43 protein-coding genes and 2 pseudogenes are annotated in these 57671 nt (G+C 69.5%); 19 read left to right on the top strand and 26 right to left on the bottom strand.

Annotated elements, in window-relative coordinates; translation table 11 throughout:
- Positions 1-2544 (top strand): hypothetical protein (locus B5557_RS00005; RefSeq protein ID WP_079657166.1); only part of this gene is annotated, 2544 nt, incomplete at its 5' end.
- 187 nt (positions 2545-2731) lie between these two features.
- Here B5557_RS00005 and B5557_RS00010 read toward each other — a convergent pair.
- From B5557_RS00010 to B5557_RS00065, 14 genes and pseudogenes are all read right to left on the bottom strand, one after another.
- Positions 2732-3391: a hypothetical protein gene (locus B5557_RS00010; protein WP_443031323.1), complete on the bottom strand. Its 660-nt coding sequence runs from the start codon at positions 3389-3391 to the stop codon at positions 2732-2734.
- A gap of 136 nt (positions 3392-3527) precedes the next feature.
- Entirely contained in the window at positions 3528-4139 is a 612-nt protein-coding gene (locus tag B5557_RS00015) for a restriction endonuclease (protein WP_443031324.1), read from the bottom strand.
- 86 nt (positions 4140-4225) lie between these two features.
- Positions 4226-4576, bottom strand: coding sequence for a hypothetical protein (locus tag B5557_RS00020; RefSeq protein ID WP_079657169.1), 351 nt, complete (start codon positions 4574-4576; stop codon positions 4226-4228).
- A 284-nt stretch (positions 4577-4860) separates the two neighbouring features.
- Positions 4861-5886, bottom strand: a complete 1026-nt coding sequence (locus tag B5557_RS00025; RefSeq protein ID WP_079657170.1) for a hypothetical protein — start codon at positions 5884-5886, stop codon at positions 4861-4863.
- On the bottom strand, positions 5864-6169 hold the full coding sequence (locus B5557_RS42375) for a hypothetical protein (protein WP_107472530.1): 306 nt from the start codon (positions 6167-6169) through the stop codon (positions 5864-5866). The genes B5557_RS00025 and B5557_RS42375 overlap by 23 nt, the downstream gene beginning before the upstream one ends.
- The gene (locus B5557_RS42380) at positions 6135-6635 is read right to left on the bottom strand and encodes a hypothetical protein (RefSeq protein ID WP_107472531.1); all 501 of its coding nucleotides are present in this window, start codon (positions 6633-6635) and stop codon (positions 6135-6137) included. Before B5557_RS42380 ends, B5557_RS42375 begins: the two co-directional genes overlap by 35 nt.
- Positions 6636-6756: 121 nt before the next feature.
- Entirely contained in the window at positions 6757-8067 is a 1311-nt protein-coding gene (locus B5557_RS00035) for a hypothetical protein (RefSeq protein WP_079657171.1), read from the bottom strand.
- Between the two features lie 432 nt (positions 8068-8499).
- Positions 8500-8889 (bottom strand): hypothetical protein, encoded by a 390-nt coding sequence (locus tag B5557_RS00040; RefSeq protein ID WP_079664493.1) that lies wholly within the window; start codon positions 8887-8889, stop codon positions 8500-8502.
- A 171-nt stretch (positions 8890-9060) separates the two neighbouring features.
- Positions 9061-9183 (bottom strand): annotated as a pseudogene (locus B5557_RS46030) (plasmid mobilization protein); the annotation flags it as partial.
- 164 nt (positions 9184-9347) lie between these two features.
- Positions 9348-9890 carry an NUDIX hydrolase gene (locus tag B5557_RS00045; protein ID WP_079657172.1) on the bottom strand — a complete coding sequence of 181 codons (543 nt, stop codon included), beginning with the start codon at positions 9888-9890 and terminating at the stop codon, positions 9348-9350.
- A gap of 5 nt (positions 9891-9895) precedes the next feature.
- Entirely contained in the window at positions 9896-11017 is a 1122-nt protein-coding gene (locus B5557_RS00050; protein ID WP_079657173.1) for an adenosylhomocysteinase, read from the bottom strand.
- A gap of 53 nt (positions 11018-11070) precedes the next feature.
- Entirely contained in the window at positions 11071-11529 is a 459-nt protein-coding gene (locus tag B5557_RS00055) for a hypothetical protein (RefSeq protein WP_079657174.1), read from the bottom strand.
- Positions 11526-11927, bottom strand: coding sequence for an ATP-binding protein (locus tag B5557_RS00060; protein ID WP_079657175.1), 402 nt, complete (start codon positions 11925-11927; stop codon positions 11526-11528). Before B5557_RS00060 ends, B5557_RS00055 begins: the two co-directional genes overlap by 4 nt.
- 8 nt (positions 11928-11935) lie before the next feature.
- Positions 11936-12358 carry a hypothetical protein gene (locus tag B5557_RS00065; RefSeq protein ID WP_079657176.1) on the bottom strand — a complete coding sequence of 141 codons (423 nt, stop codon included), beginning with the start codon at positions 12356-12358 and terminating at the stop codon, positions 11936-11938.
- 155 nt (positions 12359-12513) lie between these two features.
- On the opposite strand from B5557_RS00065, the gene B5557_RS00070 reads away from it, so the two are divergent.
- The 3 genes from B5557_RS00070 to B5557_RS00080 are packed head-to-tail and all read left to right on the top strand — an operon-like array spanning position 12514 to position 15033.
- The gene (locus B5557_RS00070; protein WP_079657177.1) at positions 12514-13614 is read left to right on the top strand and encodes a helix-turn-helix domain-containing protein; all 1101 of its coding nucleotides are present in this window, start codon (positions 12514-12516) and stop codon (positions 13612-13614) included.
- A gap of 17 nt (positions 13615-13631) precedes the next feature.
- Positions 13632-14297: a YdcF family protein gene (locus B5557_RS00075; RefSeq protein ID WP_079664494.1), complete on the top strand. Its 666-nt coding sequence runs from the start codon at positions 13632-13634 to the stop codon at positions 14295-14297.
- On the top strand, positions 14242-15033 hold the full coding sequence (locus tag B5557_RS00080; RefSeq protein WP_079657178.1) for a WbqC family protein: 792 nt from the start codon (positions 14242-14244) through the stop codon (positions 15031-15033). Before B5557_RS00075 ends, B5557_RS00080 begins: the two co-directional genes overlap by 56 nt.
- A gap of 2655 nt (positions 15034-17688) precedes the next feature.
- Here B5557_RS00080 and B5557_RS45585 read toward each other — a convergent pair.
- The 6 genes from B5557_RS45585 to B5557_RS00105 all read right to left on the bottom strand — a co-directional run bounded on the left by B5557_RS45585 (position 17689) and on the right by B5557_RS00105 (position 25436).
- Positions 17689-17823: a hypothetical protein gene (locus B5557_RS45585; protein WP_269460198.1), complete on the bottom strand. Its 135-nt coding sequence runs from the start codon at positions 17821-17823 to the stop codon at positions 17689-17691.
- A gap of 490 nt (positions 17824-18313) precedes the next feature.
- Positions 18314-20563, bottom strand: coding sequence for a DEAD/DEAH box helicase (locus B5557_RS00085; protein ID WP_079657179.1), 2250 nt, complete (start codon positions 20561-20563; stop codon positions 18314-18316).
- Between the two features lie 37 nt (positions 20564-20600).
- Complete coding sequence (locus B5557_RS00090) at positions 20601-21932, bottom strand: AAA domain-containing protein (RefSeq protein ID WP_079657180.1); 1332 nt, start codon at positions 21930-21932, stop codon at positions 20601-20603.
- Positions 21929-23413: a hypothetical protein gene (locus B5557_RS00095; RefSeq protein ID WP_079657181.1), complete on the bottom strand. Its 1485-nt coding sequence runs from the start codon at positions 23411-23413 to the stop codon at positions 21929-21931. The genes B5557_RS00090 and B5557_RS00095 overlap by 4 nt, the downstream gene beginning before the upstream one ends.
- Positions 23410-24543 carry a hypothetical protein gene (locus B5557_RS00100; protein ID WP_079657182.1) on the bottom strand — a complete coding sequence of 378 codons (1134 nt, stop codon included), beginning with the start codon at positions 24541-24543 and terminating at the stop codon, positions 23410-23412. Before B5557_RS00100 ends, B5557_RS00095 begins: the two co-directional genes overlap by 4 nt.
- A gap of 32 nt (positions 24544-24575) precedes the next feature.
- Positions 24576-25436: a hypothetical protein gene (locus B5557_RS00105; RefSeq protein WP_079657183.1), complete on the bottom strand. Its 861-nt coding sequence runs from the start codon at positions 25434-25436 to the stop codon at positions 24576-24578.
- 134 nt (positions 25437-25570) lie between these two features.
- Here B5557_RS00105 and B5557_RS00110 point away from each other — a divergent pair, with 134 nt between their 5' ends.
- The 8 genes from B5557_RS00110 (at position 25571) to B5557_RS00145 (ending at position 40581) form a co-directional block, all read left to right on the top strand.
- On the top strand, positions 25571-26857 hold the full coding sequence (locus tag B5557_RS00110) for a metallophosphoesterase family protein (RefSeq protein ID WP_079657184.1): 1287 nt from the start codon (positions 25571-25573) through the stop codon (positions 26855-26857).
- Positions 26854-30036 (top strand): AAA family ATPase, encoded by a 3183-nt coding sequence (locus B5557_RS00115; protein ID WP_079657185.1) that lies wholly within the window; start codon positions 26854-26856, stop codon positions 30034-30036. The genes B5557_RS00110 and B5557_RS00115 overlap by 4 nt, the downstream gene beginning before the upstream one ends.
- Positions 30033-31448, top strand: a complete 1416-nt coding sequence (locus B5557_RS00120) for a helix-turn-helix domain-containing protein (protein ID WP_079657186.1) — start codon at positions 30033-30035, stop codon at positions 31446-31448. The genes B5557_RS00115 and B5557_RS00120 overlap by 4 nt, the downstream gene beginning before the upstream one ends.
- Positions 31445-31984, top strand: coding sequence for a hypothetical protein (locus B5557_RS00125; RefSeq protein ID WP_079657187.1), 540 nt, complete (start codon positions 31445-31447; stop codon positions 31982-31984). Before B5557_RS00120 ends, B5557_RS00125 begins: the two co-directional genes overlap by 4 nt.
- Before the next feature lie 149 nt (positions 31985-32133).
- Positions 32134-33744, top strand: coding sequence for a TIGR02677 family protein (locus tag B5557_RS00130; protein WP_079657188.1), 1611 nt, complete (start codon positions 32134-32136; stop codon positions 33742-33744).
- Positions 33741-35018: a TIGR02678 family protein gene (locus B5557_RS00135; RefSeq protein ID WP_197697272.1), complete on the top strand. Its 1278-nt coding sequence runs from the start codon at positions 33741-33743 to the stop codon at positions 35016-35018. The genes B5557_RS00130 and B5557_RS00135 overlap by 4 nt, the downstream gene beginning before the upstream one ends.
- On the top strand, positions 35015-39253 hold the full coding sequence (locus B5557_RS00140) for a TIGR02680 family protein (protein WP_159424283.1): 4239 nt from the start codon (positions 35015-35017) through the stop codon (positions 39251-39253). The genes B5557_RS00135 and B5557_RS00140 overlap by 4 nt, the downstream gene beginning before the upstream one ends.
- Entirely contained in the window at positions 39250-40581 is a 1332-nt protein-coding gene (locus B5557_RS00145) for a TIGR02679 family protein (protein ID WP_079657190.1), read from the top strand. The genes B5557_RS00140 and B5557_RS00145 overlap by 4 nt, the downstream gene beginning before the upstream one ends.
- A 15-nt stretch (positions 40582-40596) precedes the next feature.
- On the opposite strand, the gene B5557_RS00150 is transcribed toward B5557_RS00145, so the two are convergent.
- Entirely contained in the window at positions 40597-41364 is a 768-nt protein-coding gene (locus B5557_RS00150) for an SDR family NAD(P)-dependent oxidoreductase (protein ID WP_079657191.1), read from the bottom strand.
- Between the two features lie 684 nt (positions 41365-42048).
- Between B5557_RS00150 and B5557_RS00155 the strand changes: the two genes are divergently transcribed.
- The gene (locus B5557_RS00155) at positions 42049-42801 is read left to right on the top strand and encodes an SDR family oxidoreductase (protein ID WP_079657192.1); all 753 of its coding nucleotides are present in this window, start codon (positions 42049-42051) and stop codon (positions 42799-42801) included.
- Positions 42802-42880: 79 nt separating this feature from the next.
- Here the strand turns inward: B5557_RS00155 and B5557_RS00160 are convergent.
- Positions 42881-43732, bottom strand: a pseudogene (locus B5557_RS00160) (transposase family protein).
- A 1224-nt stretch (positions 43733-44956) separates the two neighbouring features.
- Between B5557_RS00160 and B5557_RS00165 the strand changes: the two are divergent.
- The 3 genes from B5557_RS00165 (at position 44957) to B5557_RS00175 (ending at position 49247) form a co-directional block, all read left to right on the top strand.
- Positions 44957-45979 (top strand): transporter substrate-binding domain-containing protein, encoded by a 1023-nt coding sequence (locus B5557_RS00165; RefSeq protein ID WP_079657193.1) that lies wholly within the window; start codon positions 44957-44959, stop codon positions 45977-45979.
- Between the two features lie 81 nt (positions 45980-46060).
- On the top strand, positions 46061-46807 hold the full coding sequence (locus B5557_RS00170) for a GNAT family N-acetyltransferase (protein WP_079657194.1): 747 nt from the start codon (positions 46061-46063) through the stop codon (positions 46805-46807).
- 475 nt (positions 46808-47282) lie between these two features.
- Positions 47283-49247: an FAD/NAD(P)-binding protein gene (locus B5557_RS00175; RefSeq protein ID WP_231976518.1), complete on the top strand. Its 1965-nt coding sequence runs from the start codon at positions 47283-47285 to the stop codon at positions 49245-49247.
- Between the two features lie 273 nt (positions 49248-49520).
- On the opposite strand, the gene B5557_RS00180 is transcribed toward B5557_RS00175, so the two are convergent.
- The 4 genes from B5557_RS00180 to B5557_RS00190 form a co-directional block, all read right to left on the bottom strand.
- Positions 49521-50921, bottom strand: coding sequence for an NtaA/DmoA family FMN-dependent monooxygenase (locus B5557_RS00180; RefSeq protein WP_079657195.1), 1401 nt, complete (start codon positions 50919-50921; stop codon positions 49521-49523).
- Complete coding sequence (locus tag B5557_RS00185; RefSeq protein WP_079657196.1) at positions 50918-52024, bottom strand: LLM class flavin-dependent oxidoreductase; 1107 nt, start codon at positions 52022-52024, stop codon at positions 50918-50920. Before B5557_RS00185 ends, B5557_RS00180 begins: the two co-directional genes overlap by 4 nt.
- Before the next feature lie 55 nt (positions 52025-52079).
- The gene (locus tag B5557_RS45815) at positions 52080-52154 is read right to left on the bottom strand and encodes a putative leader peptide (RefSeq protein WP_331716850.1); all 75 of its coding nucleotides are present in this window, start codon (positions 52152-52154) and stop codon (positions 52080-52082) included.
- Positions 52155-52954: 800 nt separating this feature from the next.
- The gene (locus B5557_RS00190; RefSeq protein ID WP_197697273.1) at positions 52955-53872 is read right to left on the bottom strand and encodes a LysR family transcriptional regulator; all 918 of its coding nucleotides are present in this window, start codon (positions 53870-53872) and stop codon (positions 52955-52957) included.
- Between the two features lie 132 nt (positions 53873-54004).
- On the opposite strand from B5557_RS00190, the gene B5557_RS00195 reads away from it, so the two are divergent.
- Genes B5557_RS00195 through B5557_RS00205 form a run of 3 tightly spaced genes read left to right on the top strand, consistent with a single transcriptional unit; the run spans position 54005 to position 57623 of the window.
- Positions 54005-55228 carry a CaiB/BaiF CoA transferase family protein gene (locus tag B5557_RS00195; RefSeq protein ID WP_079657197.1) on the top strand — a complete coding sequence of 408 codons (1224 nt, stop codon included), beginning with the start codon at positions 54005-54007 and terminating at the stop codon, positions 55226-55228.
- A complete protein-coding gene (locus B5557_RS00200; protein ID WP_079657198.1) occupies positions 55225-56418 on the top strand; it encodes an acyl-CoA dehydrogenase family protein in 1194 nt (397 codons plus the stop codon). The genes B5557_RS00195 and B5557_RS00200 overlap by 4 nt, the downstream gene beginning before the upstream one ends.
- 20 nt (positions 56419-56438) lie before the next feature.
- Entirely contained in the window at positions 56439-57623 is a 1185-nt protein-coding gene (locus tag B5557_RS00205; protein WP_079657199.1) for a thiolase family protein, read from the top strand.
- The last annotated feature ends 48 nt before the right edge of the window (positions 57624-57671 follow it).

Below are 57671 nucleotides of genomic sequence, written 5' to 3' on the forward strand. Positions count from 1 at the left end.
GATGTGACGGCGGCGGTGCCGGGGGTGTTGCCGTTGTACGTGCGGCGTGCTCACGATGAGGTTCTGCGTTCGGTGGTGGATCAGGCCGCTGGTGGCGCGAGCCGGATGGTGGTGCTGGTCGGTGAGTCGTCCTCGGGCAAGACGAGGGCGTGCTGGGAGGCGGTGGCAGAGCTGCCGGCCGGGTGGAGGCTGTGGCATCCGCTCGATCCGTCGCCCGCCCAGGCGCTGGCGAACGCATTGCAGGAGGGGATCGCTGCGCGCACCGCGATCTGGCTCAACGAGTTGCAGCAGTATGTCGGCGATCAGGCTGGCGCATTGGCCGGGCAGGTGGCGGCTGGTCTGCGGGCGTTGCTGCAGGACAGCATGAGGGAGCCGGTGCTCGTCCTGGGGACTGTCTGGCCGGAGTTCTGGAGCAGGCTGACCGCGCCCGCGGTCCCAGGCCGGAGTTCTGGGCACGCGCAGACGCGGACGTTGCTCGAGGGCAAGGGTGTGTTCGTGCCTGCTGCGTTCGAGGCGCAGGAGCTGGAGGATGCGCGGACGGTGGGCGGCCACGATGTGCGGTTGGCTGATGCTCTGGCCCATACCGTGGGCGGGCGGATCGCTCAGCACATGGCAGGGGCTCCGGCGCTGCTCGAGCGTTACCGGACGGCGCCGCCCGCGGCCCGTGCGGTGATCGGCGCGGCCATGGACGCGAGCAGGCTGGGCGGGGCGACGCTGGTGGGGCGGGATTTTCTGCAGGCGGCCGCCGAGGGCTACCTCGGTGACGACGACTACGACGCGCTCGGCGAGGAGTGGCTTGAGGATGCTCTCGTCTACACGCAGCAGCCGAGCAAGGGAGTGCGCGGACTGCTGAGCCGCGTGCGGGCCCGCCCGGGAACGGGTGGCCGGGGCGGGTGGCGGCTGTCCGACTACATGGACCACATCGGCCGCATCGAACGGCGCTACGCCGCTCCCCCGGCCTCGTTCTGGGCTGCGGCGCGCGAGTATCTGCCCGAGTCTCACGTCGTACGGGCTGTGGGGCAGGCGGCAGAGGCGCGCTGGCGTGATGCCGAGGCCGCCGGCCTGTATCAGCGGGCGCTGGACCTGGGGGATGTGAAGGCGGGGCAGGAGCTGGCCTGGCTGTGGCAGGAGCGTCAGCGGGCCGAGGAAGCCCGTTGTGTGCAGGAGCAGACCGCACTCGCCGGGGACGGTGAGGTCCTGGAGGAACTGCTGGAACAGATGTTGGAGCAGGAGCAGTACCAGCAGGCCGAACAGCTGGTGCGGGAGGCCGCTGGCCGCGGCAGTCCCACCGCCCAGCTCCACCTGGCCCGTGCGCTGATGCTGGACGGGGAGGCTGAGGAGGCCACCCGCTGGTACGCCGAGGTCGCCCGGTGCAGTGATCCGGGCATCCTACGCGCCTACGCCGACGATCTGCGTGAGCGAGGAGACCTGGACGGGGCGCGGGCGGCTTTGCGCTCGGCGGGCGACCGTCACGCAATGGGGGAACTGGCCGCTCTCGCGACGGGGGCGGCCGAGGTGGAGGAGGTTGCCAGGGAGGCCTTCGCAGCGGGCGAGGCCACCCCGTTGAAGGACCTGGCCGAGCGGGCCGAGGCCGAGGAGCGGGCCGCTGACGCGGAGCGGCTGTATGGGGACGCGATCAGTGTCTTCGAACGCCGGCGTCGGCAGAGGGAGGAGGGCGTTGATCTCATCGACTTCGAAGCGGGTCCTCGGTCCCTGCTCGATTACCTCAATGCTGCCGTGCTGCCCATGCCGCCCGGGGAGACCTGGGCGCTGCGCCAGCTGGTGGCCCTGCTGGACGCCACGCAGGGCCAAGCCGCGGGCGACGACGCGCTCGGGCAGGTCGCCCGGGCCGGGAACTCCTGGGCGCTGGAGCGGCTGCTGCGGCGGCTGCACGAGCGCGGGCAGGACCACGAGGCACAAGCGCTGCTGGACAGTGAGGTGGAGCGGGGCACCCCGTGGGCGCTGTGGGTGCAGGCGCACCGTGCTGTGCACGACGAGAACGTCCCCGACGACGTCCGCCGCGCGCTGCTGGAGCGTGCGGCAGCTGCCCGTGTGGGGCAGGCAGTGAGGACGCTAATGGAACGGGCCGAGCAGGCCGAGCGTCGGGAGGAAGCCGACCAGTGGGCGCTGCACGCCGCTGCCCGCAGCTACACCACGCCGCTGTGGAAGCTGGTGCAAGGTCGCGAGGAGGCCGGCCTGGGGGAAGAGGCCGAGCAGCTTGCCTGGAGGGCACCGGCCGGCCAGCGGTCGTGGACGCTACGGCGCCTGGCCCAGGGCCGTGCCGGGGAGCAGGCCGTGCCCTTGCTGCGGCGCGCCTACGACGAGGCTCTGGCGTGGGCGCCAGGCATGCTCGCCGAACGCCTGGAAAAGGCAGGTGAGTTCGTCGAGGCCGAGCGCCTCGCGCGGCAGGCTGCCGACGCGGGTGACCGGCAGGCACTGAAAGAGCTGGCCGCGCGGCGCAAGGATGATGATCCCGACCGGCAGTGGCAGGCGCTGCTGGCGAACGGGCTGACGGCCGAGGGCAGTCCTGCCGCTCCATGGTGACCGTGCCGGAAGAGGTGGATGGCGTCTGTGCGGGGTTCGACACCAGGGCCATAGCCCAGGCGGATCTTGTCCAGGGCGCAGGCGTAACCGAAACGCGGCAGGCCTTCTTCCTCTGCGAGGTGTCGACGGGCTCCTAGCTGTCCCGGGCGCCGCGCTGGACGCGGCAACGCCAAGGCGTCGCAGTGGGTCAGCCGAGGCCGAGGCGGCTGAGCGCCGTGGTCCAGTCGGTGACGATCGCCCGCTGCGCGGCGGCGAGTGAGACCTGCCCGGCGCAGACCGCGGTATGCAGCTTGGTCTCCACCGGGTCCTTCTTGTTGTTCACCCCGGCACCCTTCTTGTGGCCCGGATCGGCCGGCTCGACCCACAGGTTGCGCGGGTCGTTGGGGTCACCGCCCAACTGCAGGCTGATCAGGTGGTCGTACTCCGCGTCGCCCATGCGGCCGGTGTAGCCGTACGAGGCCGCATTCAGCCTCTTCTCCTTGCCCGTCACGTACGCCGAGGGGCGCACGCCGGACGTGTAGCCGCCCTTGCGGCAGATCGTCGACTTCAGGTTCGCCTGCGTCACCGCCGGTGAGATCGCGCCCGGCGTGCAGTTCGGGTCTTCGAGGGGCTCGTCGTGCTCGTAGCGGTAGTGGCAGGAGCCGGCGGCCGGCTGCTGCTGGACCGTGTAGTGCTTCTGCGGGCCCGCCCCGACTGCGATCGCCTTCCCCGAGGACGATCCCGGCGCCCCCGCCACGGGAGGTGCGCTTGCGGACGGCGCCGACGAGCCAAGCGAGACGGGCCCACAACCCGCCAGCAGCAGGCAGGCGAGCAGGACAGGCGGCATGGTACGGCGGGCAGAACGCATGACGATCCCTCACAGGGCAGATGGTGACTGAGCAGATGCTCCCCCATACCCGCACCGCCCTACCGCGCGGGGTGCGGCGCAACGGCGCGTGCTCGCGTCCAGCGGCGCGCTGTCACACCCCGCGGACAGGCGAGATTCAGGAGAGGTGTGAGGGTTTGCGGGGTGGGGGGAGCGCGGACAGCAGTTCCCATAGCGGCCGTGATCCCGCGGCCCAGGAACCGAGCACCTGACGGTCGACGAGGTGCAGCCGCTGCTGCCGGGCAAAAGCACGGCCGGGCTGGGTGATCCTGCCGTTGGTGACCATCACCACGATGTCCGCCTTGTGGACCGGGCGTCCCGTTCCGTTGAGGACCTGCAGCTCTGGAGTGCCCACCGCGGCGCCCCGTTCACCCTGTCGCCGGTGCTTGCACTGGATGACCCAGCGCCGGCCCTGCGGGTCGGTCGCCTTCACGTCCGCTCCCAGATCGCCCTGCCCGCCGACCTGGACGGCGTCGGTGCAACCGTCCCGCTTCATCAGGTCACGGACGGCATACTCGAACTGGCGGTGAGCGAGTGCATCCAGCTGGGCCAGCCCGTAGCGCAGGGCACGTGCTTGCGCCTGCTCCCACTGCATGCGCTGCCTGCGCTGCTGCCACCACCCGAGGGTAGCCAGAGCAGTGAAGAGGCTCATGGCGAGCAGCAGCCACCAGTGCGCGAGCAGCCAGTTGACCACCGTCACTATGAGGCCGACCGCAGCGACTGCAACCACGGTCAGGACAGCGATCGGGGCGTCTGGCTGGTGGCGCCGACGCCTGGAGCGCCGAGTGGGCCGCCGCCGGGCCGGCGGGCGCCGGCTCATCGTCCACTGCCCAGGGCAGAGAAGTCGACCGGGTACGACACACTCGGCGCCGGTGTGGCCCTCCGCGGCGTGGGGGTGTCGAACTTGATCGGGTACGACACCGTCGGGTGCGGAACAGCCCCCCGTGGGGCGTCGTTGGTGGCGTGGTCGAAGCGGATCGGGTAAGTCACTGACGGCGTGTGCCGCACGCTGCCCGCTGCGCCAGCTCCCTCGGTGTTGCCGAAGCCGAGTACCGCCAGACCGACGGCGGCGAAGATGGTCATCTCCCGGCGGGCGCCCGGCGCCCAGCGGAAGTGTCCGCGTACTGGCGTTCCGTCGGAGCGCACGTACGGTCGGACAAATGGCATGTGGTCCTCCCTCAAAAGCTCGTGAGTTCCCCGCGATCACTGTCATGCTGATGGGTGCCACTGACAGTGGATCAACCCTGGTGGCTCAACTCAGCTGCTTTCAGGGTGAGTTCAGGACAGGCCGAGCGGACTGCCCCGCTGTCGGGGCCTCCTTGCCCGAGCGCGGCGGCTGGATGCCGGATGTGCGGGGTTACCCGCGGCGGGGTCGTGGAAGGCGGCTTCACCTGGAAAGTCGGGTCACGCCAGCCTTCATTGCCCGGGCACGCATCACGGCTGTGTGCCGGTCAGCGCCCCAGCAGACAGTGGCAGATCCGGCCATTTCGGCCTACAGCCTCCAAGTGGCGAAAAATGAGGCCCGAACGGCTGGAGCCCGGGGGTCGACTCCGCACGGACTTGGCCGGGCAGGTAGGACGGCGCCAGCGCGTCTCACGCAGGGCGGTTCGTACGGGAGAGCCGTGAGGGTGTCGTGGCATCGGTGAGCGCAGCCCTTCAGCACCGATCGACCAGTGCGCGAAGCTTGGGGGTGAGCTCGGGGTGGTCTCCACGGGAGGCGGACTGCAGTAACTCGGCGCAGACCACGAGGAGAGCCGTCCGGCCTGCTGGGCTGTCCAGGAGCGGGGCGAACTCCCTTCGGATGTGTGTGGCAGCGCCCGGGGCGAGTTGGGCGTAGGCGTAGAGCATGGCGATGTCGTAGCCGCGGGGGGGGCGAGACCCCAGCCCTCCCAGTCGAGCACGGTGGCGTCCTGCGTGAGGTTGGCGGCGTGGAAGTCGCCGTGTGCGCAGTCCCAGTGCTGGATCTGGGGCGCCGGTTGGCCGGTGTATTCGGGGACGGCGCGGGAGATCCACTGCTGGCGTACGGCCGTGCGGTCCGTGGGGGTGGCGGCGATGGCCGACAGGGTCGTGCGGATCGTGGCGAACCATGCGTTGGTCAGGTCGAGTTCGTGGCGCAGGACCGGGTCTGGGGAGAGCACTGGTTCGTCGATGTACGCGGTCAGTTCGGTGCGGTAGGCGTACCCGTCGCCGATGTGGTCGTGCAGGGCGTGAAGTGGGGGTTTGCGGACAGTGGGGAAGGCGGTGTGGGCCCGCTCTGTGCCCTCCCAGAGCTTGCCGCCGGCCTTGTGTTCGGGCACAGACAGCAGGCGCAGCCAGCACGCGCCGTGCTCGGGGTGGACGGCGCGGTGGCTGAGTGTGCGGCCGTGCCAGCCCCACGTCTGCGGGCCCTGGATGGTGGCACCGAGTGCGGCGGCCGCGTGCGCGAGCGCGGCCGCCATGCGCTTGGCGTCGTCGTCAGAGGGGGGCGGCGAGTACATCGAGGACCGTCCGTAGTGTGGCGGGAGGGATGGCGGGTGCGCTGGTCACGGCGAGCGCGTCATCCCAGTGTGCCGCCCGGCCGGTGGCCAGAAGCACTTTTCTCACGCCCGGGCACGAGGCGGCGGCCGCCAGGCATGCGGCAGCCACGCTGGCGCCCTGATGGACGAGGGCGGCGATCTCGGGCGTGGCCAGCGTGAGCAGTTCCCCGCCGTGCAGCGGGGCGGAGGCGTGGACCTCCCAGCCGCGGTCAGCCGCTTGCGGTATCGGCCCGCGACCGTTCATGGCTTCGTCGAGGTGAGTGTCCATGATCAGGCTGACGGGCAACTGCAGGGCGCGCAGCTGGTGTTCGCTGGTTTCCGGCCGCCTCGCGGGCCAGTTGGTCCAGCAGGGGCACGGTAAAGGCGTTCTGGGTGAAGCCGTTCCATGTGGCTACGCCGTAGGCGGCGATCTCTTTGGCGTGTGCTGCTTCTTCCAGGACGGCGAACGCCGCCCGCAGTGCGCCGGCCAGGTGGCGCCGGTCGCCCCGGCGGTGGCGTTCGGGATTGTGCAGGAACACCGCATCCAGCCTCTGTCGGCCCAGCTCGGTGCGACTGCGGGCGGTCTGCCAGCGCACGAACTCCGCCGCGATGCTGTGCCGGACCTGCGCTGCGGGGATGACGCCGGCGGCGCAGGCGGCCTGCGCCGTGAGGAAACCGGCTTTCGTTGCGACATGGAGTTCGGGGTGGTCGGCGAGAACCGGGGCCAGCAGCCGGTGAGCCTGCCCCTGGCAGTAGTTGGGGGCGGTATCGACTCAGGCGGACGGAGAGCTGGCCGCGCGGTGCCGGGCGATGCTGCGGTCATGAGCACAGGGTCTCGCGCACCACTGACAATCAGATCCCGTGGATCACCGGCTCGGCTGCGGGTGTGGCGGTCAGCGTGATGGTCCCGCCCCACTGTGCTGGGTAGGACTCGATTTCTTGCCGGGTGATGGGCGTGGTGCCGACAGTTTCTGCCTGCTCTCCGGCTTGGTCGAAGGCGTCGATGCTGTCGTAGTGCCTGACGTCCGTGACGCGGGCGAGCTGGGCGCCGTCCTTGCTGGTGAAGACGAAGTGGTAGGGCTCGCTCGCGGTCACGTGGTGCCAGGGCCGGGCTGGCAGATGCATGGTGATCGGCAGGCCGTCGCCAAGGCGGGCGAAGAGGCCTGTGCCGATGCGGAATTCATGCGCCGCCGTGTCGATGCGGGAACGTGCGTCGCTCACGGTCTGGCGTCGCCGCTGGTGCTCGCGCTGCATGTCGCGGTGCTGCTTGGCGTCGGCCAGAAGGCGTTCGAGGTCGGCGATGTAGGCGTCCTCGCGCGCGTCTCGGGCCTCGGTCTGTTCCTGCTGCGAGCGGTCCCAGGCTTTGCGCCGCGCGGTCTGCTCCTCGTCGGTGAGGTCATCGTGAAGGTCATCCAAGGCCCGGCTGGCGGGCAGGTCGGTCATCGGGATGCCGCGGTGCCCTGCGGCCAGGTGCTTCGTGCTCTGCTCCACAGTGTGCTGCAGCGCGGCGGTTCCCATGACCATGGCGACGTGCCACCACCGGGCCATGGCCCGATCCAGGGCGGGGCCGTGCTCGGCGGTCGTCATTTCCTGCCATGCCCGGACCCGCTCGTCCGGGCTTAGGGAGTCGAGGATGCCCAGCACAGTGCGAGGAACGTCCGCGATCTTCGTCAGGGTGGGGAGGTCGTCCAGTTCGTGCGGGCTCCAGCAGGACAGGAACACATCGTCGCCGGCGCGCGGGTCCGGCTTGGTCCAGGGCACGAACACCAGCTCGACGCTCTCGGCGGTCGGGCGGGCCCGGTGGGTGACGATGAGCCCGGCTGTCTCGACGCACCACGCGGTCACTGCCAACGCGTCGGCGTCGCGCGCGTCCAGCTCACGGGCCTGCTGCTCGAGCGAGCGGGCGTACTTCTCGGCATAGTCGGGCAGCTCGGCGGCGACCAGGCTGAGGAGCCGGTCGGGGGTGCGCTCTGCGCGGCCGGGAATCGGAACCTCAGTGCGGTCCCGTCGAAGGTCGGGCTCCTCGCCGTCCCGCGCGAACAGAGCGTCGGTGAGGGCGTCGCGGGCAGCGGTGTACCCGTTCCCGGTTCCAGTCAGGCCGTCGGCGGTCGCCGTCCACTGGCCGTGTTCGTCCTGCTCGATGGTCGCGACGTAGACGCTCACGATGTCACTCCATTCGTCCCGGCAGACGAACGAGCCTAACCCTCGGGCAGCGGTGCTGCGTCCCTGTCCCCGAGCTCCGACGGAGCGGACGCCGGGCCCTGGGGCGATTGTCGTATGACGGGTGACGATGATGTGCTGAAGCGGGCCGTGGCGGAGTTGAAGGCGGCGCAGGCCTAGGTGACCGCTGCCCGCCGACGGCTGTCCGCGACGATCGTCGCGGAGTGTCGTGCCGGGGTTACGGTGCCGGAGCTCGCGGCGCGGACGGGGATGGACCCGGTGGCAATACGCAACGTGCTCGGGGTCGCTGGGCTGCCCTAGAAGATCAATTCCAAGGGATGCCTGCGGGGGTGTGGGGTGGGCAGCGGCCGAAGCCCCCGTGAGACGGTCCGGTGGCAGGCTGTCGGCCCTGGTTGTCGACGTGGCACCGGGCGGTCAGGCGTCGTGGTCGGCTTCGGGGTGCGTGAACCGCACGGGCTTGCCCAGGGACCGGGCGTAGGTGATTTCGGCTCGGGTGCTGTCTCCGATGTAGTCGCCGACTACGAGCACCTCATCAGCGAGCCGGATCTTCGCTCGGTGCAGATCGTCGAGTCGAACCTTCAGCGCCTCAGCCTCGACAGGATCGGACCAGAGTTCGTGCGGCGACTTCATGTCACAGCCCGGTTTGACGACAATCTTTCCGGCTTTGGTCTCCCGCAGATCAGCGTAGGTCATCTCGGTCATGAAGCGGGTGGAGCCGCAGATCACGACGATGCGCGGGAGGCTCAGCTGCTTCTTCGCGTCGGCGATCCTGTCCTCGCGGGTGAGCAGTTGCGGGTATGCCACTGGTTCCTCGCCAGCGTGGTGCAGGCGCCGGTCCAGCTCGGCGTCGAGGGTGTCGTCGGTGTCGATGAGGAAACCGGGCTTGAGGAACTCTTCGACGCTCTGCCCGCGCCGCGCGGCGATCTCCTGGAGCAGGGCGTTCTTGAGCTCCCCGTCGTGGGCCCTCTGGGCTGCGGCCTGCCGGATGTAGTCGTCGATCGGGATGCCGTGCTGGGCGGCTTGCTCGGTGAGGGCCGCGTACTCGTCTGCGGAGAAGGTCACTGTGATCGTGGTGCCGAAGGAGTTCATGGCCGCCATGGTTCTCCCGCCGGTGCCCTTTTGTGAAAACTCGGCCCCTTCAGCCCTTCCGGCCCTCCGGCGTCTGAGGCAGCAAGCCCGTGACCAAGTGGTTTCCGGTCCGGGCTTGCAGCGGCAGTGCGGTGTTCAGGGGCGGCCGCAGGCGGCCTGCTGGCCGTGATGGTTCAGCGCAGGGCTGCGGCGATGCGGGATCGGAGTTGAGGGTCGGTGATCTGGTCGAGGTTGCGCCAGGCGGCGTCGGAGACCTCTTCGGTCTGGAGTTGGCCGATGTCAGCGGTGGTGCGGAAGAGGAACCGGAAGTCGAAGTGCTGGTGGGCGGGTTCATCCTTGGCGGGGTTGGCGTCGATGGGGTGGATGTCGATGTGGAGTGGGGTCTCGCCGTGCGGAGTAACCACGTGGGGCGGGATGCCGGTCTCCTCGGCGAGTTCGCGGCCAGCGGCCTGCAGGAGCGTCTGGTCGGAGGGCTCCAGATGGCCACCAGGCAAGAGCCATTTCTGGGCCGCGTTGTGGAGAATGTGCAGGATGCGGCCGTCGGGGTCGACGAGGATCGCGCCGGCGGTGACGTGGCCGGGCAGCGTCTTGCGGCTGGTGAGGTCGTCGCCGTCTTCGATCAGGCCAAGAACGACGCCGAGCTCGCCCTTGTCCTCGGGGTGCTGATCCAGGTAGGCGGCGATGGTGGTGCGGATGTGGTCTGCCGTGATGGGCATGGTGATCACCTGTTGAAGTAGGAGAGCCAGGTCGCCGCGATGGCTTCGCGGTCGGGTGCGGGGACCTCATGGATGCCGGGGGCGAGGTCTTCGCGGGTGAGCATCCTGATCGCGGCGAGGATCTCGGCCTGGACCAGGAAGATGAACGGCCCAACGCTGGCGCCGTGGATGAAGTTGACGGCATTGCCACCGTTCGCCAGATAGAAGTAGTGGCCGGTGGTCCGGTAGCGGGTGACGTGGTCGCCGACGATCGTGCGGGTGTAGACGGCCGGGAGCCCTGCGAGGTCGAGTTCGTCCTCGCTGGAGGTGACGGTGGCGACGTAGGCGCCGTTGCGCAGGTGGGAGAAGTCCTCGCCGCGCAGGGATATCGCACCGGTCGCGCAGAGCACGAGGCCGGCGCCGGTGAGGGCGGTCTCGCGGTCGCGGGCGACGGTGAAGCCCTGGGACAGGGCCTGGGTGCGGCGGACCGGGTTGATATCGAAGACGGTGACCTGCACTCCCTTAGCCTGCAGAAGCCGGGCGATCGAGGAGCCGAGCTTCCCGAAGCCGATCACAAGGGCCGGGCGGCCGTGGAGAATGTCGCCGCGACCGCGCATGACGGCCTCGGTAGAAAAGACCACGGACTGGCCGACGAGGAAGTCCTCGGGGTCCTTCAGCGGGGACCGGGCGACGGAGATGACGGGGCAGGGCAGTTTGTCGAGGTCCGCATAGCGGCGGTGCCCGTTCTCGGTGTCCTCGATCACCCCGGCGATCCGGCCGGTGAACCGGCTGTGGACCTCGGCGAGGGTGGGGGCGAAGTAGCCGCCGACGTCCAGCAGGCAGACCGTCTCGCCCGCGGCCCTCGACTCGAGATAGTCCAGGGCGTCATCGGGCTCGGTGAACATCTCGCGGGTGAGGGTGTCGACGGGGACGGTCTGCTCGACCTCGCGCTTCGCGGCCGGGTGGATGGACTTCGGCTTGGGCAGCACCGCGGTGAGCCGGGTCATCGCGGCGACGGCCTGGACGAACGCGGACCGCTCCGGCAGCAGGTGCGTGACCAGGAACGAGGCGGTCTGCTCATCTGGGACGAACTGGGTGGCGATCCGGGCGAAGTAGGCGTCCAGCCGGGCGCGTTCGAAGGTTTCCATGGCAGTTCCCTCTCATCCGTTCAGTCCGGGGGCCGTGCGGGAAGATCCACGGTTCAGCGGGTGCGGGCGCGTCCGAACAGCAGCCGGTCGGCCGTAAGAGCGGCATCCAGGTAGCTGTCGAGCCGGGCGGCGTCGGCGCTCTGCGGCAGCGGGTCCAGTCCGAGCAGGAGGACGGCCTCGCCGTTGCGGGCGACCAGCTCGGTCCAGGACCTGCGGGCGGGCAGCCGCAGCCTGCGGGAGGCGCCGGGGAGGTGCATCAGCACCTGGTCGCCGACGATCTGCAGACACCGGTCGAGCTCCGGGACGACCTCCCGATGGCCGGTCAGGGAGCCGAGGCTGTCCGACAGCCGCCGCATCCGGGCCTCGACGGTGTCGCCGGTCAGGGCCGGGGTGTGGGCGATCAGGATGTGCGCGACCTCGCGGCCGTCCGGGCCGGTGCCCGGCCAGGTCCAGGACGCGAGCGAGACCAGCAGCCGCAGTTCCGGCCCCTGTGGGGTGAGAGTGACGGTCATGACGACGTCCCTCCCGTGGCCTTGAAGCAGGACCAGACGATCTTCCCGAACGGGGTGCGGTCCTGAACGCCCCAGCCGTCGGCGAGCACACTGACCAGCGTCAGGCCGCGCCCGGACAGGTCCGTGTCGGCAGCCTGGCGAGCCGCCGGGTGCTGGCGGCGGCTGTCGTGCACTTCCAGGCGCACTTCGTCCTCGTCGGCATCCAGCTTGACCAGGAAACCGTGGCCGGCGACGGTCCCGTGGACCAGGGCATTGGTGGCGAGCTCGGAGACGCAGACCCGGATGTCCTCAGCGCGGTCTTGAAAGCCCCAGTTGCCCAACGCGTCCGTCGTGAACTTTCGTGCCTGGCCGATGGATTCGGGCCGGGCGTCGAAGAACCGCTGGATCGTCTCGGTCATCGTCGCCCTCATGACTCGGAGTCCAGGACGCGGGTGGTTCCCGGACTGCGGCGTCGGACGGGGCCGCCGCGGGAGATGGGCGGATGTGCGGTGCGGCGGACCAGCAGCAGCCGGGAGCCGGCCGCCTCGATCCGGCGCCCGCGCTCAGCAGCTATGGCCTTCGGCCCCAGGTGCGACATGGCCGGGGCGATCACGCCATATATGTCCGGCAGGGCCAGCACGTCCAACAGCCCGGTGAACGCCGCGGAGTCGGGCCCGGGACTCACGTCGCGGTCAGTGAAGACGCCGGACAGCTGCAGTTCGTGGATGCGGCAGTACTCGGCGAGCGAGGCGGTCAGCGCCGCCTGCCGGGCCGTAGACACCTTCACCAGCCGCAGGAAGCCGTAGACAACCGGGCCGCTGACCAGGCGATGCTCCGTGAGGGGTTCCATACTGAAGACCGTCCAAAAGGCTCGGCAAGTGATGACCCCTTGAGCGTGGTCGATGCCCAACTCCCGGCCAATCACCGCCTGTTCTACTTCCGTTCCACTTCCGTCTCGCCGACAGCACGGACCGTGCTTCGATGACCGGTGGAAGGGAGCGACGCGTGGCGACCGTGCACCATTGGACCGGCCTGGAGGCCAAGGCCCTGCGGCTCGCCCTGCGACTGAGCGTGCGGGCCTTCGCCCAGCAACTCGGCCTGGCCGTTGCGACCGTCTCCAAGTGGGAGTCCAAACTCGCGGCCACCGAGCCCAGACCCGACACCCAGGCCATCCTCGACACCGCGCTCGGCCGCGCGGACGCCGCCGTCCACCTGCGCTTCGAAACGCTCCTGTCCGAAATGACCAGCGCCACGACCACCGCCCGGCGCCGCGTCACCACCTCCGGGCCCCGGGCCTGGGAATACGAGTCCTGGGCCGACGACTTGGACCGCGTCGTCGTCGCCCTGTCCCGGCAGAACTTCCCCTTCGCCGACAGCCTCCTGACCCGGTGGCTCGGCCGGTTCAAGGCACCCGAGCTGGACGAGAAGGGTCTGTATCTCTTCGCCCGCTCGACCGCCTTGCTCGGCGACCTCAAGCGCGACCAGGGCGTCGTCCTCGGCCCGCTCTCCGCCCAGCACTCCTATGCCGGCGCCCGCTCCGTCTTCACCCAGCTCGACATCCCCCGCCGCGTCGCCCAGCTCGACCTGTCCCTGGCCGTGGTCACCGAGATGTCCGGGAAGCTGGAGATCGCGGCCCGCAATTACGAGACCCTCGCCGTCGATGACCGGCTTTCGCGCCGTGACCGCGCAAGGGCCCGGCTGTGGGTGGGGACCGCGCTGAGCAAGGACGGCAACCACGACTATGCGACCCGCGTCATGCAGGCCGCGACCCGCGACTTCGAAGACCTCCAGGAACCCGACGACTGGTCGGTGGCCCATCAGAAACTCGCCCTCGCCCGACGCGGCGCCGGCGATCTCACCCAGGCCCTGCACTTCATCGGCATCGCCCGCAACAGCGGGACCACCGAATCACCGATGCAACGCGTGCGACTGGACACCGCTCATGGCCACATCCTGCTCTCGGACGCAGCGACCCGGGATGATGGACTCCTCGTCCTCGACCAGGCCGCCAGGACAGCCGCGCAGTACGGACTCGTGCACCAACTGCGCAGTATCGAGGGCATCAAGGCCATGAGCGAGGGGCCGACCGGCCCCCGGCAACGGTGACCAGGGAGAACACAGACGTGGGCGACAACCAGCAGACCATCACCGAGGACCAGTGGCGCCAGGCCAAGCTGATCTGGGACTACCACCAGATGAGCCACGAGCTGCGGCCCGTCGATGTGGCGATCGGGCTGGGCAGTCACGACCTCGGCGTGGCCGCCCATGCCGCCGAGCTGTATCGCTCCGGGCTCTTCCCGACCCTGGTCTTCACCGGCGGCAACAGTCCCACCACCGCCAAGGTCTTCCCGCGCGGGGAGGCCGTGCACTTCCGCGAGCACGCCATCGGCCTCGGCGTCCCCGCCGAGGCGATTCTGCTGGAGCCGAACGCGTCCAACACCGGGCAGAACATCACGCTCTCGCGTGAGGTCCTCGCCGCCGCCGGGATCCGGCCGAAGACCGTGCTGCTGGTCTCCAAGCCCTATATGGAAAGGCGCTCGTTCGCGACCGCCCGCAAGCTGTGGCCCGACGTCGAGATCCTGTGCGCGTCGGAGCCGCTGGAGTTCGACGACTACCTGAAGTCCATCGGCGACGAGAAGCTCGTCCTGGACATGCTCGTCGGCGACCTCCAGCGGGTCATCGAGTATCCGAAGCTCGGATTCGCCATCGAGCAGGAGGTCCCGGAGGACGTGCATGCCGCGTACGAATCCCTCATCCGCGACGGCTTCACCAGCCGACTCATCTCGTGACCTGCCCCAGCCGGGCGGACTGTGCGCGATCCACCAGCCGAACTTCCTGGCCCGGCTGACCACGCTGGCCAAGCTGTTCGCGGCAGACTACTGGATCGTCCTGGACGACGTGCAGTTCACCCGCCGCGACTACCAGCACCGAGCCCGCCTCGCGGACCTCGACGACCCCGCCGGTCAGCAATGGCTCACCATCCCCACCCGCCTGCCGAACGGTCGGCCCACCCTCATCCGCGACGCCGTGCTCGACGACCCCGGCCGGGCCCGCCGCAGGACCGCGGGGATGCTGCAGCAGCACTATGGGGCCAGCCCTCACTGGCCCGCCCTCGCCGAGGCCCTGGCCCCGGTGCTGGACTCCTTCACCACCGGACGGACCGCAACGGTCGCCGAGACCTCCACCCGCGTCCTGCTGGACCTGCTCGGCTGGCGGGGCCAGATCCTCACCAGCAGCCGCCTGCCCTCCCGTCCGGGCCGATCGGCCCGGCTCGCCGACCTGGCCGCCGCGGCCGGCGCCCGCACCTATCTGTGCGGGACCGGCGGCATGACCTATCTCGACCCCGCCCCGTTCACCGCCCAGAACATCGCCGTGGCTCCGTTCCGGCCGCCGACTGCTGGCATCTGGTCCTTCGGCCGCCGCCTCAGTGCCCTGTGGGCTCTCGCAAAACTCGGCCCGGACACCGTGGCCGACCGACTCCAGACCCTCGCCGCCGACCACACGGCCCCGCAACCCGCCGTCTGACCGCGGCTGTCCCCCCTCCGCGAGGAGGAGGGGACGTACCACTGAACGCCCCCAGTCACGTACGACTCCGCCGTGCACCATCGCGTACGGGACGCACCTCTGTCACATGCCCTCTTGGCTCCGGGCCGGGAGCCAAGGCAGGCCCGCACGCGGGTGCGGCGTCTCGGACAACAGGCAGCCAGAGATTCCGCTTAGGTCCGTTCGCGGAGTCGCAGAGCCATGTCGGCCTCCCGCGCGGTGGCCGCCAGCCCGGCGGCTGGCGCGGCGACGCTCTCACTCGTGTGACGAACGCCACACCGCCTCCGGCACGTCCGAAGAGACCGCTGAGCATGGGGCGGGGCGGCCGGATGCGGAACCGTGCACCCCTCCTCACCAGGGCTTCGGCTGCTTCGCTCCGTCCGTGACGGTGGAGGAGCCCTGCCGGAGTGCCCTCCGTTGGGCGACGAGCGGCTGGCACGAACCGCCAGAGAAGGCCCCTCCCCGCACGGAGCTCCTGCCGGGTGGGCAGCCGACACCCCGGCGTCTGCTCACTGCGCAAGGCGCCAGGAGAGCACCAAGGAGAGTCCCTCCGAATACCCGTGCCTAGGGGCCTTGGGCTGCACCTCGCCCGGTGGGACACGCCACCGCGGAACAGGCCAGCCGCACCTGGGATCAATCTCGTTGGGAATTCTGACGCCTACCTCTGCGCGTTCGTGTCCCGTCGTTCCGGCCCGCGCAACCACATATTCCTGTGTGGAGTTCAGGGTGGGGTGGTTCGGCTTCGGGGGCGTCCCTGTTCGCTTCGGAGACACGGCCCTCGGCTTCGGCAGCGTACCCGTTCGCTTCGGGAGCACTCTGCCGGGCTTCGAGGCCAGCCGGTCTCGCGGGGCAGGTCTCGGTCTCGATCTCGGTCTCGCGGACACAGGTTTTGGTCTCGCCTAGGTCTCGCGAGGAGGTCTCAACGACACAGGTCTCGTGTTCAACGGCTGCTGTCGCGACACGACGATGTCGTCCGTGTCGCCGGCGACGCCTTGTCCGCGGACATCCGGGGGACGGATCCGGGTGTCCGCCCGGATGTCCGACGGGTTATCCGCCGTGTCCGACGGGTTGTCCGCCCTCCCCTGCGGACAGCCGCCGCGCCTTGCACCCTCGCTGTGACACGGGCACGGCGACCTGTCACGGTTCGTGTCACGCCGTCACGGCGGACCGGGACGGACCGGAGTGGGAACCGTCCCCAGCGGACCGGGGACGGACCGGGCTGGGGACCGGAGTGGGGACCATGTGGGGAACCATCCCCACCCGGTCCCCAGCGCCCGAGGGGGACCACGCTCGGTGAGCGTGAACGCCGTCAACTGGTGAGCGTGAACCGAGCTCACCGCACCGGTTCACGCTCACCGACAACCGGGGTAGTTCCAGTCACCGCGCGGGCGGCATCGCCGCCGTACTACCGCACGCCGTGACGCACGTACAGCGCATGTACGGGTGCATTGCCGAGGTGCACGTACGGCGCCTGTACGGCGCACGTACGGCCCCGGCGAGGGAACGGACGAACTGCGGAGAACCCAGTTCCCGCATGGGTGGGAAGCACTTCGTAGATCACGTTCAGCTGCATCCGGTACGGCCGTACGTGCGCCGTACGGTACGACCGGTTCGGTCGTACCTCGGGGTTCTCGTACGGGTGCCGTACGAGCACGGTACGGACGTCGTAAGCGCACCCGTACCGGTTCGGATTACCGCTTCCTGATTGCCGGTTGGTGAGCGTGAACCGGTGCGGTGAGCTCGGTTCACGCTCACCAGTTGACGGCGTTCACGCTCACCGAGCGTGGTCCCGCTCGGGCGCTAGAGGCCGCGCGGGGCGGTACCCAATCCGTCCCCACCCCGGTCCGGCCCTGGTCCGCTGGGGACCGTCCCCACTTCGGTCCCCAGCCGGTCCGTCCCAGTTCCCCACCCGGCCCGCCGGAGACCGTCCCGGTCCGCGTTGTGGTCCGTCCCGGGTTCGCCGTGACGGCGTGACACGAACCGTGCCAGGTCGCCGGGCCCGTGTCACAGCGAGGGCGGATAACCCGTCGGACATCCGGGCGGACACCCGGATCCGTCCCCCGGATGTCCGCGGACAAGGCGTCGCCGGCGACACGGACGACATCGTCGTGTCGCGACAGCAGCCGTTGAACACGAGACCTGTGTCGTTGAGACCTCCTCGCGAGACCTAGGCGAGACCAAAACCTGTGTCCGCGAGACCGGCCCTGCCCGCGAGACCGGCAGCGTGGTCCCGAAACGAACGGGTACGCCCCCGAAGCCGAGGGCCGCGCCTCCGAAACGAACAGGGACGCCCCCGAAGCCGAACCACCCCACCCCGAAACACCACACAGGATGAGGAAACGAAATCACGCGGCAGGGGCGAATGGGAAAAATGAAATGCCAGCATTCGCGGGAATTGGAAGGCCCCGGGATTCGACAGTTTCCCGATTTGCAAATCGGGATCCGGAATTGATTAGGTTCCGTGAACGAGGAAACGGATGTATGCTGGTATCTGATCGCCCGTTCCGGGAATCCGGACAGATCGCTCGGTCCACAAATGAGTCGGGCCCCACGCCTCTGTTGCACGAGATCGTGGGGCCCCCGGTTCCGGACCTGAGATGGGCTCGGCCGTGGCATCGGCCGGGCCCATCGTTGCTGCTAGTACAGCTGCCAGAGCTTGTACACCCAGTACGCGGCCTGGCTGGCACGCGCGATCAGGATGCATATCTGGACGGCTGACTGCCGCTTGGTCCGGTCCGGCTTGGTTCCCTCGTTGAGGTCCCTGCCGGACACCGAATCACCTCCTCCCGGTAGACCAGCTGAAATCCACCGGAATTCTTGGAGGGGCGTCTCGACAGTAGCAGAATCGCGCCTACTGAAAAGCGGCCCTCCGAATGCGGCAACCCATGCGATGCAGCTAATGATGAGAGCCGGCCGGTGGTGCCGAGGGGCGGGTAATAGCTGGCTCACGCTCTGGACAAGTCTCACCGTGGTTCCGGTTGCGTCTCGGCTCCAAGCCGATGATCTTGGTTAGATTCTGGGCGCGGAGAGCCGGGTGGACCAGGTGATCCACTCGGCTACGACGTTGGCCACGGGGCTGTCGACCTCCTGAACGCTGCGGGCTCAGCAAAGAGCCAGGGGGAGGGGGAGCCCGGATCGCCTAGCGCGACCACGCTCGCACCGTGCGGCGGCGCGGCCTGTTGTCACCAGTCGCGCCGCCCAGGTTCAGTTCACTTCCCGCAGCGCGGGCAACGGGTCCTCGGCAGGCCCCGGGTGCGGCGTGTCAGAGTCCGAGCTCCGCCAGGGCGGTCTGGCGTTGCGGGCTGAGGCGGGAGCGTCGGCGGCTGAGGTTGCTCAGCCACTGTCCCAGTCGTACCCGGTCGCCTTCGATCTCCTCGATGTGGCGCTGGGGGACATTGAGATGGCCCTCTCGTGCGCGGAAGGCGCGAGCGGCGGCCAGTCCGCGCTGGAAGGCCTGCTCACGTGCTGGCAGCCGGGCGTCGTTGTTGCGGGCGGCGGGCGTGTCCGGCAGATCGAGGCCTGCGCTCTTGAGGAGGTGGCGCTGCTCGGGGTGAAGGGTGTCGGCACGTTCGCACTGCGCCGTGAGCCACTCCCCCGGTGAGGCGGCTGTGTCCTTTTCTGTCTGCCGTAGAGCGGAGTGGTAGAGGCGTTGCCAGGTGATCGGCCAGGGCGGGTTCCACCACCGGTCCAGGGCGGCGAGTGCGGCTGCGCGTTCGTTGGAAAGGGTCTCGGCTCGGGTGCGCTGGGTGGCCAGCCAGCGGCCGAGGGGGAAGCCGTCGTGGGTTTCTTCGACAGGAGCGGCGAGGTGGCCGTGGTGGGCGGCGTAGGCGGTGGCGTGGGCGAGACCTCGGTCGAAGGCCTGCTGGCGGGGGTCCCAGATGACGCCAAGACGTTCCAGAGCTTGGGTGCGTGCTGGGTCGAGTGTGCCGGCGATGTGCAGATGGCGCTGCCAGGTGAGCCAGCGGCCCAGGGGGTAGCCGGTGGAGTCTTCGTAGGTCTGCGGGACGTCGAGGTGGTGGTGGGTGCGGTGGTAGCGGCGGGCCGCGTTCAGACCGCGGCGCCATTCGGCGCTCTTAGGGGCCAGGACTCGTAGGGAGAGAGCGAGGGCGACCTCCTCGGCCTGGGTGGGCCGGTCAAAGTGCAGCCAGGACTCCGGGTCCTCGGGGGGCATGGTGGGTCGGTGGGTGCGGGGGTCGGCCAGGCGGGCTTCGAGGCGGTCGTCGTGGGCGCGTAGGGCCTGGATGGTGTGCCACAGGGGGGTGTAAGCGTCGGCGCCGAGGAGGTCGTCGGGGTCTTCGCTGGGGGTGAGGTAGACGGGGACGACGAGGGTGGCCTTCTTGCCGGCGCCTGGAGTCTGGCGCAGGGCACGGCCAACGGCCTGGACGGTGTCGACCGGGCTGTTCTTGGGGTCGCAGAATACGACGGCGTCGATGGCGGGGACATCGATGCCCTCCCCCAGGACACGGGCGTTGGACAGCACGGCCGGGGCGTCGGGGCCGGTGTGGGCGGCGAACTCGAGCAGGAGGCGGCGGCGGACCTGAGGGGGGTGGCTGCCGCTGACCCAGTCTGCCCATAGTCCTTCGCAGCGCAGGGCGGCAGGGAGGGTGGCGGCCGTGTCGGCCAGGGTGGTGGCGAAGGCACGGGCGTCGGCGACGCGGTGATGGAAGGTCAGGACGCGGCGCAGCTGGTGGTCGTGGATGGCGCGCAGGGCGGCGACCTGGCGGCCGGCCAGGCGCAGTCCGTCGACGCCGGCACCCGGTCCGGTGGCCAGCCAGTCCCGCAGGTCTTCGTCGGAGACGACGGGGACGAGGATCTGGTAGTCGGCGAGCAGGCCGAGGTCGATGGCGTGGGAGAGGGTCAGCCGGTAGGCGACGGGGCCGAAGAGGGTTTCGTCGTCCATGGACGCCACCGTCTCGGTGTCCCCGTCGCGGTCTTCATCGGGGTCCCAGACGCGGGGCGTGGCGGTCAGGTACAGGCGACGGGCGGCAGGGACCTGGTCGTCGTGGTGGACGGCGGCCCACGCCTTGCCCAGACGGCCGGCAGTGCGGTGGGCCTCATCGACGACCACCAGACCCCAGGGGGGCAGACGGTGGTCGCGGTGGGCGGCCACTACGGCCGGCAGGGAAGCGTAGGTGGCGTAGACCGTGACCGGACCTGGGGCGCCTGTGCTGGCGAGCGCAGCCAGTTCACCGGGCGCAGTGGTCATCGGGATGTCGGCGCTGAGCGGTTCGTGGTCGAGAGCCTGCCGGGCCGAACACACCGCTATCGCCGGCCCTTTGCGGCCTGCCGCACGCCAGGAACGGATCGTTTGGGACAGCAGGTCCAACGTCGGCAAAAGCACCAGCACACGGCCCCGCGGGGCGATGCGGGTCGTGGTGCGGGCGGCGATGAGGGTCTTGCCGGTGCCGCAGGCCGCGATCACGCTCGCGCGGGGGTGTTGGTTGAGGGTCCGGGTGGCTGCGGCGACCGCGTCCTTTTGGTGGGGGCGGAGCGTCAGCTCGGTAGGTGGCATGGGTGGTGGGCGGCTTCCAGAGGCGGGCTGGGGCGGATCAGGCGGTACGGATGCGGTGCCGGGAGAGGTGGTCGAGGACGTGCTGGTGGGCTTCCCAGCCGTCGGGGAATTTGGCGGGGACGCCGAGGTGGACGGGGTCGTTGGAGGGGTGGCTGTCGAGGAGGTCGGCGATGCCGGCGCGGGCGACGACGATGCAGGCGTGGCGGTGGCGTGAGGCCAGCACGCACAGGCGGCCGGCTTCCAGGTGGAAGGCGGAGGCGTCGCGGCGTCCGGAGAGCGGGTGCAGGACGATGGTGACGGCGAATTCGCGTCCCTGCAGGCGGTTGGCGGTGTCGGCGCGTACTCCTCGGGTGTGAGGGGTGTGGTTGAGGAGCTGCTGGATGTGGCGGGCCTGTTCGCGGTGGGCGGTGCCGATGGCGATGTCGGCGGGCTGGAGACGGCGGCCGGAGGGGTGGTTCTCACACACGGCCTCGGCGCCGCGGGCGAGCAGTCGGGCGGCCAGCGCGACGGTGGCGTGGGTGGCTTCGGGGTCGGTGCGGGCGGTGTGTCGGGCGGGTAGTTCGTGCAGGGCCCAGCCAAAGCGGGCGGCTTCCTCGAGGGTGGCGTCCAGGGGGTTGTGCAGGCCGCTGGTGGTGAAGTGCAGGGTCCGGGTGGCGGGGGCGGTGCCGGCCTGGAAGGGGGTGAAGGGGTAGAAGGCGCGGGAGACGAGGCCGGCTGCGGAGGGGGGAAGGCGCCAGGAGACCGGCAGCGTGTGGACGGTGGCGTCGTTGTGGTTCATCAGGACCGTGACGGCACTGTTCATGGGGTCGTGGGGCAGGCCGATCCAGCGGGGGGAGCGGATGATGGAGAACGGGTCGAGCTGTCCGGGATCGCCCACGAAGAGGGCCTGGTCGAAGAGTTTGGCGATCAGCAGTAGGGCGTCGGAGCGCATCTGGTAGGCCTCGTCGATGATGGCCCACCTCCAGCGGGGTCCGTCAACGTTCGCCCATTTCTTGGCGGTTGCGACGATCACATCACAGGCGAGGACGTCTTTGATGTCCTTGCTGATGATGGTGTCGGCCAGCTCTTGGACGTGGTCGGGGACGTGGTAGGTGTGCCCGGTGAGGCGTCCCAGGCGCAGCCGGGGCGCTTCGGGGTCGGCGAGGCGGACCAGGAGGTCGTCGACCTGGTGGTTGGTCTGGGCGACGATGATGCACCGCTCGCCGGCGGCAGCGAGAGTGCGGGCAGCGCGGACGACCAGGGTGGATTTCCCGGCGCCGGGCGGTGAGTCGACGACGAGGGCCTGGTCGCTGCCTACGCCGAGTGCGTCAAGGACGCCGGTCACGGCCGCGCGGGCCAGCTCGGCGGGTGAGGGCGTGCGCTGGGTCATGGCTGAGGCTCCTCGGCCGCCTCCAGGGCGGTGGCGGGGTGGTCGTGCTGGGGGCCGCCGTGCGTCCAGGGGGTGTTGTCGCGGCTGGGGAAGGGGGGCTGGCGGAAGAACTCGGGGGCGAGGGTGAGGCAGAGGTCGTCACCGACGGCGGGAACGGAATCGGGTTTGGTGGTGAGGGTGGTGACCTCAAGCAGCAGGTCGCTGCCGCCGTCGCGGGGGGTGATGCTGCGGATGGCCATGTGTACCCGGGGGTTGTGGGGGCCGGCCAGCAGGTTTCCGATGTCCAGGCGGACCGGGTCGGTGGTGTGCAGGGTGAAACGGGGCTTGCGCTGAGCACGGCCGGTGGGGCCGGTGACGGTGCGGTGGGGGTCGGCGTCGATGACGGTGCCGGCGAGGGCTTCTCCGCTGGTGCGCCGTTCGGCCATGACGAAATCGTCTTCCAGGGCGCGGCGGGCTTCGAAGGCGCCTGCGGCCTGTTCGAGGCGGGCCAGGCGGCGGGCGGCGGAGACGGCGTCGTCCTTGATGGGCTGGGGGCGGCCGTCGTCGGCGAGGTAGGTGCTGTAGGCGGTGAAGCGGTCGCGGTCGGCGTCCCAGCGGCGGTGGGCGTCCGGGGTCTGGTTCAGGGTGCGCAGCAGGGCGAGCGCGTGCCAGGCGTCGTCCCAGGTGGGGTGGAGATAGGTGTGCAGGAGATCGCACAGCCGGTCGGTGTGCCGGGTCATGGCGGCGGTGTTGCCCTCTCCGGCGGCGGTGTCGTAGGCCGTCAGCAGGGGGTCGAGTTCGAAGGTGTCGAAGGAGGGGTCGGTGGCCGGTCCGGCGGGCCGGTGCAGCTGGGGGTCTTCGGCGGCGAGGGCCGCGTGCAGGCCGGTGGCGCCGGGCGGTGGGTCGATCCAGGCCAGGAGGGCGGCGAGGTGCTCGTCTTCCAGGGGGCTTTGGCCGGTGACCCAGTGGGTGGTCAGCAGTTCCGTCAGGGCGAGCAGGAAGGCGGAGCCGGGGTATTCGGCGTGCTCGGCGAAGAAGGTCAGCCACTGTCCGAGGCGTCCGACGCTGAGGGCTGGGTCAGCGTCCTCGGGCACCTCGGTGAAGCGCACGGCGCGGCCGAGCCGCTCGATGTAGGGGATGGACTTGTGGTTGGCGACGAGGAGTTGGGGGGCGTGGGTGTAGCGCTGGCGGGCGGGCTTGCTGCCGCGGGCGGGCAGGCGTTCGGTGGTGTGCTGGAAGCTGTCGATGTAGGTGAGGATGCCGTCGGCCAGGTCGTCGAGGAACGCGGTGGGCCGGCCGCGCGGGGGTGCGACCAGCAGCCGGGGGCGGGCCGGGTCGTCGCCGTACATGACGGCCAGCGGGGTGGCTTCGGTGCCGGAGCGGTTGAGCGGCAGGATGATCAGCGGCCGCTCAGCGAGGTGGAAGTGGCGGATGGTGCTGGCGTCCTGGGCCTGCTCGGTTTCGGCCGCCTCCAGGCGCAGCAGGGTGGTGAGCAGGCTCATGCGGACTCCCGCAGCTGGGCGCGGATGGTGTGGGCGTGCTGCAGTGCGGCGGCCAGGTCGGTCTGGTCGGGGGCCGGGGCACGGGTGCCGTCGGCCAGGCGCAGGGCGGTGGTGATGTGGTCGATGCCGCCCAGGTCGTCGCGGACGCCGGTGCCCAGCACGTCGATCGAGCCTTCGTCGCGGGCCTCGCTGCGGCAGAAGTAGGCCAGGTCGCAGAAGTGGCGGCAGGCGGGGGTGTAGCGGGCGGCAGTGGTCTGCAGGACTGCGGTGAGCGCCTTGGGGTCGCGGGTGGGCCGGTCGTCCCGGTCGGGGGCGAGGTCGAAGGTGGTGTCGGGCGGCAGTGCGTCCACCAGGGGCTCGATGCGGGTGAGCCGGCTCAGCTGACGGGTGAGGGCGGCGACCTTCTTGCGCGCGTCGACCAGGCTGGCGGTGGGTCGGCGGCTGAAGTTGCGGGGCATGACGAGGATGACGTCGTCGGAGACCCTGTCCTTGTCGATGCCTTCGTTTTCCAGCAGTTCGCGCAGGGCGAGGATGTAGGCGGCGGCCTGGGTGACGGCGGCGGCCACTTTGGCCGGGTTGGCCTGGCCGTCGAGGACGGCGAAGGACTTGATCTCGATGATGTGGAAGACGCCGTCGATTTGGAAGGCGACCACGTCGGGCTCGAGGTAGACGGGGTGGCCGGCGACGGTCAGCTGCAGGATGGGGTGGTCCAGCAGCGTGCGAGCGGGGCCGGTGGAGCGGACGGCTTCCAGGACGGCGGTGCGGGTGTAAGCGTGGCGCACTTGCAGGGAGGCGTCCTGGGTGCCGACGGCTGCGAGGTCGGTGTGGGCGGCCTCGGGCAGCGGCAGGCCGAGGACTTCGCGCAGCAGGCGCAGGAGTTCGGCTCCGCCGTCGGCCTTCACCTGCTGTTCGAAGACGGCCCCGCTCCTGAGGGCGAGGGAGGACTTGGCGAGCGGGCGGGGTTTTCCCAGGTGGACGGCGATGGCGTCCTTGTCGACGCCGGCGGCGTCCAGCAGGGCCCGGCGGGTGCAGCCGGGGTTGGTGGTCAGGGCCGCGAGGGTGCGGGCGTCGTGCCCTTTGGCGGGGACGGGGCCGCGCAGTGCGTCGAGGCGGTCGTCGAGCAGACTCACGAAGCTTCCTTGCGGGGACGAGTCGAAGGCGGTCAGGGAACGGAGCGCAGTCGGCGGGCGGACTGGAAGGAGCCTCCGAACAGCAGCCCTGCCTCGTCGAGTTGGCGGCGGGCGCGGTCGGCTGCTTCGGTGCGTGTGGTGGTGTCGCTGTCGGTGTGCAGGGCGAGCTCGTCCTGGGCGGCGCGGCGCAGCAGCGGCAGGTCGATGGGGGCGTGGGCTGCGGTGTGCTGCTGAGTGGGGGGTTGGGCGCCGGGGATGTTCTGGGCGTAGCGCACCAGTAGTTGCCGGGCAGGCAGCGGCAGGCTGTCCAGGTCGAGGCGTTCGGCGGCATCCGCGATGTTCAGGGCGCTGGTGAGGAAGTGGACGCGGGCGCTGAGGGGTCCGACGATGCGCTGTTCCAGGGGCCAGACGCTGATGGTGAGCAGTCCGCGGGCGGGTGAGAGCAGGTCGGACGTGAGCGCCGGGCACAGGTAGTACGGGCGGGCGCCGGGTGCGGAGCGGTAGGAGCGTTCCTCGTCGCGGCGCAGGCTGGTCAGCCGTGAGGGGGCCAACGCGCCGGCGAAGAAGGCTTCGTGGACGGTGCTGATGAGCTTGGGGGCCGCGGGCACGGCCAGCAGGGTCAGGACCTGGTGGACCTGTTCGCGTGCGGGTAGCAGGGCTGGCGGCTCCGCCGTTGCGTCCTGTGCGGGAGCGCTGCGCGAGGTGTCGCCTGGGGCTGAGGTGTCCTCACCGTCCTCGGTCTGCGCGAACAGGGCGTCCCAGGCGCGCTGGGTGCGCCGCAGTTCGTCGCGGAGCTGCTTGACCTGGTCGCTGTCACGGGCCAGTTGGGCGCGCCGCATGGCCTGCTGCAGCTGTTGCATGCGTTCTTCGAGTGCGTCCAGATGCTCGTGCATGACAGCACCCTACCGCATTCCAGTGTTTTCCAGTTTTCTCCTGTGATTCCTGTTGTAGAGTCGTCGGCACTTCGCCAACTGCCGCTGCCGCAGCGGGCGTCGGGCAGTCCTGCCTGCACTGAGGAGAGCCGTTCATGAAAGCCCTGCACACATCCGACTGGCATCTGGGCCGCACACTGGCGCGCCGCTCCCGGGACGAGGAATTCGACGCCGTCCTGGCCGAGATCACCGCCATAGCCGAGACGGAACAGCCGGATCTCATCGTGCACAGCGGCGACCTGTTCGACTCCTACCGGCCCGCGCACAAGGACGTCCTGCGCGCGATGCGCTGCCTGGACGCCCTGGCACGCATCGCGCCCACCGTGGTCCTGGGGGGAAACCACGACTCCCCCGAGCTGTTCGACCTGCTGGGCTACGTGTGCACTCTGCGGCCCGACGCCGACCAGGACCGTCTGCGGTTCGTGCACAGCCGCGGCGACACCGATCCGGGCACCGTGCTCGACTTCGACAGCCGCGACGGGCGCGAGCGCATCCGCCTGGCCGCCCTGCCTTATGTGCACCCCAACCGCTACCTGCACCTGTTCCCCGGGTTCGGGACCACCGAGGGCGCCTACGCAGCCGGCCTGCGCGAACTGCAGGATGGGCTGCTCGCCCAGCTGCACGACAGCTACGAACCCGGCCGTGACGTGCTGCTCTTCACCGCCCACCAGTACGTGGCCAGCGCCGTCCCCGGCCAGAGCGAGCGGATGTGGGAGGTACGCGAGCCCTACGCCACCGACGCCGACGCCCTTCCTCAGGTCGCCTACTGCGCCCTCGGGCACATCCACAAACCCCAGCCTGTCGGCAACGGCCGGCTCCCGGCCCGCTACGCCGGCAGCCCGCTGCAGATGGACTTCGGCGAGAGCGAGGAGACCAAGAGCGTCACCCTCGTCGAGGCAGGCCCCGGCCGGCGCACCCTCATCACCCCGCACACCCTGCACTCCGGGCGGCGCCTGGCCCGCTTCCACGGCACCCTCGAGGAGCTGCGCACCGACGCAGCTCAGTACAGCGGTGTCTATCTCAAGGCGGTCATCCGCAGCGACGAGCCCCTCCCCCGGCTCGGAGACAAGGTCGCCGAACTGGTGCCGGAGGCAGTCCTGGTGGAGGTCGAGGAGGACTGCGCGGCCACCCGAGCGACTGTCCTGACAGGCGTCGACGCGGCCGCCAACGGGAGCCTCGACATCACGGCGGCGTTCAGCGCCTACCTCGCCGATGCCGGCACCCCCGGGCAGAGCGCCGACGAGGTGGTGGCCGCCTTCACCGACCTGCTGAACACACCGGATGCCGCGCTGCCGGACTCCCCCGCCGAGCAGCTTCTCACCGAAGCCCTCGCCACCCCCTGGACCAGCCCCGCCCGCGGCGCAACGGAGACCGCCTCATGAAGATCGTCCGCCTGGCCTTCTCGGGAGTGCGCAGCTACCCCGACACCTGCACGATCGACTTCACCGGCAAGACCCTCGTCGGCATCCTCGGCGACACCGGCGCGGGCAAGACCAGCATCCTGGAAGCCGTCACAGCCGCCCTGTACGGCAAATGCTCCTGGACCGACCGCGCAGCGCAGCTACGCTCCGACGACTGCCCGGCCATGATGGTCGACCTGGTGTTCTCCGTGGACGGCCGGGAATGGACGGTCCATCGCGTCTTCCACGAGACCCGCCGCACCCAGGCACGGCTGACAGATCCGGACGGCAGGCACACCGACGGTGTAGGCGCCGTCGACGACGCCATCCGTGCCCTCATCGGAATCGACTACGTCACCTTCAAGTCCTCCGTCCTGGTGCCGCAGGGGCGCTTCGACGATCTGCTCAACGCAGGTGACGCCGACCGAACCCGCATCCTGAAGTCCCTCTTCGGCGTCGACGAACTGCAGCGTGTGCGGCAGCTCGCCATCGACTCCAGCAACCATCTCGAGGGCCTCATCAGCCAGGCGCAACGCGAAGACGCCCGGCTGCACGCCGATCCGCGTGCGCAGGCGCAAGCGGCCCGGGAACGCCACGAAAGGGCCGCCGCCGGTGTCACGGACCTCAGTGGCCGGCTGACCGAGCTGCGCCGGCTGCAGACCCAGGCGGCACAGGCCAAGCAGCATGCCCACCAGAGCGCAGAAGCCGCCTCCGCGCTCACCGAGCGCCGCGTCACGGACTACGGCAGTATCACCGCCGCCGTCCGGCAGACTCAGGACGAACTGCAGCATCTGCTAGAGGCCAACGCCCAGGCCGAGAGCACCGCCGGAGCCGATCTCCTGGCCGTCACCGCCAAGCGGGATGCAGCCACCGCGGCAGGCCTGACGCCCGATGCCCTGGCTGCTGCCGCCCAGGTCCTTCAGGATCTGCCCGGTCGACTCACCGCCCTCGATGAGAGGGAAACAGCGCACGCCGAGCTCCTGGCCGAGCTTGAAGGGGAAGAAGAAGGCCTGGCCGGGCGCGCCGGCGAACTGCAGGATGCCGAGGAGCACATCGAGGAATTGCGCGGGCAGCTGCAGGATGCCGAGGACGAAGCGGAGGGTGCCTTTGAGGCGCTGCAGACGCTGACGGCCGCCGTCCGGCGCGCCGGTGAAGCGGCCGGAGCACTCGCGCGGGAGCGTGCCGCCCAGGCCCTCACGCAGGACAAGCTCACCGCCCTGGTACAGACGCCTCCCGACAGCGACTTGGACGAAGTCCGGGCCGCGAAGGTGCGGGCGCAGGACGTGCTGGACGGCATCCGGCGCCAGGAGGCGGCACACACGGCAGGCGACGGGCTGGCTGCCGGCGACGGCTGCCCGGTCTGCATCAGGACGCTGCCCGAGGGCTACCAGCCGCCGCAGCCGCAGGATGCCGAGGCCCTCGACCATGCCAAGGCCACGGTGGAGAAGGCCTCCGCCGCACTGGCCGACGCCGAGCAGCAGCACACCCGGCACGCGCATGAGGTCGAACAGCTCCAGGCGGCCCAGGACGAGCACCGGCGCCAGGTGCAGGAAGCCACCGGCCTGCTGGAGGTTTCCCTGCCCCTGGTGCGAGAGCGGGCCCAGGAACTCGCCGCACGCAGCGCCCACTCCCAACCCGCGGCGTTCGCAAAGGAGTTGGAGGGCGCAGCCGCCGCGGCCCTGTCCCGCATGGCCCAATCCGCGCCCCCGGCTGCCGCCGAGCAGGAGAACCTGGCGGATGCAGTGCTGCAGAACGCCCGCGGCTGTGTCGCACAGATGCAGGAGGCGGTCGACGCCGGCAGGAACGAGCTGGCACAGGAGGAAGCTGAACTGGGCGCTGCGCGCGCGGCGTTGGAAACGGCCACGCTCGCCTCACAGAAACGACGCGCACAGGCACGCCAGACCACCGAGCGCCTGGAGAACGAGCAGCGCGTCCTGCTGACGAGCTTGTCCGCGCTGCCCGAACTCGCGCAGGCACACCTGCCCGAGCAGCCGGCGCTCCCCGGCCCTGACCACCTCGAAGCCGCAGCCGAGGCCGTGCGGCACGAGCAGAACCGTCAACAGGAGCTGTCTGAGCGGCAGGAGAGGCTGCGCGCGCTCGTGCACTCGCTGCTGAGAGAGCAGGGTGAGCTGAACGAACGCCGGCAGCAGGAGGTCGCCCAGCCTCTGCACCAACTCGAGGCCCGGCTGCTGCGATGGGCGGACAGCGCTCTCAGCGCGGCCGCGCGCATCGAGGAGGCACAGCGACCCGCGCTGCCCGCCCCGGCCGAGACGAACGACCTCACGGCCACACAGGAGTACGCCTCAGCCCTGGAGAGGGTCAGCACCCTGCTGCTGGCAGCTCTGGACGAACACGACACCGCGGCACGCGCAGCCATGGCGGAGCTCACCGCTCAGCTTTCCGCACACGCGGAAGCGGTGACCGCCGCCTACCCGGATACCGCCGTGCTGCGGGTAAGTGCCGAGACGGATCCGCTGGACTCCACCCTCCTGGACGGCTTGAGCAGCCAAGCCGGCACCCTGCGCAACGAGGCCAGGCATGCCCTGGAGGACGAGGAGAAGGCCCTGTCCCAGGTTCCGCACAAGGACCGGCTGAAGGCAGCCATCACCGCCGGCGAGCGCCAGCTGGCGGCATGGCAGGCGGTGAGCACGCACCTGACGGACGGGAAGTTCCTCGGCCACCTCACCGACTTGCGCACCCGCGCCCTGCTCGCGCACGGCAGCGAACTGCTGCAGCAGCTGTCCGGCGGCCGGCTGGGCTTCACCGAAAACTTCGACATCGTCAGCCTCACCACCCATGCCCGCCGCAGCTCACGCACTCTCTCAGGCGGAGAGACCTTCCAGGCCTCACTGGCCCTTTCCCTCGCACTGATGGAGATGCACGGCCGCAGCGGCACCCGCCTGGAGAGCCTCTTCCTCGACGAAGGTTTCGGCACCCTGGACACCGCCGCCCTCGACAGCGCCCTGCAAGTCCTGCGCACTCACGTCGGCACCGACAAACTGCTGGCTGTCATCAGCCACCTGCGGCCGGTCGCCGAGACCGTGCACGACGTGCTGTGGGTTGAAAAGGACCACCGCGGCTCGACGGCGCGCTGGCTCACCGCCGCAGAACGCGACAGCCTCGTCCGCGACGACCTGCACAACCTCGCGGACCTGGCATGACCACGCACCTCGCTCAATGCGGCTCGGCCGACGGTGCGGCGTCCGGCATGGTGCCTGGCGCCGCACCGCGCCAGTGCAAGTTCGTGGGGCGCCGTCACGTGAGTCGGCCGGGATCGTTACACAGCACGGGCTCTTCACCTGCGGACGCTGGGGGACACCGTCATATTCAGGAACGATCGAACACGACCACCCATGATCATTTCGTTGCGATTTTCGCAACCCGTGATTACGGTGGAGTAATGACGGAATCGTTGAATGCGCGAGTGCGCCAGGTACTCGACGGCGTCGGCGACCACCAGGCGCAGTTCGCGCGGCGCATAGGGATGTCCGCCGACAAGCTCAGCAAGTCCCTGAACGGCACACGGCGTTTCACCTCCCTGGAACTGGCACTCATCGCCGAACAGGGGCACACCACGGTCGACTGGCTGCTGCACGGCACCGAGCCGCGCACAGCCACGGCCTTGGCGGCCCGCACCCGCGCACGCGGCGCGGCAGCGCCGGATGACAGCAAGGCGGCGGCGCTGCGCCATGCCGAGATCATCGACGCCCTGGCCAGCATGGGACACCATCTGACTCTGCCGGAGCTACCCTCGGTGCCCGGTGAGTCCGACCTCATCGTGCAGGGATCGCGGCTTGCCGAAGAGGCCTCTGCCGTGATCGGCCTCAGTTCACGCGGTGTCACCGTACGCGGGCTCGCCGAGCAGTGGGAGAAAGCCTTCGGCCTCGTCGCCGCGGCCACCGACCTCCCCGACGGCCTCGACGGGCTGTCATGGGACGCCGGCGACTTCCGTCTTGTCCTAGTCGGCCGCACGGATGTGTGGACACGCCAGCGCTTCACCCTTGCCCACGAACTGGGCCACATCCTGGCCGGCGATGCCACCGACCGCCCCCTGACCGAACACATCGCCCCCCACATCGACCAGGGCCAGGCCGAGGTCAGGGCCAACGCGTTTGCCGCCGAACTGCTCATGCCGCACAAGGAAGTTGCGCAGAGCGCCGCCAGCGCAGGGAGCCTGAACGAGGAAGCGCTTTTGTCCCTGTCCTGGGAGTACCAGGTCTCCCCCAGCGCGATGGCGACACGACTGCATACCCTCGGCGTCATCAGTGACAAACAGCGCCGCTCATGGTCGGCCGCCACCACCCGCATGGCGGCACTGCACGCGGGCGACCCCGGCCGGCACATGCGGTACGCCCAGCAGGCGGGGGACGGCTGGTACTCCGCCAGCCTGGCCAAACTGGCCATCTCCGCCTACGTGAGGGGCGACATCAGCATCCGGCTCGTCGCCACCGTGACCGGGCTGGACTCCGACCGACTGCTGGACCTCTTCCATCCGGGCCCCGGGGCGCCGGAGGAGACCCCGCGGCCCGACGCCGCAATGACCGGCCCTGCAGAACTGGCTTTCTTCCCGTGACCTCATGGTGGTTTCCCGACAACACGGTGCTGTGCAACTTCGCCTCCGCCGACGCTCTCGGGCTGCTCGAGAGCATCCTCAACGGGCGGGGGCGATGGACCGAAGCCGTCGCCCACGAAGCGAGCAGGTCAGCCCAGAGCGCCCACGCCCAGCTCGCCGACGTGGCGGCCGACGGATGGCTCGGTGTGCCCCTGGAAATCCAGGACTCCGAGGCCGACCTGGTCGAACGCGTGCGCCGGGCCGCGTTCGGCGGCTCCGCCAGTGCGCCGCTGGAGCATCTGGGAGAGGCCCAGACACTGCACATCATCCAGCACTGGCCGCGACTCAGGGGCTCCTTCTGGCTCAGCGACGACCGCGCAGCGTGTGATCACGCCCGGCGCCAGGGCATCACCACGCTGGAGACGCAGGACGTGATGGCCCATGGATGCAGCGCGGGCGACATCACCCACACCGATGCCTACAAGCTCCTGCGGCAGATGCGGGATGCGGGCCGGCGCCTCTCCCTCCCGGATGATCCCTCCGGCCTGCTCCGCTAGTCGGCGTCCCGGGCTGACACTCTGTCAAAATCCGCTTATTTTCGGTCCTTGCTGATCGATCGCCGGGAAGCGGATGCTTCCCGCCCTAATCTGATCATCGGTACCTTCCTGGCCCCTTGCGGCCGAGAAACAGCCAGAGGGGGACGGGAGTGGAGGAAGGCTACTTCGGGGGCGAAGACGGCTCCGAAGACGAGTTAGACGAGCGGCGCGATCTCTTCCGGTATGTGACGGCCGACAACGCGGCTGAATACCTCGCCGTCATGGACCAGTTCACGCAGACGCTGCTGGCCGACCTGTCCGCCGCGGAGGTCAGTGAGGCCCTGGCGAAACGCGGTATCGCCCTGTCCCCGGAGGATGCGGAGGCCCGCTGCGCCAGCCTGGTCCGCTGGAAGAACCTCATGCCGTCCGCGCGCGATCCCCGTGTCCCCACGGTCGCCGCGCTGCGCCACACCCGGGCCCGTTTCCAGGTCACCCGGCTCGGCGGCACGGTCCACCGGCAGGTCACCAAGGTCCTGCAGATGCGCGACGGCGCGCGGGAGGTGGCACGCGAACTGCTCGGCAGCATGGCCGTGTTGCTGTCGAAGATCCTCAGCCGGGCACAGCATCCCCGCACCATCGACGCCGAGGCTCTGGCGGCCGATGTCACGACCGTCTTCACCAACCAGGCGTACTTCGCCGACAGCATCCGCGACTTCTACGCCTACCTGTCGTCCGTGCTGGTGCGCTACGACCTGGCCGGTGAGGAGTACGCGTCGTTCAAGGGCCTGCTGCTGGAATACGTCCACCTCATCGACACCGACGTCTCCCGGCACTCCCCCGCGGTCCTGAAATGCCTGGAAGACCTCCAGCCGGTCCTGGACCACGTCCTGAGCGCCCTGGACAGCCTGCCGGGCCTGGCCTCCGCGGACGGCGCCCCGGTCGAGCGGCTGCCGGGACGGCAGTACAACGACTGGGCGGAGCTGCTGGCCTGGTACAGCGGCGGCGAGGGCGGCATGTCCGGCCCGGCGCAGCTGCGGGCCGCGGCCGAGTCCGCTCTGGGACAGCTGCTCACCAACGCGCGGCGCATGCTCACCCCCGGCGGCACCGGAGGAGCCAGGCGCAGCGACCTGATGCACCTGGCCGGCCTGTTCGCACAGGCCAGTGTCGAAGAAGCCCACCGCGGCTTCGCAGCCGCCTTCGGCGCCTATCCCGCGCGCCATGTGAGCTTCGGTCCCGAGGAGGCCGACCCCCGCGACACCGCTTCGACGTCGTGGTGGGACGCCGGCCCGGTGGATGTCCCGGTCTCCTTGCGGGAGCGCGGCGACCGCACGGCGCGCGGCCGCACCGCGCGGGTGCCCGACCCCGGCATGGACATCGCCCGTCTGCAGGAAGAAGCCGCGCAGGAACTCGCGGCCCGCCAAACGGCCGGGGCCGAACTCGCCGCTGCCGGTGCGCTGGACGGAGCGCACCTCACTCCCGCGGCCCGTGACCTGCTGCTGGAACTGGTGTCCATGGCACTGGCCAAGGAACTCAGCCCGTCACAAGCCGTGCGTGTGGAGGACATCGATCTCCACGTCGCCGTGGACGTCGCGGAGTCGGACACCGACACCGTGATCAGATCGGACGACGGCGACACGACCTTCTTGCGTCTGGTTCTCAAAGCCTGCGCCGCCGGCGAGGCCCGCCCTGGTGACCCACCGGCCGAAAGCGCGGCAGACGAACTCGCCGCCGGCACGGACGAGGACCGGCAGCCGCCCTCGGCGGCAGGAGGCGTCCGGTGAGCGTGGACAACAGGCCGCCCGGCTCCACCGCTCAGCACGAGGCCGCGGAGCGGCGTCTGGCCGCCCGCACCCTGCTGGCCTGTCCCGTGCTGACATCACACCAGCAGCCGGACGAACTGGCCGTGGTCCGCAGGCATTCCGCCGCGCTGCGCTCCTCCTTCGCCAAGCTCCTGGGATATCACCTCATCGTCGAGACCTCCTTTGCCCGGCTGGTGAAGACGCCTCCGAGCCCGGACAGTCCGCTGCGGCCCGTCCAGCGGGGAGACAGCCCGCCCTTCACCCCGCAGACCTATGCACTGTTCTCGCTGGCCTGTGCCGCATTGCTCACACCCGGTATCGGGGAGTGGCTGCTGATCTCCTCGCTGGTCGAACAGGTACGGGCCGATGCCGCCTCGGCCGATGTCGACTTGCGCGACACGCCCTCGGAAAACCGCCGCCTGGTCCAGGCCGTCGGGCTTCTCATCGACTGGGGTGTGCTGACCGAGACCGACGGATCGCTGTCCGCCTGGAGTGAACGGCGCGAGGAGGGGGTGCTGCAGATCCACCGCCCCCTGCTGCCGCACGTGCTGCCCCGCCCGTTGCGCAATGTGGCCTCCCTGGCCGACCTGGCGGATCAGCTGCCGAGCGGGGCGTCGGAGCCCCGGCGCAGTCTGCGGCGCCGTCTGGTGGAGAACCCGCTGGTGAAGCGGGAAGAGCTCCCGGAGGACGAGCGTGATGTCCTCTCCCGGGAGCGCTCGGAGCTGACGCGCCTTCTGGAGGAGCACTTCGGGCTGGCGCTCGAGGTCAGAGCGGAGGGGGCTTTGGCCTATGACACCGAAGGAACCCTCAGCGATGTGGCTTATCCGGGTCCGGGTACCGTGCGCCAGGCAGCGCTGCTGCTGACCGATGCGCTGACCGATCTGGCCCGGCCGACGGCGGGTCACCACGTCCCGGGGACTGCGGCAGATGTTCCGGGCCTGCTGACGCCGTGGGACACGGTCCGCGGTGAACTGGATGGCCTGGCCTCGCGCTACGCCAGGGCCTGGGCCGGTGCCTACATTGCCGATCCGGCCCGTCTACAGAAGGAGGTCGTGGCCCTGCTGGAATCCATGTCGCTGGCCCGCAGCCTGCCCGAAGGACTGGTGCTGCATCCGGCAGCGGCCCGCTACCGGCCCGAACCGCAAGCCCAGCCGACGCGCGCCGCACGGCGGCTGGCCGATACACCGCCCGACAGCGTCGGGGCGCCGCCTTCCGACGTGCTGTTCACCGAGTCCTTCCTCAGGGAGGCATTGTGAGTGCCCTTGTCTTCCCCGGCCCGCGCACACCCGACAGCCCCGCGGACGGCCGAGCGCCCGCCAGCGCGGCCCATCCCTACCGGTGGCGGCTGAACCGGGCGGGAATCGTCAACGTCTGGTTCTACTTCGACCAGCGCTTCGATCTCTCGGGCGGCCGCCTGGTGCTGCGGGGATCGAACGGGTCCGGCAAGTCCCGGGCCCTGGAGATGCTACTGCCGTTCGTCCTGGACGCCGACCGGCGCCGCATGGATGCCACCGGGTCCGGCAAGGTCCGGCTGGAGGATTTGATGCGGGCGGGCGGCGACGGCCAGGCCAACCGGCTCGGGTATGTGTGGCTGGAGCTCACCCGTGCCGTGGAGGACGCCGGCGGTGAGCAGCGCACAGAGTTCGTGACCGCGGGCGCCCTGATCCGCTTCTCGCACAGTGCCGCGGAGGCGAAGGCCTGGTACTTCCTCACCCCCCTGCGGGTCGATGAGGACCTGGTCCTTCTCGACACCAGCCGGGTCCCGCTGTCGAAGGAAGGTCTGGCCGCCGTCATCGGAGCGGACCGTCTGACCTCGTCTCCCGATGTTCACCGCGACCGGGTACGCACGGCCGTCTTCGGGCTCCACGGCGACCAGGGACGCGAGCGGTATACGGGGCTGCTGCAGTTGCTGCACACGCTGCGCTCGCCCGACGTGGGCAATCGCATCGACGAAGGCCGCCTGCCTCAGATCCTTTCCGACGCCCTGCCCCCGCTGTCCGACAAGGCCATCGCCACAGCGGGTGAGGAACTCGACGGGCTGGAAGAGACCCGGGCCGCGCTGGCCCGGCTGGAAACCGCCTACGGTCACGTCGCCGACTTCCTCAGGGTCTACACCCGTTACGCCACGGGCGTCTGTATCGCCGCCAGTGACCGCACTCAGGCTGCGGCCGTCCTGGCCCGGGACACCGACGCGAGGGCCGCACAGCGGGAGGAGACACACCTCCAGCTCGTCCGCGACCATGCTGACGCGGTAGCCGAGGTCCGCGAACTGGACGGCTATCGCGACGAGTTGGAAGCAACCGTCGCCGGAATCCGGCAGTCGAGCGAGTACAGGGCTGCCCGGGAGCTCAGCGAACGCCTCGGCACCCTGCAGGCTCTGGAAGCGGCCGCCCGCAACGCCATGGCCACCACCGAGGGGGCCCGTGAGGAGGAACAGCGCACCGCCGACGCGTGCAACGAAGCGGCCCAGGACGCCAAGAGCGCGGCAGACGAGGCGGCCCAGATCGTCCAGCAGGCCGGTGAACTCCTGGTGGGGGCAGGTCTCAACACCCCGCTGCCCGCTGCCCCGCACTTCGAGGTGCGGGAGCCTGATCTCGTGGTGGAGCCGGTGCGCACCACAGCGGATGCCGACCCGGAGCCCGTCAGCCGCCCGGCGGCACTGCCTCTCATGCCCGCCCCGGACGACATCACCGCGACCATCGACGCCCTGCTCGCGGCGATCCCCGCGCTGCGCTCGGCTGCGGCCACCCGGGCCCAGCAGACAGCCGCACGCGCCGGCGAGGCCCGGGAACTGGTCTCCGCTCTCGAGAAAGTACGGCGCGCACAGGACCGGGCCGAAGACGCCGCCGAAGACGCCGCCGCGGCTGAAGACAAAGCGCAGCAAGCAGAAACCAACCGCGATGAAGCGGCAGCGAAGCTGGCCGTGGCCTGGCGGACCTGGACCGCATCCTCGCGCTCGCAGCGTCTGCTGGGCGACGTCGACTGGCACAGCACGGCCGTCGCCGCCCTCCTGGACGACATCGAAGCCCTGGCCGGTGACGTGCCGGCCAGCCCGGACGCCGACCGTGAACTGGCCCGCCTGGATGCCCTTGCCCATCAGGTGGCCGCGCCTGCCCGGGCCCTGCACGCACAGCAGACGGCCGCATTGGCCGCACAGACACAGCAGGACAACGCCCGGCGCGAGCAGTTGCTGGCCGAAGCCGGGGAACTGCGACGGGAGCGCGATGTGCCGCCGGCAGTGCCGGACTGGCTGGACAGCCCGCCTGCCGGTGCACCGGCGCTGTGGCAGCTGCTGGAGTTCCGTTCCGAGGTCGACGCGGGGGTGCGGGCCGGCGTGGAGGGCGCCCTGCTGGCCTCGGGGCTGCTGTACGGCGTCCTCACGCAAGACGGCGACGTGGTCGCCGAAAGCGGCCAGCTGTTGGTGACAGCCAGCGGTCCCCCGGCGCTGCGCTCACTGCGCACGCTGCTGGTCCCGGCCGGGAGCGACAGCAGGGAGGTGGCACGCGTCAACGCAGTCCTGGATCAGATCGCCCTGAGTCCGGGGCACCCCACCTGGGTGGCGCCCGACGGCTCGTGGGGCAACGGTCCTCTGAGGGGACGTCACCTGCCCGCAAGCGCCCGCTACATCGGCGCCAGGGCGCGGGCGGCCGCCCGCGCGGCCCGTCTCGCCGAGATCGACGTCCTGCTCGAACAGTTACAGCAGGCGGCACAGGAGCGCAGCGAGCAGCAGGACGCCCTAGAGGCCAGGCTGCGGGACCTGGAGAGCCACCTGGTGGAGGCTCCGCGCTCCGTGCAGCTCGCGACGCTGCGCCTGCAGGCCGCCTCAGCCCGTACGGACGCCGTCGCCGCCCGCAGGCAAGCAGGCGCGCTCGCGGAGGAGGCCCAGCGGATGCAGCGGGCCTGGACGACCCGCCAGCACAGCCACCGCGAAGTCTGTGCGGCCCTGGGAATGCCCGACGACGCAGAGGGTCTGCGGACCATGCAGGCCTGTGCGGAGCAGTCGCAGGCCATGTGCCGGGATGTGGACCGCGCCGGCGAAGCGGTCAAGAAGCATCTCGCCCGCCGGCAGCTTCTGCTGGCACGCCTGCGCACCGTCCGCGACCGGCGCAGTGAGGCAGAGGGACACGCCGAGTCGGCAGGCCTGGACTGGTCGCGGGAGGCCTCTGCGCTGGCCGCATTGCGCGAGAGCCTCGGATCCAGCCCGCAGGAGGTGCACGACCGTCTCGACGCAGCCGAACGGGAGCTGAAGCAGACCAAGGCGATCCTGCAGCGCACCAACAGCCAGGTACTCGACCTGACCGGCCAGGTGGCCGCGGCCAAGGAGAAGGCGCAGGGCGCCCGGGAGAAAGCACAAGAGGCACGGGCGGCTCTCGTCCAGCAGGCCCAGGCGCTGCACCGGCGCCTGGGCCATCCGGCTCTGGCCGTGGCCCTGGTCCCGGGCACGGTTGCTCCTGCGGAACTGCTGTCGGCGAGCGCCGGTGCGGACGACGTCCTGGCTGCGGTGCGCGAGGTCCGGGCAGCGGTACAGCGGCCGGAGAGCACCGCCGATGCCACCGCGCTGGTACGCGCCCAGTCGGTACTGGAACGCAACACCGCGGGCGCCTACGACGTGACCGTCACGATCGAGGACGACCTGCATGTCGTGGAACTGACGGATGCCAGCGGACGGCGCCACATCGCCGATGCCGCAGCCGAACTGCGGGAACGACGCGACCGCGGACGCAGCGCGCTGACCCAGCGTGAGCGCACGGCCTTTCACCACTTCGTCCTGGGCGGGATGGCCGAAGAACTCCGCAACCGCATCCTCGAGGCCGAAGGCCTGGTCAAGGCGATGAACACCTCGCTGCAGCCCATCACCACCAGCCACGGCATCGGCGTCAAGATCCGCTGGCGCCTGGCCGATTCGGCCAACGAGCACATCACGCGGATCAAAGAGCTGATGAAACGCGACGTCCATGTGCTGCGCGAAGCGGAATCCGAGGAACTCATCAGCCGGCTCAAGGCACTCGTGGACGCCGCCTACAGCGATGACCCCCAGGCCGGATACGCCACCCACCTGCACACGGCTCTCGACTACCGGGCCTGGCATGTCGTGGACGCCTTCATCACCGGTCCCGAACCGGGCCAGGAACGCAAGATCAGCCGCCGGGCCAAGCTCTCGCAGGGCGAGACCCGCTTCGTGTCCTACGTGACCCTGTTCGCCGCCGCCGACGCCTACCTCAGCAGCCTGCCCGACACCGGCCGGGCCCTGCGGCTGATTCTCCTGGACGACGCCTTCGCCAAAGTCGACCACCGGACCATCGGCGAACTGATGGCGCTTCTGGTCCGCCTGGACCTCGACTTCGTCATGACCGGCCACGCCCTGTGGGGATTCTTCGCCGAGGTTCCCGCCCTGGACACCTACGAAGTGCGCCGCGCCGAAGGCACCGCGGCCGTGACTACCCACGTCCACTGGGACGGCCGCAACCGCCACCTGCGCGCCGCATCATGAACCCTCATTCCCTCCCCCAGCTGCCCGCCCCCGTCCGCAGCTACCTCGACGACCCCAGCCTCACCTCGCTGTGGGAGGCCGCCCACAGACGGCTGGAGCGCAACCGCCTGTCCCCCACCGGAACCGTGCAGGCCCAGCTCGACACCGAAGGCGCCAAGCGGCTGGGAGGACTGCTCGGCACCCGGCTCGAGCCCGGCCTGCGCCGCATCCAACTGGGCGCTCTGGACGCGGCCTTGAGGGCATCAGCCGCCCAGTGCGGCCTTGTCAGCGTCGTGGCGGAGCTGACCGGCCGACCCCTGCAGGACCGGATGTCGGCCAAAGAGGCACAGCAGACAGCGTGGACCGCGCTCTGGCAGCAGCTGGATGGCGACCTCACCCGTGCAGGCCTGGCCCACGCGGGCTGGATCGCCGAATGGCTCGGGGAGTTGAGGAGCACCGGCATCCTCACCCGCGCCGGCATCGAAGCTGCCACTGCTGCCCTCAGCGGCACCGTGCGCACCATCGCCACACTCACGAACACCCCCCTTCACGACCCGCCCGGCACCGGAGCAGAGGATGTGAGGCAGTGGGAGCTGAGCGAGCTCGCCGCACATACGACCGGCGACGCCCACGGACTCGACGAGGACCGTCTCACCGGCATCCTGGTCCTCAAGGCCATTGCGGCAGCCTGCACACTGCCGTCGCCCGACTCGGCCGCAAGCCGCCGGCTGCTGTGGGAACGGGTCGGCGTCAGCACAGACACCCTGTCGGGAACCGTCATGGTGTGGAAGCTGGAGCCGCCCGGAACCCATCCCTGGGCGATGATGATGCGCACCCGCAGCGATCTGTCGCTGGTGACACACCTGACCCTTCAGGAGCTGCGCGCTGTCCCCGATGTCGCTCTGACAGTGCCGGGAACAACCGTGTATTTCTGCGAGAACCCGCAAGTGCTTCAGGCCGCCGCCCGGTATGACCTGCCCGGCATCCTGATCTGCGGCAGCGGCAACCCGTCCGCAGCCGGATGGGAACTACTGCAACGGCTCACCAGCGGCGGAGCGGACGTCGCCTATCACGGCGACTTCGACTGGCCCGGCATCGCCATCGCCGACCGCGTGATGCGGGCCGGAGCACGCCCCTGGCAGATGCACGCTGCCGACTACCTCAACGCACTGGCCGAACTGCCCGCCGAACGGCTCCTCCCTCTTGCCGGGCCGGCCACCCTCACCCCCTGGGATCCTCAACTAGCTGCCGCCATGAACCAGTACGGTCTCGCCGTACACGAAGAAGCCCAACTGCACCATCTCCTCCCCGACCTGCGTCACGACAGACCCACGTGTGGGTTTCGGTGATTGGAGACCGTCGCATCAGGAGATGCTCCGTCCGCCGTCGATGACCAGGGTGGTTCCGGTGATGTAGGAGCCTGCCGGCGAGCCGAGCAGCAGCATCGCGCCGACGATCTCCTCCGGTTCGGCGATCCTGCCGAGCGGGATCTTCGACGCCAGAGCTTGCTCACCGTCACGGCTTCCCCAGATGGGCTGGGAGAAGGCGGTGCGGACAATGCCTGGCGCGATCGCGTTAGCACGGATGTTCATGGGGCCCCACTCGGTGGCGATGCTCCGGACCAGCGAGTTGAGCGTGGCCTTCGCCGCGCCGTAGGCGCCCAGGAAGGGATTGGCCTGGAAGGCCGCCACGCTCGATGTGACGACGATGCTGCCGCCCCCGTTCTCGGCCATCCGCGGAAGGAATCCGCGGACGAGGTCGAGTGTGTTCATCGGGCCGGTCAGGAGGATCTTCTCGAAGTCCGCGCGCGAAACCTCCGTGAGCGGTCCGCCGGTCATGAACCCTCCGCCGTGGGCGATGAGTGTGTCAACGGGCCCGAATTGCGACTCGGCGCGCTCGGCGAGGGTGGCGATGCTCTCGGCATCCCACAGGTCGCACACGATTCCCTCGACATCGACACCGTCGGCCTTGAGTTCTGCAACGGCCCTGTCGACGTCGGTCTGCAGATTGCTGGAGATCACGGTACGAGCACCGACGGCGTGGAAGCCACGTGCGATGGCCAGGCCCATCCCCTGGGTAGAGCCGGTGATCAGCACAGTCTTGTCCCTCATATCGAAGGCAGAGAGGCTCATGGGGGTTTTCCTTCCGCTGCGGCGTCCTGGAGCCGGATGCCGCGGGGCAGCGCCATGTGGGGTTTGTGAAGTGGCACGCGAGCAGCGATCCGCACGCCGGAGACCTTCATGTGCCCGACGCGACATATAACTACTTTCTCGATAGTAACTGGTCGAGTGACCATAGTTATCGGCACCGCTGCTCGTCAAGCATCCGGGTCATCCTGCCGACATCTCCGCTGCCGACAGGGGCCCAAACGCCACTGCAGAACCTCTCGACAGACTCCGCCGCGGGTAGGACGCGGCTGGCATCGGCCCGCCTCCCCACCCACATTGATGCCTGAAACGGATCAATATCTCCTGAATAGGTATTGGATTCGAAACTATTGAGTCTGCAAGTCTGAAGGCATCAGCGAGAGGCACCACACACATGCTGCAGGTCTTCCGCATGCCTGAACGCCCCTGATTCCGACCGCGTCCGAAGTGACGTGGCAGGAACGCCGAAGGCCGCTCTCCTGCCGCACCAGTCTCTGCACCCGCAGCCAGACCATCCGCGTCGCGTCCTGCGTTGTCACGACCGCAGGCCCAGGAGCGGCCAGATCACGCTCGACGGTCACGAGGTACTGGCCCGGTCCTGCCGCTCCTGCTGCCACGCAACGGCACAACCTCCCGGACGGACGAGTCACACTCGAGAGGAATGCACGAATGAGTCAACGAGTCGCCATCGTCACGGGCGGGGCACGCGGCATCGGCGCCGCCATCGCCGCCCGCCTGGCCGCCGACGGAGATGCCGTCGCCATCTTCGACCTCGACGAGCGCAGCGCCGAGCGCACGGCGCAGGCCATACGGGACCGCGGCGACAAAGCGATCGCGCTCACCGTAGACGTGTCGCAGGCGGATTCCGTGCAGTCCGCGGTGGCCGCGGTCGCCGAACGGCTCGGGCCCCCGACCGTCCTGGTCAGCAATGCTGGCGTGATCAGGGACAACCTCCTCTTCCGCATGGACGAGGCCGACTGGGACACCGTGATGAACGTTCACCTGAAGGGTGCGTTCCTCACTGCCAAGGCCGCCCACTCATACATGCGGGACATCGGTCACGGCCGCATCGTCGTGCTGTCGTCAACGTCGGCTCTCGGCAAGCGAGGGCAGGCCAACTACGCGACCGCCAAGGCCGGGTTGCAGGGATTCGTCAAGACGCTCGCCATAGAGCTCGGCCGGTTCGGCATCACGGCCAACGCCATCGCACCTGGATACATCGTGACCGACATGGCAGGCCAGACAGCGGGCCGGCTGGGCATCACCGTCGAGGAACTCACCGCCCGTAATCTCCCCTCCATTCCGGTCGGCAGGGCAGGAACCCCCGAGGACATCGCCCACGCCGCTTCGTTCTTCGCCAGCGAGGGGGCCGGATTCGTCACCGGCCAAGTGCTGTATGTGGCAGGAGGACCCCGTGCATGAGGCCTGGCATGTCGAAGCCACAGCCTTTCTGACATTGAAGCCTTCTCGGTAACACCTCGTGACGGTTTGTGATCTTCGTTCAGGTGGTGCTGCCGTGTTCCATCTGGAGCAGGACGAGGACGGCTCGGGCGATCCGGGTGATGCTGCCAGAGCCGAGGCTGACCCGGCGGAGAGCCATGAGCGTGACTTTGAGCAGGGCATGCGCACGCTCGGCGACACTGTGGATGCCACGGATCACCTTGTTGAACGCCTGTTGTTCGAGGCCGAGTTCGCGGCCCTGGGTTTCTTGACCGGGTGGCGGAAGCCCTCGCCGGCGTTCTCGTAACCGAGGTCGGTCAGGGTCGGGATAACGAGGGTGGCGGCGAGTCGGTTCAGTGCGGTGATCAGGCCGTGGGTGCGGGCGCAGGTGGTGTCGTGTTCGAGGCCGGGACGGACCGGGAAACCCCGACCGGCCAGCCGTCTGGGGCGGAGATGACCTGCTGTCGGCGTACACCTGCACGTTCCCGCCATGGTGCTTGTGTTTCCCGGACCACCACAGGTCGGCCCCATGGGGGACAGCGACGCGGTCGGTGCGGATGACGGTGCCGTCCAGGTTGAGGTGGGTGTACCCGGTGGCAGCCGCCCGCTCCAGCGCGGTGGACAGGTCCGGGGCGTGGTCGGCGAGCACGGTCAGCCCCTCGTACAGATAGCGGTAGGCGGTGGGCACCGAGCTCTGGTTGTGCCGGGCGAGTTGGGCCAGCCGGGTCCCGTCGTCGAACCACCGCAGGACGAGGATCCCCTGCTTGAAGACGCCCAGGGCGTGGGTGTTCTTGCGGGTGCCGAGCCGGTCGCGGTGCTCGCGCAGGAGCTGGGCCAGGGGCTCGGCGGTCTCCCTGCCGACATCGAGCACAGCGGTGCAGGTGGTACTGGTCAAGGCGTGAAGCCTTCGGATGGATCATAGGCGCCGACGCCTCGCCCGCGACTACGGGGCCCTGCCCGCCGGCCACTCACATTCAGCCGCCCCTTCTTTCACACCCGCGGCTGGGCGGGCGCCGCATTCCGGTACGAGGCCCCGCAACGCGACGGCCGCAGCCGGCAAAGGCCCAGCGTCGCCCAGCCGTGGCACTCACAGCCCACACCCTGCCCTCTGGGAGTTGGAGCCGCATCCTGCCCGGCCAGGAGCGGTGCACGGGCGAAGGGACGAGCAGCCCGTTCTGCCGTTCCGGTGCCTGGCGGCCCTTGACAATCCCTGATGGGAAAGGACCTAATATGATTAGGCCCTTTCGGACAGGTGGTGATTCTCGGTGGGCGCGCTGGATGCGACGCTGTGCAGCCTCGGCGCAGACGTGCGCCTGATCACCCGCCGGCATGTCGACTTCTGCCGCATCTCCTCGGCCGCCTGTCCTTGCCCCCGGTCCTGACTCACCCCTGGCTCCCCAGCAGCAGCCGCTTCGCCGCACCCTCGCAAAGATCCTTCTCTCGCCCGTAAGAGATGCGGCGAACAGCAGCACCAGGGCAGTGCGGGTCGGTTCGACGTCTCCCGGGCGAGGACCAGGGCCAACGCGAGCCGTGGGCATGACTGTGCCTGGTGCGGTCCCCCGTGGCCGGGATGTCGATGACAGCGCACCGCTCCGGCCGACGTACGCGGCAGGTGCGGCGCCCTTGGGTCCAGTCTGCGGCCGGGGCAGGACTGGTGTGCCGACCTCCTGCGCGTCATCAGCCCGCTTCGCCTGGCCGTCACCCAACGGCCTCGGCCGTAACTGGACTCCGCCTTGGCGCGGGCCAACTGCCCTGGCTGCCAGCGTGCCTTGCCCACCGCGCCCCTTGTTCCGGAGCACTGCCCGTCTGCGGGTTGTCTCACCATGGAGTTCTTATGAGTGAACCCGCTGGTGCGGGCATACCCCCTTGGGCCGGCCGCGTCGGAATGCCTCCTGAGGCCACTGTCCGCACAGCGGGTACTTCCTCCAGCACTCGGGCCAGTGGACCCCCGCTGCCGCCGTGTACGGCTACTGATGCACGCCCGTAGGCCCTTGGCGGCGGCCGGAATCGCGGACTCCCCGCCTGGTACGGCCGGGTGACTCCTCACACGTGCGCCGCACGGAGCCTTTGAATCAGCCGCCTCGAAGCTCCCGCATCCCGGCCATACAGGCCGCTCTGCTACCGACTAAGGACTGCCATGCCCAATTCCAGATTCCGTACCAGATTCGTCCGCTGCCTCACTGTCAGCACCGTCGCCAGCATCCTCGCCACCGGTCTCGCCGGATGCGGCGGGAGCAGTTCTGAGACCGCATCCGGCGGTTCCCCGTCGGGGACGGTCACGATCGGCGCGTTCTCGAACGGGACCGCGCGCCAGAGCACCCTCAAGGCGTCCGCAGTGGCCTCTATCCGCGACGAACTGCCGAAGTCGGTGGTCGACAGCGGCAAGTTCATCATCGGGGTCGGCGCCCTGCCGGCAGGTTTCCCACCGCTGGCGTTCGTCGGCACCGACCAGAAGACTCTGACAGGTTCGGAGCCGGACCTCGGCAGGCTGGTGGCCGCAGTGTTCGGCCTCAAGCCCGTGCTGTCCAACGCGACCTGGCAGAACCTCTTCGTCGGTATCGACAGCGGCCGCATCGACGTCGCCTTCTCCAACGTCACCGACACCGAGCAGCGCAAGCTCAAGTATGACTTCGCCTCCTACCGGCAGGACAACTTGGCCTTCGAGGTACTCAAGAGCAGCACCTGGAACTTCGACGGGCGCTATGAACGCCTCGCGGGCAAGACGGTCTCGGTCGTCTCCGGCACGAATCAGGAGAAGATCCTGCTCACGTGGCAGGAGCAGCTCAAGGCCCGGGGCGAGAAGCTGAGCATCAAGTACTACCCCGACGGCAACGGCTCCGAGTTGGCGCTCGCCAGCGGAAAGATCGACGCCATATTCGGCCCCAATCCCGGTGTCGCCTATCACATCGCCCAGGTCGCCAACACCAGCAAGCCGACCCGGAACGCGGGTGAGTACTCCGGCGCAGGGGCGGCATTGCAGGGTCTGATCGCCGCAACGACGAAGAAGGGCAACGGGCTCGCCAAGCCCGTCGCGGACGCCATCAACTACCTGATCAAGAACGGCCAGTACGCGAAGTGGCTGGCCGCGTGGAACCTGAGCAACGAAGCCGTCAGTGCTGCAGAGATCAACCCGCCCGGGCTGCCGCTCAGCAACTCCTGACCCAGATCCGGATCCTCATAGCCCCTGAGTTCCGGCCCTTCAGGCCAGCTACGGCCGCAACGAACGGAGGTCCGCAGCACGATGACCGCTCACACCGACCCACTGCTCGCCGTTACTCCTCCCGCAAAATTGCCGCACGTGCTGGACGATGCGGTGCGCGCCGCGCTGCACGGTCCGCACCGCGCGTTCGCCGAGACGCACGGCCGCGCCGTACGCTATCCGGCCGACGTCTCCCCTTTCACCGCGCTCAGCGACCCGCAGGACCCACGGTCCTGGGCCGACCTGGCCGAGCTTCTCGGCCCGGGTGTCCTGGCGGCTGTCCCGAGGCCTCCCGTCCCGCCCGAGGGCTGGGAGGTGCTGCAGGTCGCCGAGGTGATGCAGCTGGTGGACACCGCTCTTCGTGTCGAGCCTGACCCCGATGCCGTTGAGCTCGGTCCCGAGGATGTACCGGAGATCCTTGAGCTGATCGCCCGAACCCAACCAGGGCCTTTCCTGCCTCGGACCATCGAACTCGGCCTCTACCTCGGAATCCGCGATCGTGGCCGGCTGGTGGCCATGGCCGGCGAGCGGCTTCGCCCACCCGGCTGGACCGAGATCAGCGCGGTGTGCACCACTCCTGAGCACCGCGGTCGCGGGCTGGCAACCCGCCTGGTCAGGGCCATCGCAGCAGGTATACGGGAGCGGGGGGACACCCCGTTCCTGCACGTCGCCGCCACCAACTCAGGGGCGATCCGGCTCTATGAAGCGATCGGCTTCACCTCGCGCAGGCACCACAGCATCTATCTTGTCCGAACCCCGGGCCGCGTCGGCCCCGAAACGGAAACGTGACTGTACTGCGCGGATCCCACAGGCGTCGCAGCGCGCTCGCAGCCGGAGGCTCGTTTCCCCTCCGCCGTCGCTGCCCGTGTCCAGCCGGCCCATCGGCACCCTGCGTCTTGTTCCTGTCTCGCCCGATTGCGCTTCTCACATCGCATGCCACCCCGCGTTCCACAACGCGCACCCTCCCCATGGAGAGCTCCCTCATGCTTCCCCCTTCCCCTGTCACGGGGTCAGGCGCTGCTCCCGTTGCAGCCCTTGGCTTCGTTTCCGTCCTGTCCGAGCAACCGGCGCCCGTTGGTGACCCGCCGCCCGTCGTGCCTGAGCGGTGCCTCGGCAACTGGATCACTGCGGCGGCCGAGCGGTTCCGGGTGCACGGCCAAGTGGGCGAGCGGCCGACGACCTCATCACGGCGGCTGTGCAGGTACCCGATCACGCAGCCATTCCGGCCGAGCGCGACTGCCTGCTCTTCGAACGGCGATGCCCAGTGAGAACGGCACAGAACACGGCGGCAGACGCGGAGCCCGGGGTTGTCCTGATCATTGTCGGCGCAGGACCGCGCAGCATAGGACTGCTTGAGCGAATTGGAGCCAACGCACCCGAACTGTGGAACAGCCGACCACTTCGCATTCATCTCGTCGACCCGCATCCGCCCGGCCCCGGCCGGATCTGGCGGCACGAGCAGTCACCACTGCTGCGTATGAATTCCATGGCTGAGGACGTGACCATGTTCACGGACGTATCCTCGGTCGTCGACGGTCCGGTACGGCCCGGACCGTCGCTGGCAGAGTGGGCTGCGCAGTTCTCGGGCTCGGGCCCGCACTTCGAACCGTATCTCAAGCCTGCCGACCCCGAGGTGCTGGCCGAGTTGCGCGGGATGAGCCCGGCTGACTTCCCCACTCGTAGGGCCCAGGGCGCCTATCTGGACTGGTTCTTCCGCAGAACGCTGGCCGCCCTCCCGCCCCACATCACCATCACATGGCATGCAGCCACCGCCACCGCCGTCACCGGGCCGGCAGAGGGAACGCAGGAGGTGTGGCTGGCCGACCACGTCGAGCCGCTCACCGCAGACATCGTCGTCCTCGCCCAGGGCCACCTCGGTTCCACCCCCGACGCCGGTCACCGTGAGCTCTCCGAGTTCGCGCGGCGCCACGGCCGTTTTCACCTCCCGCCAGACTTCTCCGCGGATGCAGACCTGTCGCGCGTGAGCCCTGGTGAACACGTGATCATGCGCGGTTTCGGGCTCGCCTTCATCGACTTGCTGGTGCTCCTCACCGAAGGCCGGGGCGGCAGCTACCGCGCCCTGGCAGACGGCAGCCTCACCTACCGTCCATCCGGCCGCGAACCTGTGATCCACGTGGGATCCCGGCGCGGAGTTCCGTACCGCTCGAAGACCAACTACCAGCTCCAGGGCCCTCGACCGCCGCTTCCCCGCCACTTCGGCCCCGAGGCAATCAACGCGCTGCTCGTCGCGGACGCTCCGCTCGACCTGCGCCGTGACGTATGGCCGTTGATGGCCAAGGAGATCGGATTCGGTTACTACCACGAGCTGTTCCATGGCCACCCGGGGCGCTCGGCCCTGGCGTGGGAGGATTTCGTCGCGGCCTACGACAGTCTCGGTTGGTATTCCGCAGACATGGCCGCGCTCGTGGCCAAGGCTGTCCCCGATCCGCTGGACCGGCTGGACTTCGAAGCCCTCGACCATCCGCTGAGAGGGCGGGTTTTCCCTGTCGCTTCGTCCTTCCAGGAGTACCTGCGTGACTACATCGAGCAGGACGTCGCCCGCGGCGACGACCCCGCCTGCAGCGCGGATCTCGGGGCCTTCATGGCTCTGCTGTCCGTGTTCGGGCACCTGCCCGCACTGGTTGCCGCGGGACGCTTGACCGCCCGCTCGATCGCCGACGACCTGGACGGCTGGTGGCGCGGTTTCTTCAGCTTCCTCGCCTCCGGGCCGCCCGGTTTCCGGCTGCGCCAACTCCTGGCGCTGTCCCGGGCCGGCATCGTCGACTTCATCGGTGCCAGCATGCGCGTGGAAACCGACGAGGCCACGGGAATGTTCACTGCCAGCAGCCCCACCGTTCCGGAACACGCCGTGCGGGGCACCGCCCTCATCGAGGCCTATCTGCCCCGCCCATCCCTGGAGCGCAGCGAGGACGCGCTACTGCGCGGGCTGTTCGGCGCGGGCGCGCTCGCAGAAGAGCTCGTCAGCGACGACACGCACACCCATCGCTCCGGTTTCTTCATCGTCGCCCCCGAGGAGAGCTGGATCCTCGATCCCGCCACCCGCCTCCCCCACCCCCGGCGCATCGCGATCGGTGCCCCCACCAACGCCCGTGTCATCGCCGCCTTTGCCAGACCCCACACCAATTCCCCGGCTTTCCGCCAGAACGACTCCGTGGCAAGGGTCTTGCTGCGGACCCTGGCCAGGATGGTTCCTTCGTCAACGGTGTAGTCGAGGCAGGGGGGCGATCGAGGTGCAGGCGCCGGGTACCCGCGTCGGGGCAGGGCTCTGACCGGCGAAGGGGCCGACCAGAGCTCGCCATCAGGGGGACTCCTCCACTCGGTGGACTCGCCAAGACCGCCGCGGTCGGCACTGCCGCAGCTCGCAAGAACCTCCGCACCTGTGTTCAGGCGCGGAGGTTCTCCGGCTTTCTGGTCTCCGGCTTCCGCCGTGGTAGGTCCCGGCCGGCACGTCACCGGCTCTCGTCCAGCGGCGTGGTGACCCCTAACCGGCCTGCCGCCCCTCCGTCCTGGCGCGGTGCGTGAGTGGTTCCCGCAGACCCAGATGTTCGCGCAGGGTTGTGCCGGTGTACTCGGTGCGGTAGACACCGCGTTCCTGTAGCTCCGGTATCAGGAGATCGACGATGTCGTCCAAGCCGTCGGGGATCAGGAGCGGTGAGACCATGAAGCCGTCCACAGCTCCGTGGCGAACGAACCGTGCGAACTTGTCGGCCAGGCTGGCCGGTGTGCCGACATGTCCGCCCTGAGGGCCCATCGCGACGACGGTCTCGCGCAGTGACCAGCCGTGGTTCTCCGCCTCTGCCCTCCACTTGGCTACGACGGCGTGCGGATCGGCGACCCGGCGGGCGCTGAAAGCTCCCCCGTCCTTCACCACCACGGGGTCCTCTGCGGGCAGAGGGCCGTCGGGGTCTCGATCGGTGAGATCCAGTCCCCACACCGCGCCAGCGATCGCCAGCGCCGTACCGGGTGTGACCTGTTGGAACTGCAGCCATCGGTGCTTCTCCCGGGCTTCCTCCTCTGTGGCCCCGATGGTGATCCCCGTGGCGGGCAGGATCCGCAGATCGTCCTCGGGCCGGCCCGCAGATCGCAGTCGCTGCCGGACGTCGTTGGCGAAGGCCAGTGCATCGTCGAAGTCACTTCCGTGGGCGGAGAAGATGACGTCAGCGTTGCGGGCGGCGAAGTCACGGCCTTCGCCCGAGTCCCCCGCCTGGAAGATCACGGGATGGCCCTGAACACTGCGCGGCAGCACCGGGGCCAGATCGAGGTCGAAGTGACGGCTCTGCGTCCGCACGCGGCGCACCGAGCCGACGGTGGACCAGGACGGTGCGTCGGTCGACGTGGCAACGGCGTCATCGGCCCATCCGTCCCAGAGTCTTCGTGCGATGGTGAGGAACTCCTCGGCTCGCCGGTAGCGGTCGGCGTGGTCGAGGTAGCCTCCTCTGCGGAAGTTTTCCCCGGTCCAGGCATTGTCTGTGGTGACCACGTTCCATCCGGCACGGCCCCGCGACAGCAAGTCGAGACCGGACAGCCGACGGGCCAGGTCGCCCGGTTCGTTGAACGTGGTGTTGGATGTGCTGACCAGGCCGATCCGGTCGGTGACAGCCGCCAGTGCAGCCAGTTGCGTGATGGCGTCCGGTCTCCCGGCCACGTCCCGGTCGTGGATGTGCCCGTCCACCTCACGCAACCGCAGCCCCTCGCCCAGGAAGAACGCGTCGAACAGGCCGCGCTCGGCGGCCTGAGCAACCCGGCGGAAGGAAGCGGGATCGATCTGCGAACCGCTCGCCAATTCGGACCAGATGGTCCAGTGGTTGGCTCCCTGGAAGAACACGCCGAAGTGCAACTGGGCATGGGGGCGCGGCACATCCGCAAGGTTGGTGAGGCTCATCGGGTCTCCTCCGCGTTCCTGGCAGATACATGGGCAAAGCGGCTGATGGGCCGGGACAGCCCCAGGGTGGTGCGCAGTGAGGTGCCGGGCAGCGGGCGGGCAGCAATCCCACGCTCGATGAGGTCGGGCACGACCATGCGGGAGAGCACGGGCAAGTCCTCATCCAGTACCAGCGGATGTACCCGCACGCCGTCGACGATGCGGCTCAACTCGGCCAGCAGTTGCACGAGGCCGGTGGCGGCTCCGATGTAGCGCAGCCGCCCGCGATCTTGCCAAGGCGCATGGCTTTCCAGCGCGGCGACCCGATCGGCGGCTGTCGTGCCCGGGGTGTCCAGGGCGACTTCGACCTCGGCGAAAGTGCGGGGGGTCTTTACGCCGGAGGCGGCGTCGCGGACCTCTGCCAGGGTGCGGCCCGCTACCAGGGCAGCGTCCACCTGTTCGTCGGGCACGAGCCCGTGGCGGGCGAACACGGGGATCTGGCCCTGCGGTGGGCGAGGCACGATCGAGGGGCCCTTCACTGAGAAGGTCTCGCCGATGAAGTCGACGTAGTGCAGTCGGCCGCGGTCGAGATAGCGGCTGGTGACGACGGAGCGGATGGCCGCGTCGTCCTCCCAGGAGTCCCAGAGGCCGCGGACCACGTGCACGCCGTCACGAGATTCCCGGGCACGCGCTGCGGAACCCGCGACCAGGGGACGCCCCCAGGCGTGGGCGGACTCGGGCTGGTCCTCCTCGGTGACGACCCACCCTGTCCGCCCTGCGGAGATGTGATCAAGCGACGCCAGTTGCGTGGAGACGTGGAAGGGTTCTGCGTAGGTGACCGGCGCCACCGGAGCAATACCCAGCACGCTGGTCGACGCGGCGATGAACGCCGCTCTTTCAATCGCTCCGATGCGGCCGCCGATGTCCTGTCCGCGGCCTGGAGGCAGCAATCCGTCGTCCAGAGTGATCAGGGTGAACCCGGCGTTCTCCGCCGCCGTGGCCATGCGTGCCGCACGCCGTGGAGTCAGCAGTTCGTCGGGCGCGTGCGCGGCGCGACGCCATGAGGCCGGGTGAGCACCGTCGCCGTCGATTTCGATGGCAAGAGCCAGGGCAGGGTTGAGCATGAAGGATCCTTCCGTGGGCATGGCAAGCCCGCCGGCAGGGGGAGCCGGAGGGAATTCAGAGGCGCGCGGAGGGACAGACGGCCGACGATGTACGGCAGAAGTCAACATGGCGACGGGTGATCAGCTGCACACCTGAGTCGACGCCGTGCAGCGTCGCAGTCTGTGCGTCCAATGAGAGCCACCACCGTCCGAAAGAACCGTTTCAGATTAGATGGCTTCTCTCTGGCGGTGTCAAGGATCCATAGGGCAGAGACATGCAGATCTTGGGTTCGCGAAATTCAGCCCCCGGCTCAAAGGGAGCGCCGACCGCTACCGCCGCGGGCACGGAGCACGAGCGACCGTCACGGGAGAGTGGGATGAGCCGGCAGCAAGCAGGCCGAGGGCCGACAGGCAGCCTGAACAGAACGCGGCGGCCGGCCACTCAGCAGACCCAGCAGCCTGGACACAGCGTTGCGTCTGGCAGCCACACCCGGGCGCATGGAAGGAACCTGCCAGAGGGCACGGACGACAAGTCGACTGCGGCGAGTACGACTGTGACACCTCTGCGCCGACCCTGCGCCCCTCTTCTGGCGCGTCGCCCCGCTGGCGTGCGCGATGACTCGTCAAACCCCCACGCCGGTCAGACGACGAACCGCCAAGGCGCCACCGGCACTGTCATCGACGGCCGGCCGGGAGCACCTCCGGACAATGGAGACTAGCAACTGAAAACCGATCGGCAGCGGCCCGGCGTCGGCGGGTCAGGAAGTACGTGGTCAGGCTGCGGGCTGGGTGGGCGCCGAAGGCGAACCGGTCACACACGGCAGCAAGCGCCACTGCGGCGACGTGGCCGCCGTGCGCTGGCGAATGACCGCCAGAGAGGATCGATCGCAATATGGAACCGGAGTTGTGCCCCCTCCAACAGAGGAACGAGCACTGCGCAGGTGTGACGCACTACTCCCCTGGGGTCGGCAGTACCCGTTCCGCCAACCGCAGCACTGCGGCCAGAGCACCCGTTTCGTCCTGGGCACGCCAGGCCATCCTCAGTACGACGGGGTCATAGTGATCCAGTACGCGCAGGAAGCGCGCTCCTGGAGCGTTGACGTTGTGCGCCACCGAGGAAACCGTCAGGGCGCAGCCCACCTCCGCCTCGACGAGCGCCAGCAGCGTCCACGTGTCGGGCGCGACCTGAACGACATCGGCCGAGAATCCGGCATCGTGCGACAGCCGGCGCAGCCGGTCGATCAGCACCGCCCCCGAGTAGGGCGGCAGCGAGACGAACTGGTCCTGCCCGAGCTCGGCCATCCTCACGGTCTTCCGACCCGCCAGTCGGTGTGACGCAGGGACAGCCACGACGAGGTCCTCGTGCGCAACGGCCCGGTCGGCGATACCGGGAATCGCCTCGTCCCAGCGGGCGAACCCGATCTCCATCTCACCGCGCAGCACCCGGCCGAGCGCCGGCCCCGCGAAGTTCTGGCTGTACAGCTCGAACTGAATCCCCGGGTACTCCTGGCGGACGACGCGGGCCAGCTTGCCGACCATCACGTGCGTCGACGCCCCCGCATAGGCGACCCGGACACGGCCGACCTCTCCGCGCCCGGCCGCCTTGACCATGAGGCGGGCACGCCGGTGAGCGTCCAGCATCTCGGTGGCCGGTTCGCGAAGAGCTTCTCCTTGCGGGGTGAGGCGCACGCTCCGGGTCGTCCGTTCGAACAGCCGCACTCCGAGCTCGTCTTCCAGGCGGCGGACGCTGCGGCTGACCGGGGGCTGCGCGAGGTGCAGCCTCTCTGCGGCTCGCCCGAAGTGCAGTTCCTCCGCGACGGCCAGGAACACCTTGATGTCTTGGATCTCCACAGTCGGAGTGTCGGGCATCGAACACACTCATGCAATATCTGAAATTGTCGGGCTCTCATTAGGTATTGGACGGCAATCAAAAGTTCCCGCAGGCTGGCCTGAGAGATCCCGCACCGGTGTGGTGTGAGACAGCGGAGTGAGGGAGCGACGATGACGTTGCCGCCCGCCGAAGTGAGCGAGACGGATGCCGTGACGGCCCCCGGTCCGCTCGACGGTGTGGTCATCGCGGATTTCAGCCGCGTTCTGGCCGGCCCCTACTGTTCGATGCTGCTCGCCGACCTCGGGGCCACCGTCATCAAGGTCGAGAGTCCGGCCGGTGACGAGACCCGGGCGTACAAGCCACCGACGCTCGGCGACGATTCGACCTATTACCTGTCGGTGAACCGCAACAAGCGTTCCATCGTGCTGGACCTGACGAACGCCGCCGACCGGGCCGCCGCACAGCAGCTGGCACAGCGTGCGGACGTCGTCATCCAGAACTTCAAGCCAGGCGGTGCCGCTCGCTTCGGGCTCGACTACGAGGCCGTATCGAAGACCAATCCCTCGGTGGTCTATGCGTCGATCAGCGGCTTCGGCACCGAGCCTGCGGCAGCCGGGCTCCTCGGCTACGACCTGCTCATCCAGGCACTGTCCGGAATGATGGACGTCACCGGCACACCTGATGCCCCGCCCCTGCGGGCGGGCCTGTCGATGTTCGACGTCATCACCGGTCTGCACAGTGCGATCGGCATCCTCGCCGCCCTTCATCACCGCGAACGCGCCGGTGAGGGACAGCACGTCGAGATGAGTCTGCTGATGTCGGCCCTGTCCGGCATGGTCAACCTGACCGGCGCCTACGTCATGACCGGCGCCGTTCCGCGCCGGATGGGCAACGAACACCCCAGCCTCTATCCGTACGCGCCCTTCGACACGCGGCAGGGACAGCTGATCCTGGCGATCGGCAATGACCACCAGTTCCGGCGCCTGTGCCGGGCCGTCGGACTGCCGGACCTCGCCGACGATCCCCGGTTCGCCACGGCCCCGGCACGAAGCGCTCACCGCGACGCCTTGAGGCCACTCCTCACCCGCGCGCTGCTGCAGCGGACCGCCGACGAGTGGTTCGAGGTCCTGGCCAGGGACTCGATACCGGCCGCGCCCATCCAGGACGTGGCCGGCGGCCTGGCCACAGCGACCCGGCTCGGTCTGCAGCCCACAGTGCGCAGCGGTACCGGCGACGAGGCTCTCCCCGGCATCCGCAATCCCATCACCTTCTCGGCGACACCCGCGTCGTACCGATACCGGCCCCCTGGCATCGGCGAACACAGCGAGGAGATCCTCGCCTGGCTCCGAGCAGGCACCGACGACCCTCACCTGACGGAGAGCGATCAGCAATGACTCGTATCCCCCACGACGTCGACACGGACTACTACGCGCTGGCGGACTTCCTGTCCGAGGAAGATCGTGACCTCGTCGAGCGGGTCCGGTCGTTCGTACGGTCCGACCTCGCGCCGGTCATCAACGACTACTGGGAGCAGGCGCAATTCCCGCACGCCCTGCTTCCCGCGTTCGTGAAGACGGGCGTGGTCGGTACGACGGTGCGCGGCTACGGAGCACCCGGCCTCAACCGGTTCCAGGCGGGGCTGGTGGCGATGGAGCTCTCCCGCGGCGACGGGAGCTTCAACACCGTCAACGCCGTGCAGTCCGGGCTGGTCATGGGCACGATCGACCGCTTCGGCGACGACGAGCAGAAAGCCCGGTGGCTTCCTGCGCTCGCCCGGATGGAGAAGCTCGGCGCTTTCGGGCTCACCGAGCCCCTGCACGGCTCGGACTCGGTGCGTCTGGAGACCACCGCGCGCCGCAGCGGTGACGGCTACCTGCTGTCCGGCGCGAAGCGCTGGATCGGCATGGGAGACATCGCGGACGTCGTGATCATCTGGGCGCGCGACGAATCCGACGGGAAGGTCCGGGGCTTCGTCGTCGAGGAGACGGACGGGCGCTACCCGGACGGCTTCGAGGCGGCCCCGATCCTTGGAAAGATCGGCAAGCGCGCCATCCCTCAGGCCGACATCACGCTGGACGACGTCTTCGTCCCCGCCGGCGACCGCCTCGCCCACGCCAACTCGTTCCGTGACGTCTCCGCCGTCCTGAGCGCGACACGCAGCACGGTGGCCTGGGAAGCCCTGGGGCATGCCACCGCCGCCTACGAGATCGCGGCGCGCTATGCGCAGACCCGGGAGCAGTTCGGCAGACCCATCGCCAGTTTCCAGCTCGTCCAGCACAAACTCGCCAAGATGCTGGCCGAGCTCACGTCGATGCAGCTCATGTGCTTCCGCTCGGCCACCCTGCAGGACGACGGCCGGTTCAGTAACGCACAGGCGTCCCTGCTGAAGATGCACGTCTGCGACAAGGCACGCGACCTGTGCCGGGAAGCGCGCGACATGCTCGGCGGGAACGGTCTGCTTCTGGAGAACGATGTCGCACGCCACCTCACCGACATGGAGGTCGTGCACACCTACGAGGGGACGGACTCCATCCAGTCGCTCATCGTCGGCCGTGACATCACCGGCATAGCCGCATTCGCCTGAATCCCGCACGAGGACCAGCCATGACAGTCGAAAGCTATATCTACGACGGCCTGCGCACACCGTTCGGCCGGTACGGCAGGGCTCTGGCCCACATCCGTCCCGACGACCTCGCGGCCGATGTGATCTCAAGCCTCCTGGCCCGCCATCCCGGCCTGGACCCCGCCCGCGTCGACGACGTCGTCCTGGGCGACGCGAACGGTGCCGGCGAGGACAACCGCAACGTCGCCCGCATGAGCGCGCTCCTGGCCGGCCTGCCGACGTCCGTCCCCGGGGCCACCGTCAACCGGCTGTGCGGTTCCGGCCTGGAGGCCATCGTCCAGGCGAGCCGGGCCATCGAGGCCGGTGACGCCGACATCGTGATCGCGGGCGGTGTCGAATCCATGAGCCGCGCCCCCTGGATCCTGCCCAAACCTGACCGCGGGTTCCCGCCGGACAACCAGACCCTGTACTCAAGCACCCTCGGCTGGCGCATGACCAACCCGAAGCTGCCGCCCCAGTGGACGGTCTCCAACGGGGTGACCGCCGAAATCCTCGCCGACAGATTCGCCATCAGCCGCGAGGAACAGGACGCCTTCGCACTCCGCAGCCACCGCCTCGCCGCAGCGGCCGACAGTGCCGGCGCGTTCACGGACGAACTCATGACACCGGCCGGCTCCGAACTCGTCCGCGACGAGGGGATACGGGCCGACACCGATCTGGAGAAGCTTGCGGCCCTGCCGCCCGCCTTCCGCTCCGAGGGGACGGTGACGGCCGGAAACTCCTCTCCACTCAACGACGGTGCCGCCGCCCTGCTCATCGCGAACTCCGCGGCAGCGTCAGCCGGAATCGACGGGGAGCCGCTCGCCCGGATCGTCTCGCGCGCCGTCGTCGGCAACGATCCGGACATCTTCGGGATCGCGCCCGTCGAAGCCGCCAACAAGGCGCTGGCGCGGGCCGGCCTGCGGTGGCAGGACGTCGACCTGGTCGAACTCAACGAAGCCTTCGCCGCCCAGTCGCTCGCGTGCCTGAAGTCGTGGCCGGAGCTCGACCCTCAGCGGGTGAACATCCACGGTGGCGCCATCGCCATCGGCCACCCGCTCGGCGCCTCCGGAGCACGGATCACCCTTCACCTGGCACGCGAACTGCGCCGACGCGGCGGCGGGGTCGGACTCGCCGCCCTCTGCATCGGTACCGGACAGGGAATCGCGATGGTGATCCAAGCATGATCACCCGCGAGCGGACACCGCGGCCCCGCAGCCCGGCATCCGTCGGCC

The organism is Streptomyces sp. 3214.6 (genome assembly GCF_900129855.1).
Lineage (GTDB): Bacteria > Actinomycetota > Actinomycetes > Streptomycetales > Streptomycetaceae > Streptomyces > Streptomyces soliscabiei.

Coding starts and splice junctions, on each gene's coding strand:
- B5557_RS00010 (WP_443031323.1), bottom strand. CDS start 3,391: ATGCGTTCTGCCCGCCGTACCATGCCGCCTGTCCTGCTCGCCTGCCTG.
- B5557_RS00020 (WP_079657169.1), bottom strand. CDS start 4,576: ATGCCATTTGTCCGACCGTACGTGCGCTCCGACGGAACGCCAGTACGC.
- B5557_RS00025 (WP_079657170.1), bottom strand. CDS start 5,886: ATGTACTCGCCGCCCCCCTCTGACGACGACGCCAAGCGCATGGCGGCC.
- B5557_RS42375 (WP_107472530.1), bottom strand. CDS start 6,169: ATGAACGGTCGCGGGCCGATACCGCAAGCGGCTGACCGCGGCTGGGAG.
- B5557_RS00045 (WP_079657172.1), bottom strand. CDS start 9,890: ATGCCCATCACGGCAGACCACATCCGCACCACCATCGCCGCCTACCTG.
- B5557_RS00050 (WP_079657173.1), bottom strand. CDS start 11,017: ATGGAAACCTTCGAACGCGCCCGGCTGGACGCCTACTTCGCCCGGATC.
- B5557_RS00055 (WP_079657174.1), bottom strand. CDS start 11,529: ATGACCGTCACTCTCACCCCACAGGGGCCGGAACTGCGGCTGCTGGTC.
- B5557_RS00060 (WP_079657175.1), bottom strand. CDS start 11,927: ATGACCGAGACGATCCAGCGGTTCTTCGACGCCCGGCCCGAATCCATC.
- B5557_RS00065 (WP_079657176.1), bottom strand. CDS start 12,358: ATGGAACCCCTCACGGAGCATCGCCTGGTCAGCGGCCCGGTTGTCTAC.
- B5557_RS00080 (WP_079657178.1), top strand. CDS start 14,242: ATGCCGCGTACGAATCCCTCATCCGCGACGGCTTCACCAGCCGACTCA.
- B5557_RS00085 (WP_079657179.1), bottom strand. CDS start 20,563: ATGCCACCTACCGAGCTGACGCTCCGCCCCCACCAAAAGGACGCGGTC.
- B5557_RS00090 (WP_079657180.1), bottom strand. CDS start 21,932: ATGACCCAGCGCACGCCCTCACCCGCCGAGCTGGCCCGCGCGGCCGTG.
- B5557_RS00095 (WP_079657181.1), bottom strand. CDS start 23,413: ATGAGCCTGCTCACCACCCTGCTGCGCCTGGAGGCGGCCGAAACCGAG.
- B5557_RS00105 (WP_079657183.1), bottom strand. CDS start 25,436: ATGCACGAGCATCTGGACGCACTCGAAGAACGCATGCAACAGCTGCAG.
- B5557_RS00110 (WP_079657184.1), top strand. CDS start 25,571: ATGAAAGCCCTGCACACATCCGACTGGCATCTGGGCCGCACACTGGCG.
- B5557_RS00115 (WP_079657185.1), top strand. CDS start 26,854: ATGAAGATCGTCCGCCTGGCCTTCTCGGGAGTGCGCAGCTACCCCGAC.
- B5557_RS00120 (WP_079657186.1), top strand. CDS start 30,033: ATGACCACGCACCTCGCTCAATGCGGCTCGGCCGACGGTGCGGCGTCC.
- B5557_RS00145 (WP_079657190.1), top strand. CDS start 39,250: ATGAACCCTCATTCCCTCCCCCAGCTGCCCGCCCCCGTCCGCAGCTAC.
- B5557_RS00150 (WP_079657191.1), bottom strand. CDS start 41,364: ATGAGCCTCTCTGCCTTCGATATGAGGGACAAGACTGTGCTGATCACC.
- B5557_RS00155 (WP_079657192.1), top strand. CDS start 42,049: ATGAGTCAACGAGTCGCCATCGTCACGGGCGGGGCACGCGGCATCGGC.
- B5557_RS00165 (WP_079657193.1), top strand. CDS start 44,957: ATGCCCAATTCCAGATTCCGTACCAGATTCGTCCGCTGCCTCACTGTC.
- B5557_RS00170 (WP_079657194.1), top strand. CDS start 46,061: ATGACCGCTCACACCGACCCACTGCTCGCCGTTACTCCTCCCGCAAAA.
- B5557_RS00180 (WP_079657195.1), bottom strand. CDS start 50,921: ATGAGCCTCACCAACCTTGCGGATGTGCCGCGCCCCCATGCCCAGTTG.
- B5557_RS00185 (WP_079657196.1), bottom strand. CDS start 52,024: ATGCTCAACCCTGCCCTGGCTCTTGCCATCGAAATCGACGGCGACGGT.
- B5557_RS00190 (WP_197697273.1), bottom strand. CDS start 53,872: ATGCCCGACACTCCGACTGTGGAGATCCAAGACATCAAGGTGTTCCTG.
- B5557_RS00195 (WP_079657197.1), top strand. CDS start 54,005: ATGACGTTGCCGCCCGCCGAAGTGAGCGAGACGGATGCCGTGACGGCC.
- B5557_RS00200 (WP_079657198.1), top strand. CDS start 55,225: ATGACTCGTATCCCCCACGACGTCGACACGGACTACTACGCGCTGGCG.
- B5557_RS00205 (WP_079657199.1), top strand. CDS start 56,439: ATGACAGTCGAAAGCTATATCTACGACGGCCTGCGCACACCGTTCGGC.